The sequence below is a fragment of the Pantoea sp. VS1 genome, from assembly GCF_002207995.1.
Lineage (GTDB): Bacteria > Pseudomonadota > Gammaproteobacteria > Enterobacterales > Enterobacteriaceae > Pantoea > Pantoea dispersa.
Window position 1 is genome coordinate 1 of record NZ_NHZE01000010.1, and the last position, 56,270, is coordinate 56,270.

At 57.6% G+C, this 56,270-nt stretch carries 55 protein-coding genes (1 of these 55 running past the window's edge); 36 read left to right on the forward strand and 19 right to left on the reverse strand.

The window, feature by feature from the left end; genetic code table 11:
- Window positions 1–63: 63 nt before the first annotated feature.
- Window positions 64–657 (forward strand): hypothetical protein, encoded by a 594-nt coding sequence (locus CBW22_RS05455; protein ID WP_088516200.1) that lies wholly within the window; start codon window positions 64–66, stop codon window positions 655–657.
- Between the two features lie 549 nt (window positions 658–1,206).
- The gene (locus CBW22_RS05460; RefSeq protein ID WP_088516201.1) at window positions 1,207–1,929 is read left to right on the forward strand and encodes a hypothetical protein; all 723 of its coding nucleotides are present in this window, start codon (window positions 1,207–1,209) and stop codon (window positions 1,927–1,929) included.
- A 183-nt stretch (window positions 1,930–2,112) separates the two neighbouring features.
- Here CBW22_RS05460 and CBW22_RS05465 read toward each other — a convergent pair whose 3' ends face one another.
- Window positions 2,113–3,531: an aldehyde dehydrogenase family protein gene (locus CBW22_RS05465; protein WP_088516202.1), complete on the reverse strand. Its 1,419-nt coding sequence runs from the start codon at window positions 3,529–3,531 to the stop codon at window positions 2,113–2,115.
- A 104-nt stretch (window positions 3,532–3,635) separates the two neighbouring features.
- On the opposite strand from CBW22_RS05465, the gene CBW22_RS05470 reads away from it, so the two are divergent.
- On the forward strand, window positions 3,636–4,553 hold the full coding sequence (locus CBW22_RS05470; protein ID WP_021507266.1) for a LysR family transcriptional regulator: 918 nt from the start codon (window positions 3,636–3,638) through the stop codon (window positions 4,551–4,553).
- 9 nt (window positions 4,554–4,562) lie between these two features.
- Here CBW22_RS05470 and CBW22_RS05475 read toward each other — a convergent pair whose 3' ends face one another.
- Complete coding sequence (locus tag CBW22_RS05475; RefSeq protein ID WP_176428086.1) at window positions 4,563–6,461, reverse strand: flagellin N-terminal helical domain-containing protein; 1,899 nt, start codon at window positions 6,459–6,461, stop codon at window positions 4,563–4,565.
- Window positions 6,462–7,664: 1,203 nt separating this feature from the next.
- Here CBW22_RS05475 and CBW22_RS05480 point away from each other — a divergent pair.
- The 3 genes from CBW22_RS05480 to CBW22_RS05490 are packed head-to-tail and all read left to right on the forward strand — an operon-like array spanning window position 7,665 to window position 10,958.
- Complete coding sequence (locus CBW22_RS05480; RefSeq protein WP_088516204.1) at window positions 7,665–8,642, forward strand: glycosyltransferase family 2 protein; 978 nt, start codon at window positions 7,665–7,667, stop codon at window positions 8,640–8,642.
- A gap of 16 nt (window positions 8,643–8,658) precedes the next feature.
- Window positions 8,659–9,966: an oligosaccharide flippase family protein gene (locus CBW22_RS05485; RefSeq protein WP_088516205.1), complete on the forward strand. Its 1,308-nt coding sequence runs from the start codon at window positions 8,659–8,661 to the stop codon at window positions 9,964–9,966.
- The gene (locus CBW22_RS05490; protein ID WP_088516206.1) at window positions 9,963–10,958 is read left to right on the forward strand and encodes a glycosyltransferase family 2 protein; all 996 of its coding nucleotides are present in this window, start codon (window positions 9,963–9,965) and stop codon (window positions 10,956–10,958) included. The genes CBW22_RS05485 and CBW22_RS05490 overlap by 4 nt, the downstream gene beginning before the upstream one ends.
- 166 nt (window positions 10,959–11,124) lie before the next feature.
- Here the strand turns inward: CBW22_RS05490 and CBW22_RS25945 are convergent, their stop codons facing one another.
- On the reverse strand, window positions 11,125–11,370 hold the full coding sequence (locus tag CBW22_RS25945) for a hypothetical protein (RefSeq protein ID WP_127833726.1): 246 nt from the start codon (window positions 11,368–11,370) through the stop codon (window positions 11,125–11,127).
- Between CBW22_RS25945 and CBW22_RS05495 the strand changes: the two genes are divergently transcribed.
- Window positions 11,358–12,647, forward strand: coding sequence for an HAAAP family serine/threonine permease (locus CBW22_RS05495; protein WP_021507261.1), 1,290 nt, complete (start codon window positions 11,358–11,360; stop codon window positions 12,645–12,647). The two genes, CBW22_RS25945 and CBW22_RS05495, sit on opposite strands and share 13 nt — an antisense overlap.
- 98 nt (window positions 12,648–12,745) lie before the next feature.
- On the opposite strand, the gene CBW22_RS05500 is transcribed toward CBW22_RS05495, so the two are convergent.
- The 3 genes from CBW22_RS05500 to dbpA all read right to left on the reverse strand — a co-directional run bounded on the left by CBW22_RS05500 (window position 12,746) and on the right by dbpA (window position 17,941).
- Window positions 12,746–14,302, reverse strand: a complete 1,557-nt coding sequence (locus CBW22_RS05500) for a methyl-accepting chemotaxis protein (RefSeq protein ID WP_058758001.1) — start codon at window positions 14,300–14,302, stop codon at window positions 12,746–12,748.
- 1,155 nt (window positions 14,303–15,457) lie between these two features.
- Window positions 15,458–16,420 (reverse strand): chemotaxis protein, encoded by a 963-nt coding sequence (locus tag CBW22_RS05505; RefSeq protein ID WP_021507259.1) that lies wholly within the window; start codon window positions 16,418–16,420, stop codon window positions 15,458–15,460.
- 141 nt (window positions 16,421–16,561) lie between these two features.
- A complete protein-coding gene (gene dbpA, locus CBW22_RS05510) occupies window positions 16,562–17,941 on the reverse strand; it encodes an ATP-dependent RNA helicase DbpA (RefSeq protein ID WP_088516207.1) in 1,380 nt (459 codons plus the stop codon).
- A gap of 391 nt (window positions 17,942–18,332) precedes the next feature.
- On the opposite strand from dbpA, the gene CBW22_RS05515 reads away from it, so the two are divergent.
- Window positions 18,333–18,530, forward strand: a complete 198-nt coding sequence (locus CBW22_RS05515) for a hypothetical protein (RefSeq protein ID WP_010618157.1) — start codon at window positions 18,333–18,335, stop codon at window positions 18,528–18,530.
- A 109-nt stretch (window positions 18,531–18,639) separates the two neighbouring features.
- On the opposite strand, the gene CBW22_RS05520 is transcribed toward CBW22_RS05515, so the two are convergent.
- A complete protein-coding gene (locus CBW22_RS05520; protein ID WP_088516208.1) occupies window positions 18,640–20,001 on the reverse strand; it encodes an amidohydrolase family protein in 1,362 nt (453 codons plus the stop codon).
- Window positions 20,002–20,090: 89 nt separating this feature from the next.
- Window positions 20,091–20,951: a LysR family transcriptional regulator gene (locus CBW22_RS05525; protein WP_031279666.1), complete on the reverse strand. Its 861-nt coding sequence runs from the start codon at window positions 20,949–20,951 to the stop codon at window positions 20,091–20,093.
- 87 nt (window positions 20,952–21,038) lie between these two features.
- Between CBW22_RS05525 and CBW22_RS05530 the strand changes: the two genes are divergently transcribed.
- The 6 genes from CBW22_RS05530 to yniD all read left to right on the forward strand — a co-directional run bounded on the left by CBW22_RS05530 (window position 21,039) and on the right by yniD (window position 26,729).
- Window positions 21,039–22,202 carry a cyanate transporter gene (locus CBW22_RS05530; RefSeq protein WP_088516209.1) on the forward strand — a complete coding sequence of 388 codons (1,164 nt, stop codon included), beginning with the start codon at window positions 21,039–21,041 and terminating at the stop codon, window positions 22,200–22,202.
- A 227-nt stretch (window positions 22,203–22,429) separates the two neighbouring features.
- Window positions 22,430–24,079 carry an L-lactate permease gene (lldP, locus tag CBW22_RS05535; RefSeq protein WP_088516210.1) on the forward strand — a complete coding sequence of 550 codons (1,650 nt, stop codon included), beginning with the start codon at window positions 22,430–22,432 and terminating at the stop codon, window positions 24,077–24,079.
- The gene (gene lldR / locus CBW22_RS05540; RefSeq protein ID WP_059011939.1) at window positions 24,076–24,861 is read left to right on the forward strand and encodes a transcriptional regulator LldR; all 786 of its coding nucleotides are present in this window, start codon (window positions 24,076–24,078) and stop codon (window positions 24,859–24,861) included. Before lldP ends, lldR begins: the two co-directional genes overlap by 4 nt.
- The gene (gene lldD / locus CBW22_RS05545; RefSeq protein ID WP_088516211.1) at window positions 24,861–26,051 is read left to right on the forward strand and encodes an FMN-dependent L-lactate dehydrogenase LldD; all 1,191 of its coding nucleotides are present in this window, start codon (window positions 24,861–24,863) and stop codon (window positions 26,049–26,051) included. Before lldR ends, lldD begins: the two co-directional genes overlap by 1 nt.
- A gap of 62 nt (window positions 26,052–26,113) precedes the next feature.
- Complete coding sequence (locus CBW22_RS05550) at window positions 26,114–26,542, forward strand: OsmC family protein (RefSeq protein WP_021313986.1); 429 nt, start codon at window positions 26,114–26,116, stop codon at window positions 26,540–26,542.
- Between the two features lie 79 nt (window positions 26,543–26,621).
- Window positions 26,622–26,729, forward strand: a complete 108-nt coding sequence (gene yniD, locus CBW22_RS26615; protein WP_021507251.1) for a small membrane protein YniD — start codon at window positions 26,622–26,624, stop codon at window positions 26,727–26,729.
- Window positions 26,730–26,840: 111 nt separating this feature from the next.
- On the opposite strand, the gene CBW22_RS05560 is transcribed toward yniD, so the two are convergent.
- Both CBW22_RS05560 and CBW22_RS25950 read right to left on the reverse strand, forming a co-directional pair.
- Window positions 26,841–27,080 carry a hypothetical protein gene (locus tag CBW22_RS05560; protein ID WP_021507249.1) on the reverse strand — a complete coding sequence of 80 codons (240 nt, stop codon included), beginning with the start codon at window positions 27,078–27,080 and terminating at the stop codon, window positions 26,841–26,843.
- A gap of 111 nt (window positions 27,081–27,191) precedes the next feature.
- Window positions 27,192–27,515, reverse strand: a complete 324-nt coding sequence (locus CBW22_RS25950; RefSeq protein ID WP_125310664.1) for a hypothetical protein — start codon at window positions 27,513–27,515, stop codon at window positions 27,192–27,194.
- A gap of 58 nt (window positions 27,516–27,573) precedes the next feature.
- On the opposite strand from CBW22_RS25950, the gene CBW22_RS05570 reads away from it, so the two are divergent.
- The 5 genes from CBW22_RS05570 to CBW22_RS05590 all read left to right on the forward strand — a co-directional run bounded on the left by CBW22_RS05570 (window position 27,574) and on the right by CBW22_RS05590 (window position 31,447).
- Complete coding sequence (locus CBW22_RS05570) at window positions 27,574–27,759, forward strand: hypothetical protein (RefSeq protein ID WP_021507248.1); 186 nt, start codon at window positions 27,574–27,576, stop codon at window positions 27,757–27,759.
- 208 nt (window positions 27,760–27,967) lie between these two features.
- Window positions 27,968–28,276, forward strand: coding sequence for a PTS sugar transporter subunit IIB (locus CBW22_RS05575; protein ID WP_031279665.1), 309 nt, complete (start codon window positions 27,968–27,970; stop codon window positions 28,274–28,276).
- Window positions 28,277–28,364: 88 nt separating this feature from the next.
- Complete coding sequence (locus CBW22_RS05580; RefSeq protein WP_021507246.1) at window positions 28,365–29,681, forward strand: PTS sugar transporter subunit IIC; 1,317 nt, start codon at window positions 28,365–28,367, stop codon at window positions 29,679–29,681.
- Entirely contained in the window at window positions 29,681–29,995 is a 315-nt protein-coding gene (locus tag CBW22_RS05585) for a PTS lactose/cellobiose transporter subunit IIA (protein ID WP_010618140.1), read from the forward strand. Before CBW22_RS05580 ends, CBW22_RS05585 begins: the two co-directional genes overlap by 1 nt.
- A gap of 12 nt (window positions 29,996–30,007) precedes the next feature.
- Window positions 30,008–31,447 carry a glycoside hydrolase family 1 protein gene (locus CBW22_RS05590; protein ID WP_088516212.1) on the forward strand — a complete coding sequence of 480 codons (1,440 nt, stop codon included), beginning with the start codon at window positions 30,008–30,010 and terminating at the stop codon, window positions 31,445–31,447.
- Between the two features lie 51 nt (window positions 31,448–31,498).
- Here CBW22_RS05590 and CBW22_RS05595 read toward each other — a convergent pair whose 3' ends face one another.
- A complete protein-coding gene (locus CBW22_RS05595; RefSeq protein ID WP_021507244.1) occupies window positions 31,499–32,878 on the reverse strand; it encodes an NAD-dependent succinate-semialdehyde dehydrogenase in 1,380 nt (459 codons plus the stop codon).
- Between the two features lie 152 nt (window positions 32,879–33,030).
- Here CBW22_RS05595 and CBW22_RS05600 point away from each other — a divergent pair, with 152 nt between their 5' ends.
- Window positions 33,031–33,915 carry a LysR substrate-binding domain-containing protein gene (locus CBW22_RS05600; protein ID WP_088516213.1) on the forward strand — a complete coding sequence of 295 codons (885 nt, stop codon included), beginning with the start codon at window positions 33,031–33,033 and terminating at the stop codon, window positions 33,913–33,915.
- Here CBW22_RS05600 and CBW22_RS05605 read toward each other — a convergent pair.
- Complete coding sequence (locus CBW22_RS05605) at window positions 33,910–34,929, reverse strand: LacI family DNA-binding transcriptional regulator (protein WP_141097292.1); 1,020 nt, start codon at window positions 34,927–34,929, stop codon at window positions 33,910–33,912. The two genes, CBW22_RS05600 and CBW22_RS05605, sit on opposite strands and share 6 nt — an antisense overlap.
- Window positions 34,930–35,022: 93 nt before the next feature.
- Window positions 35,023–35,670, reverse strand: a complete 648-nt coding sequence (locus CBW22_RS05610) for a CPBP family intramembrane glutamic endopeptidase (protein WP_021507241.1) — start codon at window positions 35,668–35,670, stop codon at window positions 35,023–35,025.
- 534 nt (window positions 35,671–36,204) lie between these two features.
- On the opposite strand from CBW22_RS05610, the gene CBW22_RS05615 reads away from it, so the two are divergent.
- Entirely contained in the window at window positions 36,205–36,504 is a 300-nt protein-coding gene (locus CBW22_RS05615) for an I78 family peptidase inhibitor (RefSeq protein ID WP_058758053.1), read from the forward strand.
- A 250-nt stretch (window positions 36,505–36,754) separates the two neighbouring features.
- The gene (locus CBW22_RS05620) at window positions 36,755–37,072 is read left to right on the forward strand and encodes a hypothetical protein (RefSeq protein WP_021507239.1); all 318 of its coding nucleotides are present in this window, start codon (window positions 36,755–36,757) and stop codon (window positions 37,070–37,072) included.
- 12 nt (window positions 37,073–37,084) lie between these two features.
- Here CBW22_RS05620 and CBW22_RS05625 read toward each other — a convergent pair whose 3' ends face one another.
- Window positions 37,085–37,336 (reverse strand): biofilm development regulator YmgB/AriR family protein, encoded by a 252-nt coding sequence (locus CBW22_RS05625; RefSeq protein ID WP_021313231.1) that lies wholly within the window; start codon window positions 37,334–37,336, stop codon window positions 37,085–37,087.
- 393 nt (window positions 37,337–37,729) lie between these two features.
- Between CBW22_RS05625 and CBW22_RS05630 the strand changes: the two genes are divergently transcribed.
- Window positions 37,730–39,028 (forward strand): multidrug efflux MFS transporter, encoded by a 1,299-nt coding sequence (locus tag CBW22_RS05630; RefSeq protein WP_088516215.1) that lies wholly within the window; start codon window positions 37,730–37,732, stop codon window positions 39,026–39,028.
- Here CBW22_RS05630 and CBW22_RS05635 read toward each other — a convergent pair.
- Window positions 38,961–42,047 (reverse strand): beta-galactosidase, encoded by a 3,087-nt coding sequence (locus CBW22_RS05635; protein WP_088516216.1) that lies wholly within the window; start codon window positions 42,045–42,047, stop codon window positions 38,961–38,963. The genes CBW22_RS05630 and CBW22_RS05635 overlap by 68 nt on opposite strands.
- Window positions 42,048–42,536: 489 nt before the next feature.
- Window positions 42,537–42,689, reverse strand: coding sequence for a hypothetical protein (locus CBW22_RS26260; protein WP_155519908.1), 153 nt, complete (start codon window positions 42,687–42,689; stop codon window positions 42,537–42,539).
- Between the two features lie 18 nt (window positions 42,690–42,707).
- Here CBW22_RS26260 and iraP point away from each other — a divergent pair, with 18 nt between their 5' ends.
- From iraP to CBW22_RS05655, 4 genes are all read left to right on the forward strand, one after another.
- Complete coding sequence (iraP, locus tag CBW22_RS05640) at window positions 42,708–42,962, forward strand: anti-adapter protein IraP (protein ID WP_021507236.1); 255 nt, start codon at window positions 42,708–42,710, stop codon at window positions 42,960–42,962.
- An 85-nt stretch (window positions 42,963–43,047) separates the two neighbouring features.
- Window positions 43,048–43,353 (forward strand): PsiF family protein, encoded by a 306-nt coding sequence (locus tag CBW22_RS05645; RefSeq protein WP_058757988.1) that lies wholly within the window; start codon window positions 43,048–43,050, stop codon window positions 43,351–43,353.
- A gap of 200 nt (window positions 43,354–43,553) precedes the next feature.
- A complete protein-coding gene (gene lpxO, locus CBW22_RS05650) occupies window positions 43,554–44,465 on the forward strand; it encodes a lipid A hydroxylase LpxO (protein WP_088516217.1) in 912 nt (303 codons plus the stop codon).
- Between the two features lie 146 nt (window positions 44,466–44,611).
- Complete coding sequence (locus CBW22_RS05655) at window positions 44,612–46,138, forward strand: FAD-dependent oxidoreductase (RefSeq protein ID WP_088516218.1); 1,527 nt, start codon at window positions 44,612–44,614, stop codon at window positions 46,136–46,138.
- 73 nt (window positions 46,139–46,211) lie between these two features.
- Here CBW22_RS05655 and proC read toward each other — a convergent pair whose 3' ends face one another.
- A complete protein-coding gene (gene proC / locus CBW22_RS05660) occupies window positions 46,212–47,024 on the reverse strand; it encodes a pyrroline-5-carboxylate reductase (protein ID WP_021507232.1) in 813 nt (270 codons plus the stop codon).
- A gap of 144 nt (window positions 47,025–47,168) precedes the next feature.
- On the opposite strand from proC, the gene CBW22_RS05665 reads away from it, so the two are divergent.
- Complete coding sequence (locus CBW22_RS05665) at window positions 47,169–47,612, forward strand: YaiI/YqxD family protein (protein ID WP_010616571.1); 444 nt, start codon at window positions 47,169–47,171, stop codon at window positions 47,610–47,612.
- On the opposite strand, the gene CBW22_RS05670 is transcribed toward CBW22_RS05665, so the two are convergent.
- Window positions 47,613–48,299, reverse strand: coding sequence for a DUF2076 domain-containing protein (locus CBW22_RS05670; protein WP_058775202.1), 687 nt, complete (start codon window positions 48,297–48,299; stop codon window positions 47,613–47,615).
- Between the two features lie 332 nt (window positions 48,300–48,631).
- Here CBW22_RS05670 and aroL point away from each other — a divergent pair, with 332 nt between their 5' ends.
- The 7 genes from aroL to ppnP all read left to right on the forward strand — a co-directional run bounded on the left by aroL (window position 48,632) and on the right by ppnP (window position 54,264).
- Window positions 48,632–49,156: a shikimate kinase AroL gene (aroL, locus tag CBW22_RS05675; RefSeq protein ID WP_021507230.1), complete on the forward strand. Its 525-nt coding sequence runs from the start codon at window positions 48,632–48,634 to the stop codon at window positions 49,154–49,156.
- Between the two features lie 110 nt (window positions 49,157–49,266).
- Entirely contained in the window at window positions 49,267–49,458 is a 192-nt protein-coding gene (locus tag CBW22_RS05680; RefSeq protein WP_021507229.1) for a YaiA family protein, read from the forward strand.
- Between the two features lie 288 nt (window positions 49,459–49,746).
- Window positions 49,747–50,505, forward strand: coding sequence for an IclR family transcriptional regulator (locus CBW22_RS05685; RefSeq protein ID WP_058757986.1), 759 nt, complete (start codon window positions 49,747–49,749; stop codon window positions 50,503–50,505).
- A 182-nt stretch (window positions 50,506–50,687) separates the two neighbouring features.
- A complete protein-coding gene (locus tag CBW22_RS05690) occupies window positions 50,688–52,247 on the forward strand; it encodes an OPT/YSL family transporter (protein ID WP_058769365.1) in 1,560 nt (519 codons plus the stop codon).
- A 15-nt stretch (window positions 52,248–52,262) separates the two neighbouring features.
- Complete coding sequence (locus CBW22_RS05695) at window positions 52,263–53,195, forward strand: DUF1177 domain-containing protein (RefSeq protein WP_088516219.1); 933 nt, start codon at window positions 52,263–52,265, stop codon at window positions 53,193–53,195.
- 2 nt (window positions 53,196–53,197) lie between these two features.
- Window positions 53,198–53,875, forward strand: coding sequence for an AroM family protein (locus CBW22_RS05700; RefSeq protein ID WP_088516233.1), 678 nt, complete (start codon window positions 53,198–53,200; stop codon window positions 53,873–53,875).
- 104 nt (window positions 53,876–53,979) lie between these two features.
- Window positions 53,980–54,264, forward strand: coding sequence for a pyrimidine/purine nucleoside phosphorylase (gene ppnP / locus CBW22_RS05705; RefSeq protein ID WP_010616577.1), 285 nt, complete (start codon window positions 53,980–53,982; stop codon window positions 54,262–54,264).
- 195 nt (window positions 54,265–54,459) lie between these two features.
- On the opposite strand, the gene rdgC is transcribed toward ppnP, so the two are convergent.
- Entirely contained in the window at window positions 54,460–55,371 is a 912-nt protein-coding gene (gene rdgC, locus CBW22_RS05710; RefSeq protein ID WP_021507129.1) for a recombination-associated protein RdgC, read from the reverse strand.
- A gap of 147 nt (window positions 55,372–55,518) precedes the next feature.
- Here rdgC and mak point away from each other — a divergent pair, with 147 nt between their 5' ends.
- A protein-coding gene (gene mak / locus CBW22_RS05715; protein ID WP_021507130.1) for a fructokinase crosses the window boundary here: on the forward strand, window positions 55,519–56,270 show its 5' portion. The gene runs 160 nt beyond the window's last position; only the first 752 of its 912 coding nucleotides appear in the window; the start codon lies at window positions 55,519–55,521; its stop codon lies beyond the right edge, outside the window.

Consider the following 56,270-nt stretch of genomic DNA (forward strand, 5'->3'; position numbering starts at 1 on the left):
CCTAAAGACCTTAATGAAAACATGTTGATTGAATATGTTGATTTATTTAAACGGGATTGAGTAATGAATACCGATGAGAATTATAAAAAATGGGTGAGAATATTAGAGCCAAAAACATTAAAGGAAAGGGTTATTTCTTATTCTATATTTATTGCATCGTTTGAGCTACTAAAGGAGATAGTAATTGGAAAGTTAGAGCGTTTTTACTTAAGTTTTGGAAACGAAGATGAATTCGTAGAGTATAGGAAAAAAGTATTAGATAGAAATAAAAGTAGACTTTATGCATCGATAAGTTGGTTGACGGAAAATAATGCTTTAGAACAGAGTGATATCGAGACATTTGAACGCCTAAAAAAAATCAGGAATAAACTTTCTCACGAAATGTTTGACTTGATTCCGGAGGCTGATTTACTTAATGTAACCGATGAGATTAATACGATAATCTCTCTCACACGAAAGATTGAATTATGGTGGTTTTATAATCTCGATATGGCCATTGACCCAGATAGCTATCCCGCAGATCTGGACCTTGCTGAAGTGATGCCTATGACCGTACTTCTCTTAGAGGTCATGCGCGAAGTTGCTTTAGGTGATGAGCAGGCTGCTCACAATATGTTTGTTGAGTTTACCCGCAACTACAAGAGAGACCATAATTGATCAAAATGCCCCTAAACAGCAGTTCAATGGGGGGTGTTAAAGGGGGCACTTTAAAAACATATAAATAAAATATCAATAAAAACAATGACTTAATGTGATGTTTTATTACTGTTTCCGGCACCAGTTAAATCAATCCCTTATCTAACATTCTTATCGTCCCGATTCAGCCTGTGTGACAGATTTGGGACCGAAGCATCCATAAGCTTGTCGATTTTTTTGCGTACGCAGAAAGGGATGGGCGTCGGATGTGCGTACCCGCTATCTATACAGTATGGTAAAGTGACCGCGCCTTTATTCAGGCCTGAGATTGAGAAAAGTCATTCCTGTAAGTGTTGCCACGCTGTAAACAGAACGGCCAAAATTAATAATCTGTTTTAGCGATTTAATTACAAATTCATCAGGATAATGCTTACCGTCCAGGATGATCTTCCTTTAAGCCATTTTAATGACTCTAATGTGGCGGTTAAACTCAACGCGATTCGGGTAAGGAAAAGGCCGCCTCGATAGAACAGAAGACAGCTTTGACATAACCGTGGAATTGAGGGTGATATGGAAATAACAAAAAAATTTATTTTAGATGGATTAGCCAGGTTTGATCTCAGCAATCTTCCCGGCAGACCTTTTGATAACGCATTTGAGCTTTTAGCGGCTCCTCCAGCCAGAAAGCGTCTTATCATGCTGGGATTCAATGGCTCGGCGGTGGATGCTCATATGTCGAATGCAAGCTCGATAATTAAAGATTATGAAGAACCTGACGTTTCAAACGTAGTAAAGGGAACGCAGGGATCGTGGGGAATTACCCATCTGGCCAGACGCTTACAGCAAATTCCAGCCAGTCTGGGTTATAACTGGCAGGATGTGGTTTACACCAATGCTTTGATGATGTGTTCCGAAAACGCAGCATCCTTGAAACAGGAAGCCATCAAACATCATCAGACAATGGAAGAGCTGATAAAAAACTCAATGTCTTTTTTTGAGGAAGTAACACTGGCAATGTGTCATCCGGAATTGATTATTGCGCACAGCAACGGGCTGTCATCACTCTCTGCTGCAAGCCTGTTACTGAAGCATTTTGGCGATAAAGATACATTGATGTACTCCCATCCAAAGGATTATTTCACAACGTTTGGTTTCGTTGGCCGATTCAACGATAAATCTGTTCCTGTTGTTTGCGTTCGACACATGTCGAGATTTAAACCGCAGGAGGAGTATATTAAAGCCACGATTTCTCAAATGCATGAACTGGTGCAGGCTGAAATGCGATCAGCCTGAGTTGGCACAAGAGGATTACTACCTTCGTATTTCATGGTAATAAAATTTTGGATCGCCCTGGCGTCTGCCATAGAAAAATACTCACTTGAGAAGATCGGTAAAGTGACAATCTAAAGAGAAGAAAACGGCTCTGGCATTACACCCTGCGCCGCAGTGCTATTCACTGCAGCGCTCACCTCATCCTTAACCAGCAATCAGCGCCCGTGGTTCCAGAAATGCGCTGATACCCGCCTGACCCATCTCCCGGCCTATGCCGGAGTGGCGAAAACCGCCGAACGGCGCGCGCGGTTCGTGTGCCAGCGTGTTGATCATCACGCGGCCGGCGATCAGCTGTTCTCCCACGTTGCGCGCATGCTGTTCATCCGCACCGATCACCAGTGCCGACAGGCCGTAATCGCTGTCGTTGGCCATGGCGATGGCTTCGGCTTCATCGCGGTAGGTCAGGATGCTCAGCACCGGGCCAAAAATCTCTTCACGCGCCAGCGGCATTTCATTGGTGACATCGCTGAATAGCGTCGGGCGGATATACCAGCCGTGGTGCAGCCCGTCCGGGCGGCCGCTGCCGCCGGTCAGCAGGCGCGCGCCCTGTTGTTCGCCAAGCGCAATATAGTGCTGCACGCGCTGCCACTGTTTCTCGTTAACCATCGGCCCGATAGTGGTGCGCGCGTCAGCCGGATCGCCGGAGACCTCTGCAGCGACTGCCGCCGTCAGCGCCTGTTCGAACTCGGCCTTGCGCTGCTCCGGCACCAGAATGCGCGTGCCGGCAATACAGGCCTGGCCGCTGTTGATAAAGCCAGCCTGCACCGCCAGTTCGGCCGCCTGGGCGGCATCGGCATCCGGCAAAATCAGCGTCGGTGATTTACCGCCCAGCTCCAGCGTGACGCGTTTAAAGGTGTCGGCGGCGCTGCGCAAAATCGCTTTGCCGGTGGCGGTCGAGCCGGTGAAGGAGATTTTTGCCACCTGCGGACTGCGGCTCAGGGCTTCACCGACGCTGGCACCGCGTCCGGTGACGATATTAAACACCCCCGCAGGCAAACCGGCGGTGTGCAGCGCCCTGGTGATCACCTGGGTCTGCAACAGGCTGAACTCGCTGGGTTTGATCACGGCGGTACAGCCTGCGGCAATCGCGGTCGCCAGTTTATGGCAGATAAAGCCCGCGTTGCTGTTCCATGGCGTGATCAGGCCGGCAACGCCGAGCGGCAGCATCTGCACCTGCGCGCGGCCTGCCTGTTGTACAAACGGATAGCGTTTCAGCTCTTCTATTACCTGCAGAATCACGTCAGCCGGATAGCGGCTCATCCACTCGGAGCGTGCGGTGGGCGCGCCGTACTCCTCAAGGATCGCCGCGCGCAGCTCGCTTTCGGCGCGGTTAACCGCATGGTACATCTGTTCCAGCAGGGTGATGCGCTGCGCCACCGTGGTCGCGGCGAAGGCGGGAAACGCCGCCGCGGCTGCCGCAATTGCGCGTTCAGCATCCTGCGCATTGGCCAGACGCGCTTTACCGATTACGCTGCCGTCGGCAGGTTTGATAATATCCAGCCATTCATCGCCGTCAGGAGTGACAAACTGGCCGTTGATATAGATGTGTTCAATCATGTGCATGGCTATGCTCCTTTGCATGTTGCGTGGCGGCAAAGTAGCACGCACCACCGGCGGCGATAATCCGCCTCCGCCTGCAAAGGGTATTGCGCGAAACGGAACAATTGATGAACCGGACAGGTCTGACTGAACTGGAAATTGTGCTGGCGGTCGCGCGGCGCGGCACCTTTAAAGCGGCGGCGAGCGAGCTGGAGATGTCGCCTTCGGCGGTGACCAATGCGGTTGCCGCGCTGGAGAAACGACTGGGCGTGCGGCTTTTCAACCGCACCACGCGCAGCGTCGCGCTGACCGATGCCGGACGGCGTTTCAGCGAGAAAATTGTGCCAGCGCTGGCGATGATCCGCAGCGCGGCTGAGGAAGCCGGCAGCGATCCGGGCGATCCGGCCGGCATGCTGCGTCTCAACGTGCCGCCCGAGAGCAGCGCGCTGTGGTACGCATCGATATTGCTGCCGTTCCTGCAGCGCTATCCGCGCATTCGCGTCGATATTTACAGCCAGAAAGAGCGGGTGGATATCGTGGCCGACGGCTTCGATGCCGGCATTCGGCTGGCAGAAGATGTGCCGGGCGATATGATTGCCGTCAGGCTGACGCCGGAAATGCGCATGATTGTGGTGGCCGCGCCAGCCTACCTCGCACACGCGGGCACACCGCAGACGCCAGAGGCGCTCGATCAGCATCAAACCCTGTGTATGCGCATGGCGGACGGCAGCGTTTACCGCTGGGAGCTGAGCCAGCAGCAACAGCGTTATCGGCTGCAGGGCGAGCCGCGTATGGCGGCCAGCGACATGAGCGCCATCCACCAGGCGGCGCTGGCGGGTCTGGGCATTGCCTGCATGACGGAACAGCAGGTTGCGGCGGATGTGCAGGCGGGCCGACTGGTGCACCTGCTGCCCGGCTGGCAGGTGCCCCTCGGTGCGCTGTGCCTCTACTATCCGGGACACCGGCTGGTGCCGCCGGCGCTGCGGGCGCTCAGCGAATTTGTGCGTGCGCAGCGTGATGCTTCTGCCTCATCGGAAGCCGGATGACGTCCTTTATCAGGCGTTCAGTAACTTCAGCACCTGCTGCGGCAGCTGATTAGCCTGCGCCAGCAGGGCGCTGCTGGCCTGCTGCAGAATTTGCTGACGCGACAGGCTGGAGACTTCCGTAGCGTAATCCGCATCCTCAATACGGGAGCGCGATGCCGCAATGGCGGCGGTCGCGTTACCCTGCAACGTTTGCGCCGAGAGCAGCCGGTTAGCAACGGCGCCCAGACGGGTGCGCTGACTGTCGATTTGCCCGATGGCGCGATCCAGCGTGGCGAGCGGATCGTCCGGATGTTTCAGGCGGATCTCTGAACCGGTCTCGGCCACGCGCAGCGTCGTAAAGTTGGTGGATGCATCGGTCACTGACGACAAAGCCGCCTGGAAGTAAATCTGCACGTCACCCACGCCCTGCAGGGTTTTCAGCATCAGGTTGCCGCTGCTGTCGCTGCGCACGAAGGTGGCGGTTTTATCCAGATTGCCGTTCGGCACATCCATGTAGTAATTGCCGTCGGCGTCGAGTTTCAGCACATCATTACTGCTGTTGCCATCGACATCGGTATAGCGCACATCCACATTGGCCGGATCGAGCGTGATGTAAGAGGTGCCGGTCACGCTGTTTACCGCACTGAAGCTGTTAATGCTGCTGGCGCTGGTCGCGACGATGCTCAGGGCATTACTGGTGCCATCCGAGGTCGCGCTGACGGCGGCGTTGTAATACTGGTAGCTACCGCCGCCGTTATCCACTTCCATTACATACTGCCCGCCGCTGATGCGCAGCAGACGGCCATTGCTCACTGCATTACCGCTGGCATCGCTGAAGCTGAGGCTGGCGGTGCTGGTGTCGATCGCCGGCGTGTCGGTCACCGTGGTCGGCAGGGTGGCGAAATCACTATCGGTTTTGGCGGCAGCGCCGGTCATGCGTGCCGTTACTGCGCCGCTGCTGCCAAAGCTAAGTGTGGCTGGATACCAGCTGTTGTTCTGCTCAATATAATACTGGCCATTATCCTGCGTTAACGTGGCTGCGGGCGTGGTGCTCAGTGCGCTGCCGCTGCTGTCCTGAAAATTAACCGCCGGGATGGTGCGCGACGCAATGCTGCTGACGTTGCTGTACAGCGGCGCCGGATTGCTGCGGCTGATCGAGACGTTACCGGCAGCCGTGGCGGTGTCCCAGCGCGCACTGACGGCGGCCAGATAATAGACCGGCTTGCCGTCGGCGTCGCTGCTCTGTACGTACTGGCGGTTATCACCACTGCTGCGCACCAGCTGCGGTGAGCCGCTGGCGGGCAGATAGTTCACGGTAATTGCCGGGTTGCTGAACGCCATATTGGTGGCAAGGCCGGTGAGGGTAGTGACATTGGTCACTTTGCCGCTGATGCCGCTGATCACCAAATCCTTAAGTCCCAGCGCCTCCACGCTGAAGCCGGGTGCCGACAGGTCGAGACTGATTTTCTCGTTGTCATTAGCGCCCACCTGGAATCCCAGCTTACCGGCGCTGCCATCCAGCAGCCTGATGCCGTTAAAGCTGCTGTTGGTGTTGAGCCGGTCAATCTCTTTCAGATTGAGGTTAATCTCCGCCTGGATGGCGTCTGAGTCGCTCTGCGAATTGGTGCTGTTTAATCCCTGAACCGCCAGCTGGCGAATCCGCTGCAGGCGGTTATTGATCTCATCCAGCGCGCTTTCCGCGGTTTCGACCAGTGACAGGCCGTCACCGGTATTACGCTGCGCCACCGCCAGGCCGTTCTGCTGGCTGCTAAAACGGTTACCAATCGCCTGACCTGCCGCATCGTCACGCGCGCTGGTGATGCGCATACCCGACGATAAATGGCGGATCGCATCGCCCAGCGCCGCGCCACTTCTGGCAGATTGCTTGCTGGCGTTGAGGGCAGACAGATTGGTTTGCAGGCTGATCATTTCCGGGCTCACTGATAAATACACTGATAGCGTTATCGGCATTTACCGGCTTTCTTTAAAAAAATATTTGGCCTAAGTCACGTCAGCGAAGCGCTGATTGTTAAAATAAGCAGCATGAAATCGCGCCAAGTTGAGTTTGTGATGTAGTAAGGATCTGTATTTTTCTGCACGGCGCTAATTTATAGAGGCAGGGCTTGACGACTACTAAAAATAGCAGGTCAGCAGAATGAATAAAGATTATTACTGCTTAAGCGGGACGGCGAGGGCGTAACCCATTGCGATAACAACCGCTTAGGATGCTACTGGACTTATCCGCCGGTTTCCCTGCTCTTATTCCTGGTCAGCAGCGCGCGCCGCCCTTATCAATCGCCGCGGTTGCGCTTTATCCATGCTAATCAGTCAGCGTGAAATAAGGCGGCGGGGCGGGTGAGTAAATTCCGTTTTGGTCTGGAAGGCATTGACCTTATAACTGCGCCTGGTAAGAATGCGGTAAAAGTTTTGAATCAGATCGCAATTTTGGGCCTTGTGCCATTTGCAGTCCGGCTGCGATAGCCGGACTGAATTAACGCCACTTGCACCTCGCGCCGCGCAACACACATCGCGGCGTAATAAAAGTGCAGGGCATACAGCAAATATCGTTAATGTCGTGACGCTCGTTGCGAAGGCCCGTCGAAAGATGCACCTTTTCAACCGCGGTCGGCAGTTCCCGTTCTCCTGATGCGGCAAAAAATAGCTGGAGAGGTAGCGCCGATCAGGATAACGAATAAACCTCTATCTGATAAATGTTTTACCCGGCAGCAACGCAATAAATACGTTGCTGTGCAGGAGGTGTTGGGGCTAACTGGCTGATAAATAACTGAACTCTGCGGAGTGCAGCGCCCCTTCTTTACGCCTGAAAATGCACCAAAGAGAATTCCAGCACGCTGGTCGCTGTAAGCCAGGGGCGGTAGCCTGCGGTTTTTACCCTTTAAATCGCCAGATAAACCTGACCTGAATATATAGCGAAATTCTTATCTGGCGCCAGCGAAAAATAGTCTTATTCCGGCGGTCATATTTTGCTGAGGAAACTCTGAAAACAGCGGTGTATTAATGTTAAGCCGGATGAAAGCATAGGCCGTTAAACGTTAAGCATTAACGGTTCAGTATCAATTTTTATTTTGTCACGGCGGGTTCAACCCCCAATAAATTATGTTTTGAGGTCATATGCAAACTCCCGTTAACGACGTGCTGATTAGCGTCATTGTGCCGGTGTATAACGCCGCAGCTTATCTGGAAAGATGCATCGACAGCCTGCTGCAGCAGGATGAGGTTCGCTTTGAGGCCATTTTTATTAATGACGGCTCCAGCGATGACTCGCTGGCGATCCTGCAGCGCTACGCCGGTTATCCGCAGTTCCACCTTATCAGCCAGGCCAACGCGGGCGTCTCTGCGGCGCGCAACCGGGGCATTCGCGCCTCGCGCGGCCGGCTGCTGTGTTTTTTAGACGCCGATGACTTCCTGCCGCCCCAGGCCTTCTCGACGTATGTGCGGCTGATGAGTGATGAAACGGCGATGGTGGTGGGTGAGTCACAACACTTCAACCCGGACGGTGCCCCGCTGGATTTTCCCGCCAACCGTGAGCAGGCGCACACGCTGTCGGTGTCGGCGGCGATTAACGATCTGCTCTATTACCATCCGCGCCACGGTATCTGCGACAAGGTGTTTCGCGGCGATGTCATTCGTCAGCACCGGCTGCGGTTCAACGAAGAGATCGCCAATTTCGAAGACCTGCTGTTTGTCATGAACTACCTGCATCTGCAGCAGGATCGCCAGGTAGTGATGACGCAGCGGGTGGTTTATCACTACGTCAAATCCACGCACTCCGCCACGCGTTCGGCGCTGCGGGAAAAACATTTCTCTTTTGCCCGCTCGTTCAGCGGCATGAAGGCGTTTTTATCGAGCCAGCATTATCGCTGCTATTACCACCTCTATTTAAAAGTCACGGCGTCTTACATCCACAAAGGGCTGCACAGCGACAGCCTGAGCCGCGCCTTTATTGATGAATACATCACGCTCTATCGCCGCAGTTTCCGCAGCTGGTGCTCCGCCGGACCGCTACTTAATCCGTGGAGCCTGTATTTTGCGCTGTTTTTCATTAGCCCGCGCCTGGTTTCACGGCTGCGCCGGCTGGCAGAGAAATAATCGCACCGGAGGCGTTGTGAAAGACAAATTAAAAAACTCCATGTGGATGATTGCCGAAAAGCTGATTGCGGTATTCGGCCTGATCTTTGTCACCTCCTACGTGGCGAAATACGTCGGGCCCACCACCTTCGGCATTATCTCCATCGCCATGCTGGTATTTCAGTTTATTCAGACCATCGCACTGATGGGCAGCGATGTGATTTTGCTGAAACGCATCGCGCAGAATCATCACTCCGGCCTGCGCCTGATGATGGCGACCTTCCTGCTGGTACTGTTGCTGTATTGCGTGCTGTCGATTGTCGGCATGGCGATTATGGAAGAGGAGTGGAGCGCCGACGCGCTGGTCTTTATCTGCGCGGCAGCCATTGCCTGCCTGTTCTCATCCATTGACCTGGTCAATATTTACAACGAAGCGAGGCTCAACGCGCGTCTCAATGTGATTGCCAACGTCATTGGCCTGGCGATCAGCCTGACGGTGCGCTTTCTGATCTCCTATTACCAGCTGGAACCGGCCTGGCTGGCGATTCCAATTGTGCTCGCCACCTTTATTCCTTTCACCATCAAGTTAACGCTGTTTCTGCTGTATGAGCGGCGTGCACCGCTTCCGGCGCTGCGCCACGTGAAAAAGTATTCGCGCTACATGCTGGTGTCCGGCATGTCGCTGATCTTCTCTGCGATTGCCGTTGCGCTCTATACCCGCGTGAATCAAATCAGCGTCTCTTATTTTCTCGGCGTGAAAGAGGCGGGCATTTTTTCCGTGGCGCTGACGTTGTCGACCGCCTGGGTATTTTTACCCAGCGCGCTGCTGGCGTCGTTTTATCCGGCGTTTTTTGCTGAGCGTAATGACCAGCAGGCGATCGTCAAAGCGCAGAAACTGCATCTGCTGGTAATTGGCGTTTCCGCTGCGGTAATTGTGGCGATCTGGCTGCTGTCGGGCTGGTTTATTCGTGACTTCTACGGTGAGCAATATCTGGATGCGGTCGCGCCGACGTTATTACTCAGCCTCGGTGCGATGTGCGCGGTGCTGAGCAGCGTCATGGATCGTTTCATCATCAAATATAACGGCTATCGCTATCTGGTGAAGAAAACCTTCGCGGTATTAGTGATTTGCCTGCTGTCGTCGCTGCTGCTGGTGCCGCATTTCGGCTTAACCGGTGCCGCCATGAGCGTGGTATTAACCGAGTTTTTATCGTTCTCCCTGCTGAATTACTTTTTCCCGGCGCAGCCGGTCATGCGTATTCATCTGATCTTTTTCAACCCCAGGAAACTATGGCAGCTCTTTAGCACTATCAAAACCTCAGACAGTAAAGAGAGTTTATCATGAATGAAAAAACGCTATTTAGTATTATCATTCCCGTCTATAACGCGCAAAACACTATCAGGCGTACGCTGCAAAGCGTATTAAATCAAACCTTCAGTAGCTATGAAATAATTGTTGTCAACGATGGCAGTCGCGATAATAGTGCCCGGATTTTGCAGGAGTTTGCGCACTATCCGCAGGTTACGGTGCTTAATCAAATTAACGCAGGCGTCAGTGCGGCACGCAATAGCGGGCTGCAGCAGGCCTGCGGGGAATATGTCCTGTTTCTCGATGCGGATGACTGGGTTGACGATAACTTCCTGATGAGTTTCAAACTCAATCTCAATGCCTGGCCGACCGAAGCGGTGGACTTAATGGTTGGCAATCTCAACGACAACCGTATCGGCAAAGTCTCGCAGGCGGGATTCTTCAGTCAGCAGGATATTCCTTACGTGCTGGGCGAGCTGGAGATGAGCGACAACATTGGCTATCTGCATAATAAATGTTATCGCCGCCAGATTATTGACGATCTTCATCTGCGCTTCATGGAAGGCGTCTCGATGAGTGAGGACCTGCTGTTTAACCTGAAGTTTTTCAGCTGCGTCAGTAATTTTCTGATCACCCCAGGCGCGGCTTATCATTATGAGGATGTGGCGGGATCGCTGTCGAAACGTAAAGTGCAGTACAGCGAACTCAAAGTGCGTAAACAGTCGCTCACCGATTTGTACGATTCGATTGTGGAAAAGTACGCGTCGGGTAATCTCGACCATTTTTTAAAAGCAATCTCAAAACGCGTGCTGGCACTGGATATGCAGATTGTCACCGCTATGTATCACGCCTCGTTTTCACCTGCCGATATTGCGCAGGAAATTAATCAAATCAAGCGCGGAAAATATTCTAAAGGTATTTTTACGCTGCTGAATAAAAATGAAAAACTGAAGTACATGATTATGAATTTGAATACTATCACAGCGTACTATTTCCTTTATGCTCTCTACAGAATGCGGGCGTTCTGATTTTTAATTCTCCCGGCGTTATCCTCTGGCGACGTGCTGCATTGCCCGAGGCTAGCTGCCGGGGGAGTTTCCTCCCCAGCGCTCTGCTGCAGGCAACACCCCCGCACTTCATTCTCCCGCTCACGTCCACTTCGCGCTGTGTCTTGCACTCCTGACGCTTCTCAGGTCAAATAGCGCCCCAGGCAATCGATTGCGTGCGTGTTTCGTGCGTTATTGTTGCTTTTATCGCCATCTCGCGCATTTTTACCGCCTTTGTGATGCATGTCTTGCGTTGCGGCAATCCACGCCGGGCAAAAACGGGTAGCATAGGCGCGTTTTGTGAAGCGACCGCACGCTGCAGGCCGCCGCGAATTTTTAGCCGTCGTTCCGGCTGCATTTGAGACAATTTTGGAGAGACAGATGGATAACTCACAAACCGGTACCCTTGGTACGGTGGAGGCGGCAGCAACCGGCTGGCGCAAGAGTGATACGGTGTGGATGCTGGGCCTGTACGGCACCGCAATTGGCGCAGGGGTGCTGTTTCTGCCGATTAACGCCGGCGCGGGCGGGCTGATTCCATTACTCATCATGGCGATTCTCGCTTTCCCGATGACCTTCTTTGCGCACCGTGCGCTGACGCGCTTTGTGCTCTCCGGCAAAAATCCCGGTGCGGATATCACGGACGTAGTGGAAGAGCACTTCGGTGTTGGTGCCGGTAAGATCATCACGCTGCTCTACTTCTTTGCCATCTACCCGATCCTGCTGATGTACAGCGTAGCGATCACCAATACCGTGGACAGCTTTATTGTGCACCAGCTCGGGCTGGTATCGCCGCCGCGTGCGCTGCTGTCGCTGATTTTGATTGCGGGCATGATGACGGTGGTGCGCTTCGGCGAGCAGATGATTGTCAAAGCGATGAGCGTGCTGGTGTTTCCGTTTGTGGCAGTGCTGATGCTGCTGGCTGCGTATCTGGTGCCGCACTGGCACGGCGCTGCGCTGGAGACCTTATCGTTTGCGCAAAGCGGCAGCGACAGCAGTATCTGGATGACGCTGTGGCTGGCGATTCCGGTGATGGTGTTCTCCTTCAACCATTCGCCGATTATCTCGTCTTTTGCCGTGGCGAAACGCGCCGAGTACGGCGCCGGCGCGGAGAAGAAGTGTTCACGCATTCTCGCCAGCGCCCATCTGATGATGGTAGTGACCGTAATGTTCTTTGTGTTCAGCTGCGTGCTGAGCCTGTCGCCCGCCGATTTACAGGCAGCAAAGGCGCAGAACATCACCATTCTGTCCTATCTGGCGAACCACTTTAACGTGCCGATGATTGCCTGGATGGGGCCGATTGTCGCCATCGTGGCGATCACCAAATCGTTCCTCGGCCACTATCTGGGCGCGCGTGAAGGCTTCAACGGCATGGTGGCGAAGTCGCTGCGCAGCCGCGGCAAAACCATCACGCCGCAGAAAATGAATCGCCTGACCACGCTGTTTATGCTGCTGACCACCTGGCTGGTTGCCACTCTGAACCCGAGCATTCTCGGCATGATTGAGACGCTGGGCGGGCCGGTGATTGCGATGATTCTGTTCCTGATGCCGATGTACGCTATTCATAAAGTCCCGGCGATGCGCCAGTACAGCGGCAAAATCAGCAACCTGTTTGTGGTGCTGGTGGGGATTCTGGCGATTTCATCCATCGCTTATTCGCTGATGAATTAACAGCAGGACGCGGTGCGCCGGACCCGATGCGCACCGCCATGACATGCCAGCGACACTGAACGGCCCCGTCTGACGCATGCAGAACGGGGCTGTCTGTTTTAAACCGCAGCGGTTTTAAACACGCTCATCGACTGCGCCAGACGGTCGGCCTGCTCCTGCAGCGCCTGAGACGCAGCAGACGCTTCCTGCACCAGCGCGGCGTTCTGCTGCGTCACCGCTTCCATCTGCGTAATGGCCTGATTGATTTCACTGATGCCGCTGCTCTGTTCGCTGCTGGCGATGGTGATTTCGCTCATGATCTCCGCCACACTGCTTACGCTGTTGACCACTTCACCAATGGTCGAACCGGCGTGCGTCACCAGACGGCTGCCTTCATCCACCTTCGCCACCGAGTCTTCAATCAGCACTTTGATCTCTTTCGCCGCGGAGGCAGAACGCTGCGCCAGGTTACGCACTTCGGTAGCGACAACGGCAAATCCGCGACCCTGTTCACCGGCGCGCGCCGCTTCGACCGCCGCGTTGAGCGACAGGATGTTGGTCTGGAAGGCGATAGAGTCGATCACGCTGATGATGTCGACAATCTTCTTCGAGGAGAGGGCAATCGCCTCCATCTTCACAATCACCTGCTCCATCACTTCACCGCCTTCTTTGGCGACGCCGGAGGTTTTCGCCACCAGCGAGTTGGCTTCGCGCGCATTGTCGGCGTTGTGCTTCACGGTAGCGGTCATCTGCTCCATCGCGGACGCCGTCTCTTCCAGCGAGCTGGCCTGCTGTTCAGTGCGCGAAGAGAGATCGATGTTACCGCTGGAGATCTGGTTGGACGCCACGGCGATGGTGTCGGATCCGGCGCGTACGTCGGAAACAATGGTCAGCAGGTTATCGTTCATCGCCTGCAGAGCCTGCATCAGCGCGCCCGTTTCATCTTTGCTGCGTATTTCAATGCGCGAGCTGAGATCGCCGGCAGCCACTTTGCTGGCGATGGTCACCGCTTCATTCAGCGGATGCACAATCGAACGGGTCAGCAGCCAGCCCATCACCACGGCAGCGAGAATGGCGAGCGCGGAGAACACCAGCGTGACTTCAATCGCCGTGGTGCCATCGTCGATAATGCCGGCGCCTTCCTGCTGGAGCTGCGAGGACTGGGAATCAGCAAACGCCACCGCCAGGTCAAGGTAGGCATTCTGCACGGCGGTAATTTTTTTCAGTACGTAGTAGCTGGCGTCATCGGCTTTACCGGCCCGCACCAGATCCAGCACCTCATTTTTCTGCTGTTCAAACTGCTGACTGGCAGCCAGCAGGCTGGCAATTTTCTTCTTGCCCACGGCGGTAATCTGAATCGCTTCGATCTTCTTCATCGCCGCGTTGGTACGGGCGGTGGCGTCTGCCAGCTGCTGAAAGCGCTGCACGTTGAACTGCGGCCGCGTGGTATCGATGACGATGCCGCGCAGGTATTTGATCTGATCGTTGACGCCATCGCGCACGTCAAAGCCGAGGCGCACTTTTACATAGCGATCTTCCACAATCGAGGTAATGCCGCTCTTGATGTTGTTGATCTTCATGATTGAGGTGATACCAATCACCACCAGTAGTGCCACCACTAAACCAAAGGCGATGCCCAGACGGACGCCGACCTTCATATTCTTTAAGCTCAACATTGGATCTCCCCGCAATGCCAGAATGCTGTTGTATTAAAACGGAAACGCAGACGATGGGCCTGCAATATGTCGATGATGTGTAAAGGAAAGATTTTTTGCCATTGCGACGAGACGGGTCTGGCGCCACCTGCGCAGGCGCTAAAGTTATCGGTTGCTAATGTTTTAACTTTAATTTTTTAGGGATTTGTCACAAAACGGTTAAGAGGGCTTAAGGTTGATTAATCACTGGTCGTAATTAGCTGGCGTCACGGCCTATGTCGGTGCGCAAAATTGCGCACCCGACAAAAACGCGCAGAGGCGGATGCGATATCTGCATTATCCCGTCGCACAAACCGTAGCGGCGCGATTCATCGCGCATTTCATTTCCCGCACCGTGGCGGAATGCGCAATAAATTGCGCCGCTACCCCCCGTGCGGTCATCAGCGGCATCACATGGAAGGAATATCAGTCACCCGTGCGGTTATCAGCGGCATCACATGAAAGGAATATCTGCGCGATAAGTCGCGCCATCATGATTCATTGCGGATGCGATATCCGCATTATCCCGTCGCACAAACCGTAGCGGCGCGATTCATCGCGCATTTCATTTCCCGCACCATGGCGGAATGCGCAATAAATTGCGCCGCTACTACTCGTGCGGTTATCAGCGACATCACATGAAAGGAATATCTGCACGATACGTTGCGCCATCATGATTCATTGCGGATGCGATATCTGCATTATCCCGTCGCACAAACCGTAGCGGCGCGATTCATCGCGCATTTCATTTCCCGCACCGTGGCGGAATGCGCAATAAATTGCGCCGCTACCACCCGTGCGGTTATCAGCGGCATCCTATGAAAGGAATATCTGCGCGATAAGTCGCGCCATCATGATTTATTGCGGATGGGATATCTGCATTATCCCGTCGCACAAACCGTAGCGGCGCGATTCATCGCGCATTTCATTTCCCGCACCGTGGCGGAATGCGCAATAAACTGCCCCTGCAAAAAACGCGCAGAGGCCCTGTAGGGTCACCATTCATGGTGACCTCAGACGATTAATAGATCAGTAAGACAGGATAAATACGACGTAACGCTAATGCAGCGAATGACAGGCGAGCGGGCACAAAAAAGGCGCGAATATCGCGCCTGAGGGGAAGGTCGGAGCAAGCGCTTAGCGCTTCTTCTCCAGCACGCGATAAATCACGCTGGAAAGCTCGTTGATTTCAAACTTAGCGACGTAACCGTCAGCGCCCACTTTGCGCACGTGATCTTCGTTGGCGCTGCCGGACAGCGAGGAGTGAATCACCACCGGAATCTGCCGCAGCGCGTCGTCGCGCTTGATGTTACGCGTCAGGGTAAAGCCGTCCATCTCCGGCATTTCGAGGTCGGTCAGCACCAGCGCGATTTTGTCGTGAATCGACTCGCCGTTAGCCTGCGCTTCTTTCTGCATCTCGCTGATTTTAATCCACGCTTCAAGCCCGGTATTGTGCATGATGGCCGGAATGCCCATGCTTTTCAGCCCCTGTTCCAGCAGCTGACGCGCCACTTTGGAGTCTTCAGCAACAATCGCTACCTGGCCGGGTTTGAGGTTGAAATTCTTCGCCGTCTCTTCGCTCGGCTCAACGCCGCGCACCGACGGAATGATGTCATACAGAATCTGCTCGACGTCGAGCACCAGTGCCAGATTGTTGCTCTGACCGTCGGTGTCCAGACAGGCGATGCTGGTGATGTTACGGCTGCCGATGCCCGCTTCCGCCGTGTGCACCTGATTCCAGTCGAGACGCACAATGTTCTCCACCGATTCCACAGCAAATGCCTGGGTGCTGCGCGCGTATTCGGTCACCAGCAGCAGGTTGAGGCCGGTTTCCGGTTTACAACCGGTTACGGCCGGCAGGTCGATCACCGGAATAAACTGGCCGCGAATACTGGCCATGCCGAGCAGCGGTGAATTCATGCCGGCGGCGCGGGTAATCGTCGGCATCGGCACAATTTCACGCAGTTTAAATACGTTGATGCCGTACAGCTCAGACTTGCCTTTCAGCCGATCGGAACCCAGCCGGAACAGCAGCAGTTCAAATTTGTTAGAAAGCGCAAGGTTGGCGCGTTCATCGATCTCTTTCTGAAAATTATCCATTGTGGCCTCGGGGCAGAATCTGGGCGGAGTAAAGGGCAGGGCAATAGCGCCATGATTAACTTATCGGCAGCGGAGGAAAAAAATGAAGGGAAGGGCGATGAAAATTTAGCGTAAGGGCGATCGCCCTCACGCTCACGACAGTTACTTCAGCAGAATCGCGCGCACGCTTTTGCCTTTGATCTTGCCCTCTTTCAGCTTGATCAGCGCTTTCTTCGCCTGCGCGGCGTCGATGGCGACATACGCATGGGTCGGGGTGAGATCGATTTTACCGATCTGATCGCCGCTGAAACCGGCTTCACCGGTCAGGGCGCCCAGAATATCGCCGGGACGCATCTTGGCTTTACGCCCACCGTCAATGCACAGCGTCATCATCGCCGCCGGCAGCGGCTGTGCGCCTTTGCCTTTCAGCGTGCTGGCCGGCTGCCAGTTGAGCTTCTGCTGCAGGTAATCTTCCAGCGCATGGGCGCGCACCATTTCGTCGGCCGCCACAAAGCTGACCGCCAGCCCCTGTTCGCCGGCGCGGCCGGTACGGCCAATGCGGTGGATGTGCACTTCCGGATCCCACGCCAGCTGGAAGTTAACCACCAGCGCCAGCGATTTAATGTCGAGGCCGCGCGCGGCGACGTCGGTGGCGATCAGCACGCGGATGCTGCCGTTGGCAAAGCGAATCAGCACGCGTTCGCGATCGCGCTGTTCCAGATCGCCGTGCAGCGCCAGCGCGCTGATCTGGCGATCGTTGAGCGCGGCTGCAATCTCATCGCATTCCCGTTTGGTGTTACAGAACACCACGCAGGAAGCCGGTTGCTGCTGGCTGAGCAGAGCGCTGAGCAGGTTGATACGCTCGCTGGCGCTGGTTTCAATAAACTGCTGCTCAATCGCCGGCAGTTCCGACTTCGCTTCGGTCGCTACTGCCAGCGCATCGCGCTGAAAGCGCTGACTCAGGCTGGCAATGGTATCGGGCCAGGTGGCGGAGAACAGCAGCGTCTGACGCGAATCCGGCGTAAAGCCAATGATGGCTTCCATGTCGTCGCGGAAACCCATCTCCAGCATGCGATCGGCTTCGTCCAGTACCAGGCTCTGCAACTGACTTAAATCGAGATTGTCACGCTTGAGATGATCGAGGATGCGCCCCGGCGTGCCGACCACAATATGCGGCGCATGCACCAGCGAGTCGCGCTGCGCGCTCATTGGCTGGCCGCCGCACAGCGTCAGGATCTTGATGTTGCGGGTGAAGCGCGCCAGCTGACGCAGCACGTTGCTGACCTGGTCGGCCAGTTCACGCGTCGGGCACAGCACCAGCGCCTGGGTATGAAAACGCCCGCTGTCGATGCGGTTCAGCACGCCAATACCGAAGGCGGCGGTTTTGCCGCTGCCGGTTTGCGCCTGCGCTCGCACATCGCGTCCGCTAAGGATGGCCGGCAGGGAAGCGGCCTGAATCGGCGTCATGGCGTCGAAGCCCATCTCGCGCAGGTTGTCGAGCTGGCTGGCAGGCAGTTGCGTCAGGGTAGAAAAAGCAGTCACAGGAGCATCTCAGGTAGTAGCAGGAATAGCGGCGGCCAGTCTGGCAGAAAGGCGGGCTATCGGCAACGGCAATTGCGGTAATAATCACGCAGTGAAATTAGTCAGCCGTTGCGCTTTGTCAGGTCAATGATGAGGTGCAACTATCGCAAAGTTTTAATGAATGTTCCGAATTTCACACGAGGCAGCACGAACGGTAAAAACGCTTTTTCGAGGGAAAAAATGATATTAGCGGCAGGTAAGCGGCAATATCGCGGCATGTTACGGCTATTTTCAGTAAGATTTCGCTTATATGTTACCTGTTACGCGGAAAATCTGAGTAAAAATCCTAACCGCTTTGCTTTATATTTAGCGCGCCATTTGGCAATTAATAATTACTTCAGAGGTCACCTCATTGAGTCACTATGTCCAGGGACAAAACGAAGACGTTCTGAAAATCGTCGGCCGCGCCGTGCTAACGCTGCATCTGCATGGAGAGACGTTATCCTCCGATAAAGTCAGCTCCATGATTGCCTGTTATGCGGAAGAAGAGCCTGTTAATGACGATGAGCACCAGCGCCTGTATGCGCTGGCGATTCAGATGTTGTCTTAAATCCAGCATTATCATCGCGCTTGCCGCGCCGGTGTCACCTTCCAAAGCCTCCTGCGGGAGGCTTTTTTGTGGCCGGAACTGGCGTGCTGGTGCTGGCTGCAATGCGCCTTCAGGCGCTGAATACCGGCGTGCCGCGCTGGAACGTGGCGCGCACCGGCGCGATGCGCGCCACGGCTTCCGCCGAGCAGCTGGCGTCGACGAGCATCATACTGGCTTCATCCTGCAGCTGCGGCCACTGGCGCTCACCGCTATTGGCGAGCGGCAGAATGCCGCCGGTGGCGATATGCAGCGCGCGGCTCAGGCCAAACTCATCCGATCCGCGATACAGCTGGGCATACAGATTGGCTTTCTCCAGCATGCTGCCGGTACCGAACGGTGACCAGTGATCGATCACGCTGTCGGTGCCGGTCATCACCGTCACGCCGGCTGCCTGCAGCTGCGGCAATGGCATCGTCAGTTTGCCAATCGGAATCGTTGACGCCACGCTCATCTGCTGTTCGGCCATGCCGGCGATAATCTCATCCAGCGCCTGACCTTCCAGCGTGGCGAGCGCGAAACCGTGGCTCAGTGTCACTTTGCCTTTCAGCTGCGGATTACGGGCGATGGTGGCGATCATGTACTGAATGGCTGCCACGCCGGCGGCGCTGGTCTCATGCAGATGAATGTCCACGCCGCGATCGTAGTCGAGCGCGATGCGGAACATCGCATCAAGCGAAGCCTGCATGGCACCATCCACGTTGGTGGGATCCAGCCCACCGACATACTGCACGCCGAGCTGCATCGCCTCACGCATCAGACCATCGACCTGCGAATGCAGCAAACCATGCTGCGGAAAAGCAACGATCTCACAGCGAAACGCCGGATGGTTGGCCAGCGCCAGCTGCAGATGTTCGAGACTTTGCAGGCCACTGACTGGATCGATGTTGCAGTGGCTGCGCGCTTCGGTGCTGCCTTTACTTTGCAGCAGGCCAATCAGCGCTTCGGCGCGCGCCTGCGAGGTTGGCAGCAGCTGGGGAATCAGCACCTGCTCGCGCGCAATCATATCCATGATGGTCTTGCCCTGCCGCGGGCGCGGTGCCTGCCACGGTCCGCCGTAGAAGGTTTTATCCAGATGGATGTGCATGTCCCGCGTGCGCGGCAGTAGCAGCGCACCGCCGGCATCCCACTGCGGCAGGGCAGGCTGGCGCGCCTGGCCGGCGGCGCTAATGGCGCTGAACTTGCCTTCTTTAATGGTGATGTCGTACAGCGCGGTGCGGGTGGCGACAATCTCCGCGCCGTCGCGCTCAAATCCCTCTTCGAGGCGCACATTCAGCAGCTGATAGTGCGCCACGGCAGGCGGCGGGGTGGACGAGACCGGTGGTGTGTCGGGACGGGCGGCGCTGCTCATGCCAGCCATCATCAGGCTGCCTGCGGCAGTAAGGCGCACGCCGTGGCTGAGAAAATCACGGCGGCTGGAAGCGGTCAGAGGCATCGGAAACTCCAGGCAAAAGGAAAAAACCTAATCTGGCAAAACCGACGCCGCCGCGCTGCGATATTTCCCACTGCCTGGCAGTGGAAAAATCACTGCCACTGTAGCTGGCAGAATTGCACCAGCGCAGCGGCCAGCGCCTGTTGCAGCGCATCCTGCGGCTTACGGCAGAACAGCGCCAGCTCGAAATGGCTGATCACCGGTAAACCCTCTGCGCTGCCCAGCACGCGGTGACCGGGCAGGCGGCAGCTGGCGGGCAGCAGCGTCAGGCCGAGTCCAGCGGCGCTGGCGCTGGCGAGGGCCACCAGGCTGGCGCTGCTGTAGCTGATGCGCCAGCTGCGGCCGAGCGCATCCAGCGTCTGACACATCTCTTCGCGATACAGCCCCTGCTGCGGAAACACCACCAGCGGCAGCGGCGTCTGGTCAAAGCAGGGGTGTTCGGCACTGTCCAGCCACAGCAGTGGCTCGGGCCGGGCGGCCAGCGGGCGATCGCCGCCCGGCTGCTTGATCAGCATTAGATCCAGCTCTTCGCGCTGCCATGCGCGATGCAAATCGACGTACATGCCGCTCATCACGTCAAGACGCAGCTGCGGATGCTGTCGGCTGAATCCGGCCAGCAGGCTGGCGGTCGGGGCGGCAAAATCCTCCGGCACGCCAATGCGCACAATGCCGTCGCGCCACTTATCGCTCAGCACATCGTGCGCTTCACCATTGAGGGCGATGATGCGCCGCGCGTAGCCGAGCAATTTTTCTCCCTCTTCGGTCAGCGCCACCTGATGTGAGGTGCGCTGTAACAGCGCTTTACCCACCATCTCTTCCAGCCGCCGCACCTGCTGACTGACCGTCGACTGCGACAGGTGCACACGCTCGGCGGCGCGGGTAAAGCTGGCGGTCTCGCACACCGCCACAAAGCTCAATAGCTGCTGCGGCGTAAACATTGGCTGACGATTCATTTATCCACTGCCCATCATGGTGTTATTTCATTTCCAAATAGTACTGTCTGCTGCGATGCTGACAACCTTTTCACTGCAGGATGGGTTATGAACCGACATGCCAATACGTTAACGCTGGCTGCGCTGGTGCTGGCCGGGCTGAACATGCGCCCGCTGCTGACCTCGGTCAGTCCGCTGCTGCGCCACAGCCTGCATCTGTCAGGGCTGGCCGCCTCGCTGCTGCCGGCGGTGCCGATGGTGATGATGGGCGCGGTGGCGCTGTTCAGCGCCAGGCTGATGCAGCGCGTGGCCTTAAAGCCCTTGCTGCTGGCCGGGCTGACGCTGCTGTTGCTGGCGCTGGCGGCGCGCGGCGTAATCGACAGCGGCAGCGGGCTGGTGCTCAGCGCGCTTTTTGCCGGCATCGGCGTCGGCGTGGTGCAGATGGCGATGCCGGGACTGATTCGACAGCGTTTTAGCCGGCGCAGCGCGGCGGTTACCGGGCTGTGGGCGGGCGCACTGATGGGCGGCGGCGGACTGGGCGCGGCGCTGTCGCCGTGGCTCAGCGTGCAGCTTGGCGTACCGCTGGCGCTCAGCGGCTGGGCGCTGCCGGTGCTGCTGGCTATCCTGCTGTGGCTACGGGTGCGCGTGCCTGCCGCGCCGGATGCCGCGCAGGTAACGCTGCCGCTGCTGTGGCGTAAGCCGCGCGCCTGGTCGCTGGCGCTGAGCTTTGGCCTGGTCAACGGCGGCTATGCCACCTGCGTGGCCTGGCTGCCGGATGCGTATCACCGGCTGGGCTGGTCGGCGCAGGCCGGCGGCTCGCTGCTGGGCGTGATGATTCTGAGCCAGGTTGCCGGCGCGCTGCTGATGCCGCTGCTGGCGCGCGGTGCCGATCGCCGTCCGCAGCTGATTGTCAGTCTGCTGTGTCAGCTGGCCGGAATGAGCGGGTTTCTTTTTGCGCCACTGCTGGCGCCGTGGCTGTGGGCCGCCATCGCCGGCTTCGGTCTCGGTGCCGCGTTCCCGCTGGCGATGGTGCTGGCGCTCGATCATCTGCCGCAGCCGCAGGCAGGCGCGCGGCTGGTGGCCTTCATGCAGGGCGCAGGATTCATCATCGCCGGCTGCATGCCGTTTATTGCCGGTCAGCTGCAGGTGCTCACCCACAGCTTTGCCAGCGTATGGCTGATGCAGGGCATCGTGACGCTGGGGCTGATCGGACTCAATCTGCGTTTTCATCCGCGCAGCTATGCGAGCGCCTTTGGTGCGGCAACGCGCTGATTGGTCCTACCAATGTTATAAAAATGTAGCCACATGGTCACATAACACGAAAAATCACGCCTGCCGCGTTGCTTTGGGTTAACAATGCATTAACTATCTGGAGCCAGAAAGCCCGTCAGCCGCAATGTGGTCCTACCAATTGTGGTCCTGAACCGGGCAACAATCTGCGGCGCACGCCTGCTTTTGCCGATGCGCCGCATCCCTCTGGTGACCTCTGGAGAAACGGCATGCAGGTGTGGCAACAAAACTACGATCCGCTCAACAATTTGTGGCTATCCAGCCTGGTGGCGGTGATCCCGATTGTTTTTTTCTTCTTTGCGCTGATTAAGCTCAAGCTGAAGGGCTATCAGGCCGGTACGATCACCGTGGTGCTGGCGCTGCTGGTGGCGCTGTTGCTGTACGGCATGCCGGTGCCCCAGGCGCTGGCGTCGGTGGCGTATGGTTTTTTATACGGCCTGTGGCCGATTGCCTGGATCATCGTGGCGGCGGTATTTGTCTACAAGATCTCGGTGAAAACCGGCCAGTTCGATATCATTCGCGCCTCGATTCTCTCCATCACGCCAGACCAGCGTTTGCAGATGCTGATCGTCGGCTTTTCGTTTGGCGCGTTTTTAGAGGGCGCGGCAGGCTTTGGGGCACCGGTGGCGATCACCGCAGCGCTGCTGGTCGGGCTGGGCTTTAATCCGCTCTATGCCGCCGGCCTGTGCCTGATCGTCAACACCGCGCCGGTGGCATTCGGCGCGATGGGGATTCCGATCATCGTCGCCGGTCAGGTCACCGGGCTGGACAGCTTCCAGATTGGCCAGATGGCGGGACGCCAGCTGCCGTTTCTCACCCTCATCGTGCTGTTCTGGATCATGGCGATCATGGATGGCTGGCGCGGCATCAAAGAGACCTGGCCGGCGGTGATGGTGGCCGGCGGCTCGTTTGCCATCGCCCAGTACCTCAGCTCTAACTTCCTTGGCCCGGAGCTGCCGGACATCATTTCGTCGCTGGCTTCGCTGATCTGCCTGACGCTGTTTCTGCGCCGCTGGCAGCCGGTGCGCATCTTCCGCTTTAAAGAGCCCGCGCCGGAGGCTGCGCCCTCAGGGACGCAACGCTACACGCTGGCGCAGATTGTGCGTGCCTGGATGCCGTTCCTGTTCCTTACCGCGACCGTTACGCTGTGGAGTATTCCGCCGTTTAAAGCGCTGTTCGCCAAAGGCGGCGCGCTGTATGACTGGGTGTTTAGCGTGCCGGTGCCGCTGCTGCACGAGCTGGTGGCACGCATGCCGCCGGTAGTGAGCGCAGCAACGCCGTATGCGGCGCTGTTCAAATTTGACGTGGTCTCCGCCACCGGCACTGCGATTCTGCTGGCGGCGGTGATCTCGGTGATTTTCCTGCGCATGAAGCCGGCGGCGGCGCTGCGCACCTTTGGCGAAACCCTGAAGGAGCTGGCGCTGCCGATCTACTCCATCGGCATGGTGCTGGCGTTTGCGTTCATCTCTAACTACTCAGGGCTGTCGGCCACGCTGGCCCTGGCGCTGGCGCACACCGGCCAGGCCTTCACCTTCTTCTCGCCGTTCCTCGGCTGGCTGGGCGTCTTTCTGACCGGCTCCGATACCTCTTCCAACGCGCTGTTCGCCGCGCTGCAGGCGACTACCGCACAGCAGATTGGGGTGTCGGATGTGCTGCTGGTGGCTGCCAATACCACCGGTGGCGTCACCGGTAAAATGATTTCGCCGCAGTCGATCGCCATCGCCTGCGCCGCTGTGGGGCTGGTGGGGCGCGAGTCCGATCTGTTCCGGTTTACCGTTAAACACAGCCTGATTTTTACCTGTATGGTCGGCGTGATCACCACGCTGCAGGCGTATGTCTTTACCTGGATGATTCCATGACTGAACCCACACCGCGGCTGGCGGATACGCTGCGCGCGCGTCTTAGCGCCTGGATTGAAGAGCATCAGCTGAAACCCGGCATGCGTTTACCTTCGGAGCGTGCGCTGGCCGCCCGCTTCGGCGTGTCGCGCTCGTCGGTGCGTGAGGCCATCCAGCAACTGATCAGCAGTGGCGTGCTGATCAGTAAACGCGGCGGCGGCACCTGGCTGTGCGAGCCGCAGGAGCCGTGGTCAGAACAGCGCATCGTTGAGCCGATTCGCCAGCTACTGGCCGCCGATCCTGACTACCGCTGGGATATTCTTGAGGCGCGCCACGCGATTGAGGCCAGCACCGCCTGGCACGCCGCGCAGCGTGCCACCGAGGCGGATAAAGAGCGGCTGCGCTATGCCTTTGACGCGCTGATACAAATGAACGACTGCGACGATCCCGAACTGGCCGCGCAGGCGGATCTGCGCTTCCACCTCGCCATTGCCGAAGCCTCGCATAATCTGGTGCTGCTGCAGACCATGCGCGGATTTTTCGATCTGCTGCAATCCTCCGTGCTGCACAGCCGCCAGCGTATGTACACCCAGCCGGTGATTTTCAACCAGCTCAACGCCCAGCATCAGGCGATGTTCGATGCGGTGATGGCGGGCGACGCCGACGCGGCGCGCCAGGCGGCGATGGATCACCTCGGCTTTGTCCACACCACCATGAAAACGCTGCATGAAGACGAAGCGCGCCAGGCCCGCATCACGCGGTTACCGGGCGCCACGCAGGTTACCCGTAAGGAAGACAACTGATGATTATTTCTGCTGCCAGTGACTATCGCGCCGCGGCGCAACGTATCCTGCCGCCATTCCTGTTTCACTATCTGGACGGCGGAGCCTACGCAGAACATACCCTGAAGCGCAACGTGGCCGATCTCTCTGATGTGGCGCTGCGTCAGCGTGTGCTGAAAAACATGGCTGAGCTGAGTCTGGAAACACGGCTGTTCAATGAAACGCTGTCGATGCCGGTGGCGCTGGCGCCGGTCGGCCTGTGCGGCATGTACGCGCGACGCGGTGAAGTGCAGGCGGCACGTGCGGCAGCCAATCGCGGCATTCCGTTTACCCTGTCGACGGTGTCGCTGTGCCCGATAGAAGAGGTGGCACCGGCGATTAACCGTCCGATGTGGTTTCAGCTGTATGTGCTGCGCGATCGCGGCTTTATGCGCAACGCGCTGGAGCGGGCCAAAGCGGCAGGCTGCTCGACGCTGGTGTTCACCGTCGATATGCCGACGCCGGGCGCGCGCTACCGCGATGCGCACTCCGGCATGAGCGGCCCGCATGCCGCGCTGCGCCGTTACTGGCAGGCGGTCACCCATCCGCAGTGGGCGTGGGACGTCGGGCTGCACGGGCGTCCGCACGATCTCGGCAATATCTCCACGTACCTCGGTAACCCTACCGGGCTGGAAGATTATATCGGCTGGCTGGCGAAAAATTTCGACCCGTCTATCTCGTGGCAGGATCTGGAGTGGATTCGCGAATTCTGGGAAGGGCCGATGGTGATAAAAGGTATTCTCGACCCGGAAGATGCGCGCGATGCGGTGCGGTTTGGCGCCGATGGTATCGTGGTCTCCAACCACGGCGGACGTCAGCTGGATGGCGTGCTGTCGTCGGCGCGCGCGCTGCCGGCCATCGCCGACGCGGTAAAGGGCGACATCACCATTCTGGCCGACAGCGGCATTCGTAACGGGCTGGATGTGGTGCGCATGATCGCGCTGGGGGCTGACAGCGTGCTGCTGGGACGCGCGTTTATCTATGCGCTGGCGACGCACGGCCAGCGCGGCGTGGAGAATCTGCTGAGTCTGGTTGAGAAAGAGATGAGGGTGGCGATGACGCTGACCGGCGCGAAAACCATTGCGGACATTACCCAGGATTCGCTGGTGCAGGCGAATGCGCTGCTGAGCGAAGCCGGACTCAGCCCGGCGCGCCCGCACGCGGTGCGCTAAGCCAGGCAAAGCGCCGGCTCTTGTCTATACTGAATAGCTGTCTGACTAACAGGAGGAATGACATGACCATTCATAAGAAAGGATCGGCCCATTGGGAAGGCGACATCAAAGGCAAAGGTACGGTTAGCACTGAAAGCGGCGTGCTCAGCAACCAGCCATACGGTTTTAACACCCGTTTTGAAGGCGAGAAGGGCACCAATCCGGAAGAGCTGATTGGCGCGGCACACGCCGCCTGCTTCTCCATGGCGCTGTCGCTGATGCTGGGCCAGGCCGGTCATCCACCGAAAAGCATCGACACCACCGCCGATGTTTCACTGGACAAAAAGGGCGACGGCTTCGCCATCACCAAAATTGCCCTCAACAGCACCATTGCGCTGCCGGGCATCGATGATGCCAAATTTGATGAAATCATTCAGAAAGCCAAAGCCGGCTGCCCGGTGTCTCAGGTGCTGAATGCCGAAATCACCCTCGACTATACGCTGAATAATTAATCGCCCTCACGGGTGACCAGCGGTAGACTATGCGATGCGCCTGCGGGCGCATCGTTGCTTTCTGCTGTCTGGAGGAAACGTGGCAAAAAAACTGGCTGCGACAAAACACTGGAAGATGATTGTGGTGTTGCTGTGCATCTGCGGCGCGCTGATGCTGATTCGCTGGGCGGCGATGATATGGGGCTAAAGGATTGGGTATGCCGCCACAAGCTCGGGGTGCTGGTGATGATTATTCTGGTGCTGGAACTGGTGCACTACCTGCTGACAGCCTCGTGGCTGCCGTGGCAGTTCTGACGCCTCAGGCATATTCGCCGTCATGCTCATGCTGGCGCAGATTGCGCACGCTGCTGCGCGCAATGCGGTAGGCCTTGCGCGGATCGCCCGCGACAAATTCAAAGGTGGGCGAATAGTAAAACGGCAGCCAGCCGCCGAAGCCGCTCTCCCACTCCCAGCGCACCGGACAGGGCCAGAGAATGCCGTCATACAAAATGTAATAAACCCAGCGTCCGTTGGGACGACGGGGGCGAGTTTTTTTCATGGGATTCACAACTGTAATAGTGTAAAGCAGCTTATATTTTGAACGCTGCGGGCCCAGGTTGCAATGCCGTCTGGCTGTTTTTTATGCAATTGATGACGCACTGGCACCGAATTAACGGTGCACTTCCCCACAAAGCAGCACCACGTTCGGCCGGACTTTATGGATGCGATCGGCCATCTGTTCGCAGGCCACTTTCGTGGGGTAAATCCGCTCCGACACCGGCAGGGCATCACAGGCATCGTGGCCGCAGGCGCTCACTAACAAGACAAAACCAATCAACATAACCGACTCCTTCTGCACCATTCCCGTGGTACGGAATGCGTGGCTGTGTGTTCCTTTTTTTGATCCAGTATAGCTAAACGCCTCAGGCGTCAATGAACAGCCTGAGCGGCTTTTTTGTCCGAACAGAATGATGATAACCAGCGCCGCGCCCATTAGCAGCACAATCTGGGCTAAACTGTGCGGCACTGACAACAATAAGGAGTGATATCTGATGTCTCATGAAATTGCCCATCCGGCCAGCAGCCCAAAACAGGCCGCCCTGCAACTGGTCATCGAACTGGTACGCGCCGGTAAACTGAGCCCGCTGCACGGCGATGCCTCCAATATGATCTCCATCTACGAACAGTTCAAGGCACACTTCGAAGCCGACAAGCAAAAAGATTCCGCCATCTCCTGACGTTCTGCCCCCGGTGGCGCGCTGTGTCTGGCCGCGCCACTGTTCCCCGACTTTCACATAATCTCTTCCGTTTATTATTGCATCCCGATTAAATTTGCAGCGCGCTTTTTGATATTTCTCACAGATCCGTAACGCAAATCTGAAACCGGTTGCAGAAAATCTTTAGCGCGGGTATTCGTTAATTAAACCCCACACTGAGGATTGAATGATGCCAAAGATTCTACTCTGCTGCGCCGCCGGAATGTCCACCAGCATGGTGGTGCAGAAAATGGAGAAGGCCGCCAAAGAGAAGGGCGTCGAGGTTGAGATAAAAGCCGTTGGCATTGAAGAGTTTAACGATCAGATCGCGAACTTTGACTGTTGCCTGCTCGGGCCGCAGATTAAATACAAACTGGCGGACTTCCAGCCGCTGGCGCAGCAGCTAAATAAGCCTATCACTGTGATTAATAGCATGGATTACGGCATGATGAATGGCGCGAAAATATTAGATGATTCGCTAAAGCTGATTCACGCCTGACGATTGTTCCGAAAATAAAATAATTGTTTACGCCTGTGCGCCAATGCACAGGCTTATTCTGTTGTTGCCTGATGCAAGGAGCTCGCCGATGAGCAGCATAAGCGAATCGTTATTTGGTGTGATTGAAAACCGCATCAGCCCGCTGGCCGGACGCCTCTCCAGCCAGCGCCATGTGATTGCCATCCGCGATGGATTTATTGCCTCGATGCCGTTTCTGATTGTGGGCTCGTTTATGCTGCTGTTTGCCCATCCGCCGTTCTCAGCTGACAGCTCATGGGCGTTTGCCCAGTGGTGGCTCGGTATGGTGCGCGCGCATGAAGCGCAAATCATGATGCCGTATAACATGACCATGGGCATCATGGCGCTGTATATCGCCAGCGCCATCGCCTATAACCTGGCGAACAGCTACAAGATGAACGGCTTTATGGCGGCCAGCCTGGCGCTGATGGCGTTTCTGGTGGTGGCCGCGCCACAGAGCAACGGCACGCTGCCGGTTGGTTCACTCGGCGGCGAGGGCATTTTCACCGCGATTCTGGTGGCGCTGTTCGCCACTGAGCTGATGCACTTCCTGCAAAAGCACAACATCGGCTTTAAGCTGCCGGAGCAGGTGCCGCCCAAAATTCGTCAGTCGTTCGATCTGCTGATCCCGATCATCGCCATCTTCATCACGCTGTTTCCGCTCAGCCTGTGGGTGCAGGCGCAGTTTGGCCTGCTGCTGCCGCAGGCGATCATGGCGCTGTTCGCACCGATTATCTCCGCCTCGGATTCGTTACCGGCGGTGCTGGTGGCGGTGCTGCTGTGCCACATGCTGTGGTTCGCCGGCATTCACGGTGCGGTGATTGTCGGCGGCATTCTGCAGGCGTTCTGGCTGACTAACCTTGGCCTCAACCAGCAGGCGCTCAACGCCGGTGAGCCGATCACGCACGTGTTTATCGAGCCGTTCTGGCAGTTTTTCATCGTTATTGGCGGCTCCGGTTCCACCATGGGGCTGGTGCTGCTCTACCTGCGCAGCCGCTCGGCGCATCTGCGCTCGATTGGCAAGCTGAGCATTGTGCCCAGCATGTTCAACATCAACGAGCCGGTCATCTTCGGTTCGCCGGTGGTGATGAATCCGATTCTGTTCATTCCGTTTATCTGCGCGCCGTTAGTCAACGCCACGCTCGCCTGGACAGCCACCAAAACCCACCTGATTAACCACGTGGTGTCGCTGGCCCCCTGGACCACGCCGGCACCGATCGGGGCGGCCTGGTCGACCGGCTGGGACTGGCGCGTCATCGTGCTGATTGCCGTGCTGGTAACCATCGCCACGCTGATTTACTACCCGTTTTTCAAAATTTATGAGCGGCAACTGCTGCAGCAGGAGCTAGAGCAGGCCGCTGCAGCGCAACCGGTTAAGGAGGCATGATGGAAATTGATGAGAGCACGGTCATGGAACTGATTATTCAGGCGGGAGAAGCGCGCTCCTGCTCGATGGAGGCGCTGCGCGCTGCGCGGCGCAAAGAGTGGCCACGCGCCGATGCGTTGCTGAGCGAAGCCAGCGAGGCGGCCAGAGCCGCGCACCGTATCCAGACCGAATTGATCGGTGCCGACGAAGGCTGCGGCAAAATTCCGGTCAATCTGATCATGGTGCATGCGCAGGATCACCTGATGAACGCCATGCTGTGCCGTGAACTGGCGGAAGAGATCATCCAGCTGCGGCGCGAGCTGGCTGCAGACTAACAAGGAGGCAGTATGCAACATCCTAACCCCGGTGCGTTTCCGCACGGCTTTCTGTGGGGCGCTTCAACCTCGGCGTATCAGGTCGAGGGCGCCTGGAACGAAGACGGCAAAGGGCCGTCGGTGATCGATAAAGGCCATTTTCCTGAGGGGATGACGGATTTCACCGTCACCAGCGATCACTATCATCGCTTCCGGGAAGATATCGCGCTGCTGGCGGAGCTGGGCCTGAAAACCTATCGATTCTCCATCGCCTGGAGCCGCATCTATCCGCAGGGTGACGGCGAGCTGAATCCGGCGGGCATTCAGTTTTATCAGCAACTGATTGATGAAATTTGCCGCCAAGGCATTGAGCCGCTGGTCACGCTCTATCACTTCGACCTGCCGTGGGCGCTGCAGCAGGATGGCGGCTGGTCAAACCGGCGTACCGTGGCCGCCTTTGAGCGCTTCGCCATCACCTGTTTCGAGCACTATGGCGACCGGGTGAAATACTGGCTGACCATCAATGAACAGAACATGATGATCCTCAAAGGTGAGGTGATTGGCACGCTGCCGGCCGGCACGGTGGATGCGCAGAAGACGCTGTATCAGCAGAACCACCATATGATGCTGGCGCAGGCCAAAGCGATGATTGCCTGTCACCAGCGCTTGCCGCAGGCCAAAATTGGCCCGGCACCGAACATCTCCTGTATCTATGCCGCCAGCGCCAGACCGGAAGATGTGCTGGCCGCCGATAACTTTTCAGCGATCCGCAACTGGCTCTACCTCGACCTGGCGGTGCACGGCCATTACAACAACGTGGTATGGGCGTTTCTGCAGCAGCGCGGCTGGCTGCCGCATATTGAGGCGGAGGATATGGCGACCATCGCCGCCGGTCAGCCGGACTTTATCGCCTTCAACTATTATGCATCGGCCACCGTCAGTGCTGACATGCCTGAGGTCGCGCGCGGTGAGCTGAACAGCAAGCAGCAGGCCGACCAGCAGATGGCCGGCATCGACAAATCGGTGTACGTCGGCTGCAACAATCCGCATCTGCAGCAGAATCAGTTTGGCTGGTATATCGATCCGGTCGGTTTCCGCATTACCGCGCGCGAGATCTACGCGCGCTATCGCCTGCCGCTGATTGTGACAGAAAACGGTCTCGGTGCGTTCGACACGCTGGAGGCGGGCAACAAAGTGTATGACGACTATCGCATCGCCTATCTGCGCGAGCATATCGCTCAGCTGCGGCTGGCAATTGCCGATGGCGTCGAGCTGTTTGGCTACTGTCCGTGGTCGGCCATCGATCTGGTCAGCACCCATCAGGGCATCAGCAAACGCTACGGCTTTATCTACGTTAACCGCGATGAACACGATCTGCGCGATCTGGCGCGCTATCGCAAGAAGAGCTTTTTCTGGTATCAGCAGTTGATCCGCAATAACGGCGCACAGCCTGATGCGGAGGTGGAATACTAACGCGCGGCGCGGCGGCATCCCGGCTGGGTCGCCGCCGCGCCAGCAGCGTGATTAGCGGTGTTGTCCCGCCATCAGCACATATTTTACCTGCACATACTCTTCAATACCATAATGGCCGCCCTCGCGGCCGTAGCCGGAGTGCTTGATACCGCCAAACGGCACTGATGCCGTACCGACTGAGCCGGAGTTGAGGATCACCATGCCGGCTTCCAGTTTTTTCGACAGGCGGAAAGCGCGGCCAACGTCACGCGTCCACGCATAGGCCACCAGACCGTATTCGGTGTCGTTAGCGCAGCGAATCACCTGCTCTTCATCACTGAAACGGTACAGGGCAAATACCGGTCCGAAAATCTCGGTGTTGTGCACGGCAAACGAGGCGTCCAGATCGCACAGGATGGTGGGTTCATAGAACAGCCCGCCCTTCGCGTGTGGCTTGCCGCCGAGGCGCAGCGTCGCCCCCTGTGCTACCGCATCATCCACCAGCGCGGTGACTTTATCGAGCGCCATGCGGTTAATCAGCGGGCCAACCACAAATTCCTGCTGCATACCCTGATCGACACGGATCTCACTGACTGTTTTCACCAGTTGCTGCACAAAGGCATCGTAAATCGCGTCATGCACAAAGATGCGGTTAGGCGAAATACACACCTGCCCGGAGTTACGCAGTTTGGCGCTGACCAGCCCGGCCACGCTCTCTTCCAGCGGGCTGTCGGCGAACACGATAAACGGCGCGTTGCCGCCCAGCTCCATGGTCATCTTTTTCAGCGTGGCCCCGCACTGCTGCGCCAGCAGTTTGCCGACGCGGGTTGATCCGGTGAAGGAGATTTTGTGGATGCGCGTATCGCTGGTAAAAGCTTCACCGATGGCTTGCGGATCGCCGGTCACCATCTCAAACACGCCAGCGGGAATACCAGCCTGACGTGCATACTCCAGCAGTTTATACGCGGTAAGCGGCGTCTCTTCTGCCGGTTTGATGATCATGGTGCAGCCCGCGGCCAGCGCGGTAGCGATTTTGCGGGTGATCATCATAAACGGGAAGTTCCACGGCGTGATGGCCGCGGTCGGGCCGACCGGTTCTTTTACCACCAGCACGGAGGCGTTAGCATCGTGCGACGGCAGGGTATCACCGTTGACGCGTTTGGCCTCTTCCGCATACCACTCAATAAAGCCGAGACCGTACTCGATTTCGCCCAGCGCTTCGCTCAGGCATTTGCCGTTCTCCCTGACCATCAGTTCAGCAAACAGGTGCTTATCGGCGCGTACCAGATCGTACCAGCCACGCAGCAGGTCGCTGCGCTGTTTCGCGCTTTTTGCCGCCCATGCCGGAAACGCGGCACAGGTGCGATCGATAGCGGCCGCGACCTCGTCGTGGCGCATGAACGGTGCTTCGCCGACGAGGCTGCCGTCGGCAGGATTGGTGACTTTAATCATTCCAGTGTGCTCCAGTGTCAGAATCAATGTGACAACCTGGCAGTCAGCGTTATCGGGCTGGCTGCCGCTGTACAGAAATGATGCGCGTCTGGCCTTTTCGCCACAATCGATTAAAATTGCTCCATCATTGAGAAAAACTGAACGGTTATCTGATGCGTGATTTGCCACCCCTGAATGCCTTGCTGGCGTTTGAATATGTCGCCCGTAGCGGCAGCGTGCGGGCAGCGGCTGATGGCCTGTCGGTGACGCCAGGCGCGGTGAGTCGTCAGATTCGTCTGCTGGAAGAGTACTTTGGCACGGCGCTGTTTCAGCGTCAGGGGCGCGGGCTGGTACTGACGCTGCCCGGCAATGCCTATTTTCTGCAAATCAGCCAGCAACTCGACGGTATTCGCCAGGCGAGCGCCACGCTGCAGCGCAATGCCGGCCGCACGGTCATCCGGCTGCACTCCTTCACCACCTTCGCCACCCGCTGGCTGATTCCGCGGCTGGCACAGTTTCAGCTGGCGCATCCGGCGATTGACGTGCGCCTGACGACCGCGTCGGAATGGGACGATACGGTGGATTGCGACGCGGCGATTCGGCTTGGTGATGGTACGTGGCCGCAGCAGCACGCCACGCCGCTGGTGAAAAACGTGCTGGTGCCGGTGTGCCGTCCGACAGCTGACCGGCGCGCCAGCATGCATCTGGCCGGGCTGGCGCAACATACCCTGCTGCTGGTGCGCGGACGTCCTGATGACTGGCAGCGCTGGTGCGAAGCATTTGGCGTGGAAATGGACGCGCTGCCGCACCGGCGGCAGATGGAAAGTTCGGCGCTGGCCTATCAGGCCGCCATTGAAGGGCAGGGAATTGCGCTGGCGCAGCGCGTGCTGGTGGAAGCGGAGCTGAAGGCAGGCACGCTAATCGCCATGGAGGATTACCAGCTGGACTGTGGCCGGCACACCTATTACCTGGTGCGCCCGCAGGAGAGCGTTAAGGCTGCTACGCTACAGCAACTGGAGCAGTGGCTGGTCACGCAGGATACCGGCGAGGCGTTATGAGCGGCGAAACGGTCCATCGGCCACGGAAGCGCGCTCAATCAGCCGTCCGCTGAACGGCGGCAAAGGCGCAATCGCTTCGCCCTCCAGCATCGCCACCAGCTGCGCCAGCGTGTGCTGAATCATCTCCGCCACCGGCACGTGAACCGTCGTGAGCGGCGGCAGGAAAAATTCGGCCATGCGAATATCATCAAAGCCCATCAGCGATACATCCTGCGGCAGCCGTTTGCCCGCCGCATTCAGCGCCAGCGCGGCACCAATCGCCATATCGTCATTGCTGGCCATCAGCGCGCTGAACGGTACGCCGGCACTCAGCAACTGGCGTGCCGCTGCCTGACCACTCTCCGGCGTCCACGCGCCCGGCAGTACGCGCGCCGCTTCATACGGCAGCTGATGATCGGCCAGCGCCTGCTGATAGCCAGCCAGACGCGCGTCGGCGGTGGGCGATCCCGCCAGTCCGGTGATAAACGCGATGTCATGGTGACCGCGCGCAATCAGGTAATTCATCGCATCACGGGTATTTTGCTGGTGCGAAGCCCAGACGCAGTTCGCCGCGTGCTGCGTCAGACGGCGGTTAACCACCATGATCGGGATATCGTGTTGGTCGATGATCGCTTCCAGCGCGGCGGTGTCGAGAAAACGCGGGTAGATAATGATGGCGTCGCAGCGCAGATCGAGCAGAAACTCGATTGCCGCGCGCTCATCGTCAGCGCTGGTTTTGCCATCGGCGAGGATCAGCTGGCGGCCATAGTTGTTGGTCAGCGTGGCCGTCTGGTACAGCAGCTCGCTGAAATAGGGGCCGTTAAACAGCGAATGGGTGACGATCAGGCCGATATTCTGCGATTTTTGCGTCGCCAGACTGCGCGCCAGCAGATTCGGGCGGTAGCCTGTTTCCTCTATCGCCTGAAACACTTTCTGCTGCGTGGATTTGCTCACATAGCGGTTGCCCGCCAGCACGCGCGACACGGTGGCTTTAGAAACGCCCGCTTTGCGGGCCACATCCAGCATAGTAATCATCAGCGCTTCGACCATCATTCCTGCAGGCTAAAAAGCGATAGTACCTGAAAATGCAGGGAAATTAATGGCATCGTTAGCAAACAGTGAGGGGGATCAGGCGTAGAACCAGGCGGGCAGGATGGCGATCAGGTTATTCAGCGTATGCAGAAAAATCGGCAGCGCCAGGCTGTTGCTGCGCAGACGCGCGTAGCACAGCAGCAGCGAGAACAGCGTCAGCGCAACGATGGTTTCCCAGTGCACGTACTGCGTGTGTAACGCGGCGAACAGCAGCGAAGTAAGCAACATGCAGGCAAAACGGCTTTTGGGCGCCCACAGCAAAAACGCCTGCAGCAGGAAGCCGCGGAACAGCACCTCTTCAAACACCGGCGCCAGCAGCACGGCGGTGAGCAGCAGAATCAGCATTGAGCTGCGTCCCTGCTGGCTCTGTTCAATCAGCCAGCCTTCCGGCTGCAGGAACTGCGTCTGCGCCACCATCAGCACAAACAGCGCGCCGATAAACAGCAGTGCCTGGCCGGGACGCAGAAAGCCCAGAGGAATGTCGCTGCGGCGCTGGCAGTAGAAACGGTACAGCGGATAGATCACGGCAAATTCAAACAGGCACAGCACTGGCACCAGCAAGCCGTTATTGCGCAGCGTCCCGTAATTGGGAAACAGCGTAATCAACATGGTCACGAGGTAATAAACCACAAAGCTACCCACGTAAAACAGGGTCAACGTAACTTTGTCGGATTGGGTGTCCATAGGCGACTCAGCGGGCAGAGGAAGACGCATAGTAGCAACGGCGATCGGTGCTGTCGAGGTGCGTTTGCGGAGATTTTCGCCGGTTCAGATACGCCACAATCGCGGTGCTAACTGACCGCCTCATCACAGGCGATACGCGGCATGATGGCTTGCGCTTTCATCGCTGGCGAGCAGACGGAGAGGGAACCGAATGACCTGTCTGGCGCGGAGGATGCCGCTGGCACCGTTTGGTGCACAACGGCAGAGAGAAAATTAACGAGGCTTAACGCACCCGGACGGCCACGAAGGTCATCACGATGGCGAAGCCGATAAAAATAGCCAGTTCCATCATTACCTCCTCAGAAAAGTCTTAGATAATTGTAGCGTCTGGCCGGGTGATTTTTAGACACAGCGTGCGATTAATCCGAAAATGTGAGCAGAAAATCGCGCCTTTTGTCACGCAATGCGACCAGTCTGCTGGAAAAATTTTCGCATCGGCGGCACGCTTTGTTACTCTCAGGAACCCGCTTGTTCATTATCAAGGAGGAGAAAATTGTGAACCATTATGGAAAAGCGCTGCTGCTGACGGCGATGCTCGCCTTAACGGCCTGTCAGTCAGCCAGTAAAACTGACAGCAGTCACGCCGTCAGCCACGATCCGGAAACCGACCAGTGCGGTGCCTCGCAGTATCAGAATTACCTCGGTCAGCCGCTGAGCGCGCTTGATACCCAGCGCTTTGCCGTACCGGTGCGTGCGATTCCGTGGAACGGTGCCGCCACCATGGACTTCAATCTGCGCCGCCTGAATTTCCTCGGCGATCAGAACGGGAAAATTTCCCGGGTTTACTGCGGGTAACACCAAACGGACACGGCATTGTCATCGGGCTGTCACGGCGGCGGGCGAGGATAACTGCGCATTACGGAGATTTCCTCGTCACTCTCGAATATGCAATGCTCGTCTTGTTTCTTCCCGCTACGGCGGGAATTTTTTTCGCTACAACCTGCCTGCTGCGCCATATTGCTCCCGCCATAGCGCGCGTTTAATCGCGGCTCTGCGACGCCAGGCGTACAGGCAGCAATAACAGACTGACCTTACAGGAGTGACGATGAAATACCTGACCCGAACGCTGTGTTTGACGCTGCTGCTCAGCCCGCTGGCGCAGGCCTCAAGCGAGGCGGCATGGCAGCAACACGATAAAAACCTGCAGCAGGCGTGTGTGCAGGCCAGCGGTCTGAAAGCGGTGAAAGTGGTGGGCAAGCCGATCATGTACGACGACAGCGTTGGCTACGATGCGCTGTTGCTCGAAGGCCGCTATCCGCAAAAGCACATGAAAAATCAGCTGGGGCGGGAACTGTGCCTGTATCAGCGTCAGAGCGGTAAAGCAGTGGTCAGCGAAGCCGACCAGCTGCGGGTGGTGAAATAATCTCCGGGGCTGCTATTTTTGCGGCCCTGCTTCTAACAGCTGCGCCAGCAGGTTGCGGTAACTCTGCAGGCGCTGTTCATCGCCTTCCACTTCCAGCCGGGTAATCACGCGGGCAATCACCGCTTTATTGGTGGCGGGCTGGCCATCATCCATCAGCTCGCGCATGATGGCGGCCAGCAAATCGCTCTCGTGCGGCGCGTGCCAGGCGGGGCTGTTGAAATAGTCGGTAATCGCCCGACTGGCGCTGTCATGGTGCGTTCTCATAGCCGACCTCCGCAGAGACAACGAAGCCTGCCACCCACGACGGGCAGCAACTGAAAACCTGAATTAAGCATGCGGACTGTCCAGGACGGGCAGCGCCTCGCCAGTGATGACTGGTGATTTTTTAAACATAGATGCGGTGTGGAATATTGTCAGTAACGAATCGTCATATTTTTTCACGTTTGCCGTCTTTCGCGATGCGCTTATCGGGCCTTATGCCAGGTAACCGCACATAAAGACACTACAAAAGTGAGGCATCGCCCTATTTGCTGTGAGCAGAATCACGCCCGGCAGCGAAAAACTGCGTTTTCATCCGCATGCCATGTTTTGCCGTCCGGTAATGTTACGAGGTTGTTAGACTGAACCCTCGTTTCATTTTTTCTGACATCTGCGCTCATGCTACGCTCCATCGAATCCTGGAAGATCAATCTGATATCCGTCTGGTTTGGCTGCTTTTTTACCGGCCTGGCCATTAGTCAGATCATTCCTTTCCTGCCGCTTTACGTGGAAGAGCTGGGTATCCGTGGCGGCAACGCGCTCAGTATCTGGTCAGGCCTGACCTTCAGTGTCACCTTTATTGTTTCTGCCGCCGTGGCGCCGCTGTGGGGCAGCCTTGCCGATCGCAAAGGACGCAAGCTGATGCTGCTGCGCGCTTCGTTTGGCATGGGGGCGGTGATTCTGCTGCAGGCGTTTGTCACTCAGGCGTGGCAGCTGTTGCTGCTCCGCGCGCTGATGGGACTGACGTCCGGTTATATTCCCAACGCCATGGCGCTGGTGGCCGCGCAGGTGCCGCGTGAGCGCAGCGGCTGGGCGCTGAGCTGCGTGTCGACCGGACAAATTGGCGGCGTGATCCTCGGGCCGATGATTGGCGGTCTGCTGGCCGACTGGCTGGGCCTGCGCATGGTGTTTATCGTTACCGCGGTACTGCTGATGGTCAGCTTTCTGGTGACGCTGTTTCTGATTAAGGAGACCGGCTACACGCCGGTGAGCAAGCAGGACAAACTGAGCGGACGCGAAGTAATGCGCAGCCTCGATAATCCACGTCTGATGTTCTGCCTGTTCGTCACCACCATGGTGATTCAGATGTGTAACGGCTCGGTGAATCCTATCCTGACGCTGTTCGTGCGTGAGCTGGCGCCGGATGCGCAGAATATCGCGTTTCTCAGTGGTGTGATTGCCGCGCTGCCCGGCGTGTCGGCACTCATCGCCGCACCGCGTCTCGGCAAACTCGGCGATCGCATCGGTACCCAGCGTATTTTGCTGGCGACCATGATCGCCTCGCTGCTGCTGCTGATTGCCATGTCGTTTGTCACCAGCGCCACGCAGCTGGGCGTCCTGCGCTTTCTGCTCGGCTTTGCCGATGGCGCGATGATGCCGGCGGTGCAAACTCTGCTGGTGCGTCATTCACGCGATAACGTCACCGGCCGTATTTTTGGTTATAACCAGTCGTTCATGTACCTCGGTAACGTCGCCGGACCGCTGCTGGGCGCAGCGGTCTCAGCCGCCACCGGTTACCGCTGGGTATTCTTCGCTACCGCGGTCGTCGTTCTGCTCAACGTGCTGTTGCTGCGGCGCTTCTATCGCCGGCCAAAAACCGAGCTGAAACCCCTTAGCCCGGCGGCCGCTACTAAGCCGGCTGACGCAGCGTCAGCGCATAGTGCCAGCGCCGCTGAGAAAGCAAAAACTCCGGGCTGACGCTCGGGCTCCACGAATCGTCGCCGCCGACGCCCATATGGAAGCCGTCGAGATGCAGCCAGCAGCCGGGTTCGTCCTGCAGCAAATGGCGGTGCGAGGTGGCGCGCAGCTGCTCAAGGCTGTGGCGGCTGAGCGAGAAGGCAAAGTCGCCGCTGATCTGCCAGCTGCCGCTATCCAGCTGGCGCGTGCCGCAGCGCAAGCCATTCTCACCCGGAAAGACATAGCCGGTGCTGAGCGCCGCCAGCGGCAGCTGCCAGCGTGAAAACTGCGCCGCCAGCTGGCGATCCGGATAGTTTTCATGAGGCCCCAGACCCAGCCAGCTCACCTGGTGCGGGACCTGAGCCAGCTGGCAGCGCAGGCCGATGCGCGCGGGCGGCGGCAGACCGGCGGCCTGTTGTACATCGACGCTGATAGTCAGTTCGCCATCGCCGCTAATGCCATAACGCTTATGGCTGGTAAACAGGTGCTGACCCTCACCCAGCACGCGATGCCAGGTTTCGATCTGCACGCCGTGCTGCAGGCTGTCGACCTGCATCGCCAGCAACTCTGTTTGCAGCCGATCATAGCCCGCGCGTTTCCAGCGCTCGACCCAGGCGTTAGGGTCGATATTGGCAGCTTCGCTGGTGCCGATATCATTATCGATCGGTGCGCGAATAAAGCACTCCTCCAGCGGTGTCAGCATGGTTTCACGATCGTTCACCCACCACTGCAGCAGCGCGCCGCTGCGGCGACAGAAGTGCCAGCGCTGCGTGGGCAGCACCACCGCCACCAGATTGTGATTGGTTTCCAGCTGGGGCGCGCAGGCGCTGAGCGGCGGCAACGTAACCGGCAGCGCGGCCGGCAGCGCCCACTGATCCCAGGCCACGCGATGATCCGCCTCAGACCAGGGCGTGGCGGCGATCTGATGCACCGCGAGGTTGAGCCACGCTTCACCCTGCAGCGCTTCAGGCGCGGGCACGGTAAAGGTGTGGCTGCCTTCGGCATCGAGATCCAGCACCCATTCACCGCGCGCGAGGGTTACACCGTCCTGCTCAATCCACCAGCGCAGCCGTTCGTTGTCGCTGCGGCGGAATAAATATTCGCTGGTGACGGTCACGCGATACGCATCGCCGGGATCGCGCGTAAACCGGAAAAACTGCTGGGCGCGCTGTGCTTCAAACAGCGCCGGATGCGGCGTGCGATCGGCAAACACCAGCCCGTTCATGCAGAACTGGCGATCGTTGGGCGCGTCACCGAAATCGCCGCCGTACGCCTGCCACGGCTGGCCGTGTTCGTCATAACGCGTCAGGCTTTGATCGACCCAGTCCCAGACGAAGCCACCCTGCAGCCGCGGAAACTGGCGAAATGCCTGCCAGTATTTGGCAAAGCCACCAAAGCTGTTTCCCATCGCATGGGCGTATTCACACAGAATCAGCGGACGCGCTTCATCCGGCAGGCTGATCCATTTTTTCAGTGACCACTTCGGCACCGCCGGGAAGGGCTGATCCTGATCGACGCGCGCATACATCGGGCACAGAATATCGGTGGCTGCCGTGTTGGCACCGCCGCCCTCATATTGTACCGGGCGCGTGCTATCGCTGCTTTTCACCCAGCGGTACAGCGCATCGTGCGTGCTGCCGTGGCCGGACTCATTGCCCAGCGACCAGATGATGATGCAGGCATGATTACGATCGCGCTGCACCATGCGCGTTACGCGTTCGCTATAGGCGGCAAACCAGCGCGGGTCGTCGGAGAGGCGGTTCATCGGCTGCATGCCGTGCGTTTCGATATTGGCTTCGTCAACCACGTACAGGCCGTACTCATCGCACAGCCGATACCACAGCGGATGGTTAGGATAGTGAGCGCAGCGCACCGCGTTAAAGTTGTGGCGCTTCATCAGTTCAATGTCCTGACGCATGCTGGCTTCATCCACCACCTGACCGCGCTCGGGATGGTGCTCATGACGATTAACGCCGCGTATCAGCAGCGGCTTGCCGTTGAGGCACAGCTGGCCGTGCTCAATGCTGACGCGTCGGAAACCCACATCATAAGCTTCGGCTTCAATCACCTCGCCGGCATCATCAAGCAGCGTGACGACCGCGCGGTAGAGATGAGGCGTTTCGGCGCTCCACAACAGCGGTTGCAGTACCGGCAACACCATCAGGGTGCGTTCCGGATAGTGGCCACGTTCATCAATGATGGCGCTGCCCGGCGGCTGTTCGTGCTGCGCAATACAGTCGCCGTTGCGCCATAGCGTGACGCGCACCCGACACTGACTGAGCGGGCGCGCGCTGGCATGGATTTTGACACTCACCCGTAAATCGCCGCGCAGATATTCCGGGCTGAGCGCGGTTTCGATCTGCACATCGCTCAGGCGGGTGTCCGGTTTGTGCAGCAAGGTCACGTCGCGGAAAATGCCGCTCATGCGCCACATATCCTGATCTTCCAGATAGCTGCCGTCGCTCCAGCGCAGCACCATGACCGCCAGACGGTTGTTTCCCGGCTGCAGCGCGTGGCTGAGATCAAATTCGGCGGGTAAGCGGCTATCCTGCGAATAGCCCATCCACTGTCCGTTGCACCACAAATAAAAGGCCGAGCTGACACCATCAAAGATGATGCGCGTCTGCCCCTGGCTTAACCAGCCGTCATCAACTTTAAATGTGAGCGAGTAACATCCGGTGGGGTTCTCGCGTGGAACCAAAGGGGGATTGACCGGAATGGGATACTGCACGTTGGTATAAATGGGCGCGTCGTAGCCGTGCAACTGCCAGTTGGCAGGCACCGGCAGCGTTGCGGCGTCCGGTAAGTCCTGTAGCAGCCAGCTGTGCGGCACCGCTTCCGGCGCGGTAAAATAACTGAAGGCCCACTGACCATTCAGCCGCTGCTGCGCAGGTGAGGAATGGCCATCGCGCGCGCTGACTTCATCGCGCCAGCTGGCAAACGGTGGATGCGCGTCCAGGCGATGCAGGCTGGTGATAACCGGGTTTTCCCAGTCACGGCGCGCCAGCACTTCACTCAGAGAAACAGCCGCTAAGGTCATAGTGAGATCTCATTAATTGTATTGCGCTCACATTGCGTGAAATGGCGTTAGCTGTAAAGACGCAGCGCGCAATTTTGTTACTGCGCGCACAGCGAGCAGCACTGACGTTTGCGGCACAGCGTTCGCTGTAACTTAAGCTGGTGTATTGCGCGGTCTGTGAGGCTTTTTTAGCGGTTTCTTGCCACTAAAACGTTAAGCGTGGTGAGCAGGCATGAATAGCGCCGGGTTGCGGAGCATTCTGTATTGCCGTGTTAACTGCCGCTTCATACACTCAGCGCAATTTCAGCAACCTGAGGTCAATATGATCCGTATCGTTAAGCTCGCTGCCGTTGTGGCGCTGGTGTCCGCGTTAAGCGGTTGTCTTTTTCCGCCGCCGGGCGGCGGAGGAGGAGGTTGGGGTGGTCCTGGCGGTGGCGGTCCCGGCCATGGGTATCAGGGTCCGCGTTAATTTAGCGCCAGTGCATAATTAATGCAGCGATGCGAAACGTTTTATCTGCGGCGTATTTTGTCAGTGAAACGTTTCGCCGTTATATATTGAATTTCAGCCACTTTTTTTACGCTTCGGCTAACCATTATTTTTCCTCTGGCCGGCAAAAATTCTTGTTGTTTTAATCCTGCCAATGCTAATTTTTGTTTTCCCATTCTGACTGAGTCCATCGCATGAAAAACCTGATTGCGGAACTCCTGCTCAAGCTGGCAGAAAAAGAAGAAGAGTCTAAAGAATTAGTGGTCCAGGTTGAGGCGCTGGAAATCGTGCTCACCGCCATGCTGCGCAGACTGGATGCCGCCCAGGTTAGCGACATCGCGGCGGGTATTGATCGCGCGATGCCGCCCGCCGCTTCCGTGCAGGAAAATCCGGACGCGCTGATGCTGCGCAATTACGTCGAAAAGTTGCTCAACCACCCGCGCGAATAATCCCGCCGTACGCGCATAGATTTTTTTCCGCTTTGCTTATTCCGTGCCATGCTTAACAGGCAATAATCACACGGAGAAACCGGCAATGAAATCGTGTCTTGTGGCAATAATGGCAGCAGGCCTGCTGCTGGCTGGCGGTGCGGGCGCGGCGGAGAAAACCGCGCAGCAGGAAAAAATGACGCTGTGTAATCAGCATGCAGGCGCGCAAAATCTGAAAGGCGATGCGCGTAAAAGCTTTATGAGCGAATGCCTGAAGAAAGACAGCAAAATGGGCAATATGACGCCGCAGCAGATGAAAATGAAAAGCTGTAATAGCGAAGCAGGAGAGAAAAAACTCAGCGGCGATGCGCGTAAAACCTTTATGAGCAGCTGTCTGAAGAAGAGTGCTTAAACCTCTGGCGGCCTGCGGGCCGCTTTTTTGTGTCCGCACTCGCAGGGTTAATACGCGGGGTATTTTTTTCTGTCATAAACGGCACGCGTTGCCAAAACTTTACAAAATCATTACATAAAATTCCATTTCTCCCCATCCAGTCTCTCTGACGCTTAACCGTGGCCAGAGCGGCTTTACGTGCAACATAAGGAACCTGTTGTATGGTCGCTGCGATCATTATTGGTGTATTTATCGTTAGTGTGCTTTACGCCCACTCACGCGGCGTGGAAAAGCAAAAGTTTTCCCGTCAGTTATTTGATCACTCCACTTTTATGGCGCCGATCAATATGTTTATGACCGGGCTGTCGCGACTGCCGGCTAAACAGCCCTATTTTCCGGTTGAGGATTTTCCTGAGCTGCGTCAGCTGACCGATAACTGGCAGGTGATTCGCGATGAAGCCATTCGCCTGCAGGATCACATTAAAGCGGCGCAGACGCATAACGATGCCGGATTTAATACCTTCTTCAAGCGTGGCTGGAAGCGCTTGTATTTAAAATGGTATAGCGATGCGCATCCGTCAGCGCGCGAACTCTGTCCGGTAACCACCGAACTGGTGAGCAACATTCCCGGCGTTAAAGCGGCCATGTTTGCTGAACTGCCGCCGGGCAGCCATCTGGGCAAACACCGCGATCCTTATGCCGGTTCGGTGCGCTATCACCTCGGGCTGCAAACGCCCAACGACGATCGCTGCTTTATTGAAGTGGATCGTCAGCGCCACAGCTGGCGCGATGGTCAGGCGGTGATCTTCGACGAAACTTACGTGCACTGGGCGCAGAATGAAAGCGAGCAGACGCGTATCATCCTGTTTTGCGATATCGAGCGGCCAATGAAATGGCGCTGGGCGCAGGCGGTCAATCACTGGGTGGGCTCGACGTTAATGTCAGCAGCGGCGTCGCCCAACGACGAAAACGATCGTACCGGCTTCCTCAACCGCATCTTCAAATACGTTTATGCGCTGCGCGATGCCGGTCAGAACCTGAAGAAACGTAATCGCCGGTTGTATTACTGGGTCAAACATGGACTGATTGTGGCGATTTTCGCGCTGATCATCGTGCCCAGCGTCTTCTTCTGATCCTTTCGTGCCGCTTAAAACGGCGGTTTAACAGTCAGTTAACCGCCGTTTCGCTTTGTTTCTCCTGCTAAATCCTCACGCTTTGCCACACTTACTCTTTGTAAGGAATTGTCGTATCAGACGAATAACCCCGAAGGAGGCGAACCGTGAGCTATCAATCTGTCGTGGAACTCAAGGCGCTGGCGCAGCGTAAACCCACTAAAGTGACCGTCGGCGAAACGGATATGGTGCTGATTCGCGATGGCGACCGCGTGCAGGCGCTGCAGGCAAAATGTCCGCACGCGGGCGCACCGCTGGAGCAGGGCGCAGTGTGCGGCGACAAACTGGTGTGTCCGTGGCATAAGGCGGTGTTTGAGCTGCGCGATGGCAAAATGTGCGAGCCGCTGGCGCTGGCCAATCTCAAACGCTATCCGGTGCGCATTGAACAGGGGCAGGTGCTGATCAATCCGCAGGCGATGTCGCCGGCCAGTGCGCCGGTGGCCCAGGGTGAAGCGCCGGTGTGCGTGATTCTCGGCTCTGGCGCGGCGGGCAGTGCTGCGATCTGGACGCTGCGCGATGAAGGCTTTAGCGGCCGTATTGTGCGTATTGAGCGTGAAAGCGACGCCCCCTACGATCGCACCACGCTGAGTAAATTTGTCCCCTCCGGCAAGATGGCCATCGACGAGGTACCCAAGCTGCTGAAACAGGATGTGCTGGGCCCGGTGGTGTGGCTGCAGGGGGAGGTGGTGCAGCTGAAGGCGCAGGAGCAGACGCTGGTGCTGAAAGACGGGCAGCAGGTGAAGTTTGACCAGCTGCTGATCGCGACCGGCGGCGTGCCGCAGCCGCTAGATATCCCGGGCAAAGATCTGGATGGCGTGCATTTGCTGCGTTCACTGCGCCAGGCCGACACGCTGATTTCGCAGGTGGATGAGGCGCAGCAGCTGGTGATTATCGGCAACAGTTTTATCGGTATGGAAGTGGCCGGTGCGCTGCGAAACCGCGACATTGATGTCACAGTGGTGGCGCGTCATCCGCTGCCGTTTGCCAGCCAGTTCGGCGAAGAGATTGGCCGTCATTTTTATGAGCTGCACCGCAGCAACGGCGTGAAATTTGTCGAGGGTGAAACGGAAGCGCTGACCGGTGAAGGTGCAGTGAGTAGCGTGCGGCTCAAAGGTGGCAAAACCGTGCCAGCCAGCCAGGTGCTGTTTGCCACCGGCATTGTGCCGGCCACCCATTTTATTCACGACCTGCCCTTACAGAAGGATGGCAGCCTGCTGGCCGACAGTCAGCTGCGGGTCAGTGAAAACATCTGGGTCGCGGGAGATATTGCCAGCTATCTCACGCCGCGTGGCGTGCAGCGCATTGAGCACTATCGCGTGGCGCATCAGCAGGGGCGCATTGCCGCGCTGAATATGCTGGGCAAACGCATCATGTACGATCGCGTGCCGTTCTTCTGGACTGCGCATTACGGCACCCGCTATGAGTATCTGGGGCATGCAGAGGAGTGGGATGATTATCGCCTGCTGGGATCGCTGCAGGACAAACGCTTCATCGCTTTTTACTGCCAGCAGGGCATGATTGCGGCAGTGTGTTCAGCCGGCATGTACACGCTCACCGCCGCGCTGGTGCATGAGATGCAGCAGCCAATGACGCTGGAACAAGGCCTGGCGCTGTTTGAAGCGTATCAGGGTTAAGGTCAAAGCCAGTACCCAACAGTTCCCTCTCCCGCCTGCGGGAGAGGGTTAGGGTGAGGGAAAACCCGCACCATCACTGCTTACTCAGCGCCTCGGACTTCGCCATGCACTGCTGCATCGCGCCCATCACCGCAGCGCGGAAGCCTTTCTCTTCCAGCACCTTCACCGCTTCAATGGTGGTGCCGCCCGGTGAGCACACCATATCTTTCAGTTCGCCAGGGTGTTTGCCGGTCTCCAGCACCATCTGGGCAGAACCTTTTACCGCCTGCGCCGCAAACTGATAAGCCTGCGCCCGCGGCATGCCGCCCAGCACGGCGGCATCAGCCATCGCTTCGATAAACATAAACACGTAAGCCGGTGCCGAGCCGCTGACACCCACCACGGCATGAATCAGATACTCGTTCACCACCGCCGCTTTGCCGAAGCTCTCAAAAATGGTCACCACCTCGTCCACTTCCTGCGGTTCCACCAGCACGTTCGGCGTAATAGAGGTCATGCCTTCATTGACCAGCGACGGCGTATTCGGCATCACGCGGATGATTTTACGATCGTGACCGAGCACCGCCGCCAGCGAATCCAGCGTCACGCCTGCGGCAATCGACACCACCAGCGCATCTTTCTTCAGCTGGCCGGCCAGATCCTTGAGCACTTTGAGAATCACGTTGGGTTTCACCGCGCCAAACAGAATGTCCACTTCACGTGCCAGACTCTCGACGCTTTCCGCCGCCGTCACGCCATACTGCTGCGCCATCGCCTGGTTGGTGTCGGGTTTTCGATCGTGCACCCAGATATTGGCCGGGGCGATCTGCCCGCTGTTCACCAGGCCGCTGATGATGGCTTTCGCCATATTGCCGCAGCCGACAAACCCGATTTTCTTCTCCAGCATCGCTTTATCCTTAACGTGGTTCGGTTTTCTCAGTGGGTTAGCTTACGTCAGCGGCAGTGAATAACAAGTCGCGCACAAATAACATTTGCCATTCGCGGTCAGCGCGGCAAGATCGCAGGCATTGCCCGTTAATAAGGATTAAACATGTCGATTTGGGTGGATGCCGATGCGTGTCCCAATGTCATCAAAGAGGTGCTGTATCGCGCCGCTGAGCGCACCAAAGTCACCGTGACCTTCGTTGCTAACCAGCCGCTGCGCGTACCGCCGTCACCGTTTCTGAAAACGCTGCAGGTGGCTGCCGGCTTTGATGTGGCCGATAACGAGATTGTGAAACGCGTGCAGCCGGGCGAGCTGGTGATTACCGGCGATATTCCGCTGGCAGCAGAAGTGCTGGAGAAAGGGGCGGCAGCGCTGAATCCGCGCGGGGAGCGTTACAGCAGCGATACCATTCGCCAGCGCCTGACCATGCGCGATTTTATGGAAACGATGCGCGCCAGCGGCATTCAGAGCGGCGGCCCGTCGGCATTAAGCCCACGAGACCGCCAGCAGTTTGCCAACGAACTGGATAAATGGTTACGTCAGCGTTAATCAGACGAAGCTGTCGTCGTCGTCAAAATCACCGCCGCTGCCGAAATCGTTGAAATCATTGTTATCGGCAAAGCTGTTGTTGTCCCAGCCTGAATTGTCATTCAGGAAGGCATTGTTGCTGTCATTGCCGTTGAAGGTGTCCAGATTATCATCCACCTGCGGCAGCGCCGGTTCGTTGATGATATTGACGATCTCTTCCGGCTGCGAATGGTGGAACAGGCTGGTGAGCATGTCCGCCATCACCACACCGCCGGCCACGCCGACAGCCGTTTGCAGTGCGCCACCCAGGAAACCGGTACCGCGCGCCGGTGCAGCATACTGCTGCTGAGGCGGTGCGGCATATTGTGGCTGTTGCGGTGCGCTGTTCCATGCCGGCTGTTGCGGCTGCGCCGGGCGTGAACCGCCGCCAAACAGGCTCGACAGGAAACCGCCGCTGCTTTGCTGCGGGGCCTGCTGCTGCGCTTGCGCCAGACGGCTCTCTAACTCCGATACCTGCGCGTTGAGCTTTTTCATCGCCGCTTCCTGAATCAGGATCGCCTGCGCCATGTAGTAGGGCGCACCGGGCTGGCTCTGTAAATGCTGATTGATTAACTGTTCGGCACCGGCATCACGCGGGCCGCTCTGGCTTTCTGCCTGTTTCAGACGGCTGAACAGGCTTTCAATAAGTTGTTGTTCCTGGCTCTGCATGGTGAACCTCCGGTTAGGCATAGCGTGTTGTTCTTCAGGCGACCAACAGGACGTCCGTTGCCTGAACTATAAAGCGTATATGCGGGCTGCGTGACAGAAAGTAAATCAGCGGCCTGGTAAGCAAATGTTGCCCCGCGCTTACAAATCGTCTGATGCACGAAATGCGCATCGTTTTCCCGTTAAAAATCAAAATAATGGCATTAGCTATCGCTGAAATACGCGTAATTCGTGCTTCGCGGCTGGCTGATAAAATAAAATCCAGGTATCATGCGACGCATTACTGACCTGATGACGTTGCCCGCGCGGCAGACTACGGCGGAGGATGAGCCCGGATGTCATTACCCATCTATCTGATCGGCGCACGCGGTTGCGGTAAAACCACCATTGGCCAGGCGCTGTCGCAAGCGCTGGGCTATGCCTTTCGTGACACCGACCACCACCTGCAGCTCACCACACAGCGCAGCGTGGCAGAGATTGTGGCGACGGAAGGCTGGGACAGCTTTCGCGCGCGTGAAAGTGAATCGCTGCGGGCGGTTACCGCGCCTGCCAGCGTAATCGCCACCGGCGGCGGCATGGTGCTGGCTGATGTCAATCGCCACTTCATGCGCGAGCATGGCCAGGTCATCTGGCTCAACGCACCCTCTGGCGTGCTGGCCGATCGGCTGGAGCGTCAGCCAGAAGCGGCACAGCGTCCGACCCTGACCGGCCGGCCCATCGCGGAAGAGATGGAAGATATCCTGCGCGAACGCGCGCAGCTCTATCGTCAGGCCGCGCACCATGAAGTCAACGCGATGCAGGCACCGGAGCAGGTGGTGGAACATATTCTGCAATCGCTGTCTCTCGCCCGCGCCAGCTAACTGCCTAAGAATTCTCCCTCTTTTTTACAGCGATCCTCGATTGTCTATACTCAATAGCAGGCAGAGGATCACCGCTGTCTGTGTGGAAACCTGACATAAGAGGGAAAACGATGCCAACCAGACCACCCTATCCGCGAGAAGCGCGCATTGTTGCCGTTGAAAAAGGGCAGGCGGGCAATACCGTCACCTGGTATGAATTACGGGCTGACCATCCACGTCCGGATACCTTAATTAGCGAACATAAATCGGAAGCGGAAGCGCAGGATGCCAAAGACCGCTATGAAGATGTGGAAAAAGAATAATCCCGGCGGGCAGGGATGCCCGCTTTAGCGTAATTACGTCCGGTCGCTAAATAGATTTTTTATTTTCCCTGATGCGCTAATTACGGCGATAAAAGCTGCCGTCTTTTCTGTTTAATCGCTCTCCTGCCTGATAACGTCTTTTTATTTTGCCTTTAGCCCTTATTTTCTGCTGCCTTAAATAGACTGCGTTTTGTCCGGTGCAAAATTTGCGCTTGACCGATAAACCGTCGCGTTTTACTTTCGGGTTATCGATACAGGAACTCAGTTCCATATAGTGAAACCAGCGCCATGACCACACTCGAAAATGCCGCCGCCGTGCTTAAGCTGTTTCAGCGCTTTGGCGTGGCGCAGGGCCATCCCGGCCTGACCTTTACCGAGGTGGTGGAGGCGCTGGGGCTGCCGAAAAGTACCGTGTCGCGCCTGCTGGCGACCATGGAAAGCGAAGGCTTACTGGAGCGCGATCCCGACAGCCGCTGTTTTCAGATTGGCCGCGTGCTGTTGTCCGTTGCCGGGCACTATCTTTCGACACCGCTGATTGACAGCGCATCGGCGCCGATGGCGCGCCTGGCGGCCAGCAGCGGCTGCATGGGCTATATCTCGGTGCTGGACGGTGACGATGTGCTGGTGATGCGCATGTACCACGGTCGCTTCTTTACCCAGCTAGTGACGCCGCCGGGTACACGGGTGTCGGTTACCGGCACGTCGACCGGCCGCGTGCTGTTAGCGCAGTTGAGTGATGACGAGGTGCGCGCGCGCTTCAGCGATAACTGGCAAACCGCGTCGATCAATTCACCGCTGAATATCGATGCACTGTGCAAAGAGCTGGCATTGATTCGTCAGCAGGGCTGGGCACTGGCCCGCAATGAAACGCTGCCTGGCATTAGCTCGCTTGCCGTAGCGGTAACCAATAAACACCGCGGTGAAAGTGCCGCACTGTGTCTCTCATTTCTTTCGCAGGAAGCGGCCCCGGGTTATCCGGAAGCGCTGCTCAGCGAATTGCGCGCAACGGCTGCACTGATGGCCGAAAAATACGGCGCAGCGTCCTGAATAAAACAGGGCAACCCTAATTTGATTTCAAGGCGTAATACTTCGCGCCACACCGGGGAAATAGCAGGTCTTCGGACCTGCTTATTTCAATAATCAGGGAACGATGAATAAAACGTTGAGGTTCCGCGTGTCGGGCACAATGTCATTGCGCGTTTTCTACAGGGTGAAAATACGGGGATAATATGCGTCTGGATAATCCAATAAAAAATATTGGCGTGGGCCTGATGCTGGTTCTGCTGTCAGTTGCAGGGGCCATCATTGGGGTACAGCTGATCACAACTATTGGGGTAACGCCCAATACTTCTATTATCGGCGCGCTATTTGCCATGCTGCTGGCGCGCATTCCACTGCAGTGGTTTCGCCGCTACCGTTCGGTTGAAGTGCAAAACCTTGCACAGACCGCTATCTCTTCCGCCACCTTCGGCGCTGCCAATAGCCTGCTGATGCCGATTGCCGTGCCGTGGGCGCTGGGTGAGCCGCAGCTGGTGCTGCCGCTGTTTGTCGGCGTCAGCGCGGCAATGCTGCTGGATGCGTGGCTGCTGTATCGTCTGTTTGATACGCGCGTGTTCCCGGCCAGCAATGCATGGCCACCAGGCGTGGCAGCGGCAGAAGCGATCAAAGCCGGTGATAAGGGCGGTCGCCAGGCGTGGCTGCTGGTGGCTGGAATCGTGGGCGGCGTCGCGGGCTCGATGCTGAAAATCCCGATGTCCGCCTTTGGTACGGCATTCATTGGCAATATCTGGGCGCTGACCATGCTCGGCATCGGCTTCCTGCTGCGTGCCTATGCGCAACCGGTTGCTGGTATCGATATTAACGCGCTGTACATTCCGCACGGCGTAATGGTCGGAGCCGGTCTGGTGGCGCTGATTCAGGTGGTGCAGGTGATTCGCAGCCGCCGTCACGACAACCTCAACGTCAGCCGCAGCGACAACGAAGTCAAACGCGCGCTCGGCCTGGGGACTGTCGGCTATATCGTAATCTCGGCACTGCTGGCGCTGGGTGGCGGCCTGTGGAGCGAAATGGGCCTGCCGATGCTGCTGCTGTTTATTATCTACGCGGCCTTTGCCGCCTTTGTGCATGAGCTGATTGTCGGCATCGCCGCCATGCACTCGGGCTGGTTCCCGGCCTTCGCGGTGGCGCTGATCACCCTGATCCTCGGCATCCTGCTCGGCTTCCCGCCGCTGGCGCTGTGCCTGCTGTGCGGCTTCACCGCGGCTACCGGTCCGGCCTTCGCCGATATGGGCTATGACCTGAAGGCCGGCTTTATTCTGCGCGGTAACGGGGCCGATGTGCAGCAGGAGCTGTGGGGCCGCCGCATCCAGCTGATCGCCGCGATGATCGCTTTCGTCATCGCAATTCCGGTGGTGTGGTATGCACATAACCTGTTCTTTGTCGACAACCTGCTGCCGCCGGTGGCGCGCGTTTACGCCAAAACCATTCAGGCCGGCGCGGAGCCGGGCATTGCCGGTAGCCTGCTGATGTGGGCGATTCCGGGGGCGATTATTCAGCTGATCGGCGGGCCTAAACGCCAGCTCGGCGTGCTGTTAGCCACCGGTCTGTTAATCAACAACGCCGCCGCAGGCTGGGCGGTGCTGGTCGGGATTGCGTTACGTGTCCTGATCCTGCGCGTGTGGGGCGAGCGTGGACGTTCACCGATGGAGGTGATGGCCGCTGGATTCATTGCGGGCGACGCGCTGTACAGCTTCTTCCACTCACTTTTTGCCAGTAGCAGTAAGAAATAATCCAGGGATTTAGCGATGAGTTTACAGCAGACACTACAGGTTTTTGAGTTACTCGACAGCGCCTACGTGGATGGCCAGCAGGTGGTCGATCTGTTCGCCGCCTATCCTGGCGTGCAAGCCAGCTTTAAGCGCGTCAGTGGGCCAAAAGGGCGCACCGATTTTGTGCGCATCGACATTCCTGGCGCCCAGGGCAAAAGCCGGGGCGGCAGCGCGCCGACGCTGGGGATCATTGGCCGTCTCGGCGGCATCGGTGCGCGCCCGACGCGCATCGGCATGGTGTCCGACGCCGACGGTGCGGTTGCTGCGGTGAGCAGCGCGCTGAAGCTGGCACAGATGCAAAACAAAGGCGACGTGCTGGCCGGCGACGTGATCGTAACCACGCATATTTGTCCGGATGCGCCGACCCGGCCGCACGAGCCGGTGGACTTCATGGATTCGCCGTGCGACGACATCACCATGAATGACAACGAAGTGGTTGCGGGCGTCGACGCGATTCTCTCTATCGATACCACTAAAGGAAACCGCATCCTCAACCATAAGGGCTATGCGCTGTCTCCCACGGTGAAAGAGGGCTACATCCTGCGCGTGTCGGAAGATTTGCTGCGCATCATGGAGATGACCAGCGGTCAGCCTGCGGTGACGTTCCCGATCACCACGCAGGACATCACTCCTTACGGCAACGGCGTGTATCACCTCAACAGCATCCTGCAACCGTCCACTGCCACCGATGTGCCAGTGGTGGGCGTCGCGATTTGTGCGCAATCCGTGGTGCCTGGCTGCGGCACCGGCGCCAGCCATGAAGTGGACATCGCGGCGACCGTGCGCTTTGCGGTGGAAGTGGCCAAAGAGTTTGGCCGTGAGACCTGCCAGTTTTATGACCCGCAGGAGTACGCGCTGCTGCTATCTTTGTATGGTAGCCTCAGTCACCTGCGCAGCCGGAAAGCCTGATGATGAAACCGTCGCTAGTAACCTTAACCATTGGCCAGTCACCGCGTAGCGATATTTTGCCGCTGCTGCAGGAGCATTTGCCCGCCGACGCTGTCGCGCATGCCGGTCTGCTGGATGGCCTGACACTGGCCGAAGTGGAGCAGTTATACGCGCCTGCGCCGGGCGATAAAGTGCTGGTTTCGCGCATGAGCAGCGGCGAACAGGTACGGCTGGCGGCGGCCACCGTCGAACAGGGACTGCAGCGTAAAATTACCGCGCTGGAGCAGCAGGGTTACGACACCATTCTGCTGCTGTGTACCGGTGAGTTCGGCACGCTGAAAACCACGTCGGCGCTGCTGCTGGAGCCGGATCGCATCATTCCGCCGCTGGTCAGCGCCATCGTACAGACGCACAAAATCGGCATCGTGGTGCCGGTTGAGGAGCAGATCGCTGAGCAGGCCAGCAAATGGCGTAACCTGCAAAGCACGCCCTGTTTTGCCGTCGCCAGCCCATACCTGGCGCAGCAGAGCGAACTGATGGAAGCCGGATTGACTCTGCAGGAGCAGGGCGCTGATGTGGTGGTGCTCGACTGTATCGGTTATCACCAGAAACACCGCGATTTCCTGCAGAACATGCTGGGCATTCCGGTGCTGCTGTCGAATGTGCTGGTGGCGAAACTGGCAGCTGAACTGATCGTCTGATCGAGGCCGATCACAACTTGCGACGGGCGGCGCTAATTCGCGTGACAGATCAGCGAGTTCCCTTGTAATCTGCCGGTAACCCTAATGTGCTGTGAGGAAGTAACATGCTCAACGTAAGTGAGTATTTCGACGGAAAAGTGAAATCCATTGGTTTCGACAGCGTGACCATTGGCCGGGCCAGCGTTGGCGTGATGGCGGAAGGCGAATACACCTTTGGTACCGGCCAGCCGGAAGAGATGACGGTAGTGAGCGGCGCGCTGAAAGTGCTGCTGCCGGGCGAAGCCGAGTGGAAATGGTACGAAGCCGGATCGGTATTTAACGTGCCGGGCCACAGCGAATTCCACCTGCAGGTGGCGGAGCCAACGTCTTACCTGTGCCGCTATCTTTAAGCGTTAAAGCAGCATCCATTATCAACCGGTAATGCCTGTGCGGCGTTACCGGTTTTTTTATGCGCCAGCATGGGGTGTGGCCTGCGGTCAGCATAAATGCTGACCCTACAGGTATCAATCAGCATATTTGCAGGGGCGCCATTCATGGCGACCGTTAAACACACCCGTACTATCCTTCCAGCCGGCGATGCCCGCTTAACGCTGCGCTTCGCCGCCTAACGCTTCCACCAGATTGCTGATTAATGCCGCCAGCTCGCTGGTCATCAGAATGAAATCGGCATCAAAACGCTGGGCGAAATCATCGCGATCGATATCGTCATTCTGCTCGCGCAGCGTGTCGCTAAACTTCAGACGCTTCACCGAGGCGTCATCGGCGATCACCAGCTGAATACGCTCCTGCCAGTCGAGCGCCAGTTTGGTGACCACTTTACCGGCTTCGATGTGGGTGGCGATCTCGTCGGAAACCAGATCCTGTTTTTTACAGCGGATCACGCCGCCATCTTCCAGTATCGCCTTCAGCTCAGCCTCGTCCATCAGGGTGAAACCCGCCGGCAATTCACCGGAGCGCACCCATTCGGTCAGCGTCAGCTCGATCGGATTTTCCAGCGTCAGCGGCACCACCGGCAGCGAGCCGAGGCTCTTACGCAGCAGCGCCAGCGTATCTTCCGCTTTCTTCGCGCTGGCGCAGTCGACGATGATCAGATTATTGACGGTGTCGATCCACATAAAGGTCTGACTGAAACGGCTGAAGGCGCGCGGCAGCAGGCTGTGCAGCACTTCATCTTTCAGCGAATCCTTTTCGGTCTTTTTCAGCTTGCGGCTCTGTTCCGCTTCCAGCTTCTCAATTTTGGCTTCCAGCGCCTGCTTCACCACCGGCGACGGCAGAATTTTCTGCTCGGTGCGGGCGCAGATCACTATCTGACCGTTAATCACATGCGTCAGCGCTTCGCTGCGGTTGCCCATCGGCGAGACCCAGCCGGTTTTGGCCATGTCCTGGCTACCGCACGGCGTGAAGGTGAAGGCGTCGAGCTGTTTTTCCAGATCGTCTGCGGACAGCGGGATGTCCCGATTCAGACGATAAACCATCATATTTTTAAACCACAACATCAGGATTCCTTACCGTGGGTGCGATCGGGCGCACAAGTCTAAAACAGTCAGCGCGCATGATAGCGAAACATCGGAGTGGTTTCATTGCCTTTCCCGATTCAGCCTTCTACTGTATCTGTCACCTGAACGAATAATGAGGAATAAATCGTGCGTATCGGTATTGATTTAGGCGGCACCAAAATTGAAGTGATTGCGCTGTCTGACCAGGGCGAGGAGCTGTTCCGCCACCGCGTGAATACCCCGCGTGACGACTACGCCGCCACGGTGCAGGCGATTGTCGATTTAGTCCTGCTGGCGGAAGCGCAGACCGGGCAGCAGGGGACGGTCGGCATCGGCATTCCCGGCACGATTTCTCCTTATACCCAGCGGGTAAAAAATGCTAACTCGACGTGGCTCAACGGCCAGCCGCTGGACAAAGATTTGGCGCGTGCGCTGAATCGTGACGTGCGCATCGCCAACGACGCGAATTGCCTGGCAGTTTCCGAAGCGGTCGATGGCGCAGGCGCAGGCCAGCCGCTGGTGTTTGCGGTGATCATTGGCACCGGTTCCGGCGCAGGCGTGGCCATCAACGGAGAATCACGCATTGGCGGTAACGGTAACGCAGGCGAGTGGGGGCACAATCCGCTGCCGTGGATGGATGAAGACGAACTGCGCTATCGCGCGGAAGTACCGTGCTACTGCGGGCTGCAGGGCTGTATTGAGACGTTTGTCTCCGGCACCGGCTTCGCCATTGATTATCAGCGTCTCAGCGGACAGGCGCTGAAGGGCGCGGAGATCATCCGGCTGATCGAGCAGCAGGATCCGGTGGCCGAGCTGGCGATGAGCCGTTATGAAACGCGGCTGGCCAAATCGCTGGCGCAGGTGGTTAACCTGCTCGATCCGGATGTGATCGTGCTCGG

Excerpts from the sequence above, each read along its gene's own strand:
- CBW22_RS05570 (WP_021507248.1), top strand. The coding sequence starts at position 27,574 with ATGTCTCATGAAATTGCCCATCCGGCCAGCAGCCCAAAACAGGCCGCC.
- CBW22_RS05475 (WP_176428086.1), bottom strand. The coding sequence starts at position 6,461 with ATGATCAGCCTGCAAACCAATCTGTCTGCCCTCAACGCCAGCAAGCAA.
- CBW22_RS05580 (WP_021507246.1), top strand. The coding sequence starts at position 28,365 with ATGAGCAGCATAAGCGAATCGTTATTTGGTGTGATTGAAAACCGCATC.
- CBW22_RS05695 (WP_088516219.1), top strand. The coding sequence starts at position 52,263 with ATGAGTTTACAGCAGACACTACAGGTTTTTGAGTTACTCGACAGCGCC.
- proC (WP_021507232.1), bottom strand. The coding sequence starts at position 47,024 with ATGCTGGAGAAGAAAATCGGGTTTGTCGGCTGCGGCAATATGGCGAAA.
- lldR (WP_059011939.1), top strand. The coding sequence starts at position 24,076 with ATGACTGAACCCACACCGCGGCTGGCGGATACGCTGCGCGCGCGTCTT.
- CBW22_RS05635 (WP_088516216.1), bottom strand. The coding sequence starts at position 42,047 with ATGACCTTAGCGGCTGTTTCTCTGAGTGAAGTGCTGGCGCGCCGTGAC.
- CBW22_RS05610 (WP_021507241.1), bottom strand. The coding sequence starts at position 35,670 with ATGGACACCCAATCCGACAAAGTTACGTTGACCCTGTTTTACGTGGGT.
- CBW22_RS05505 (WP_021507259.1), bottom strand. The coding sequence starts at position 16,420 with ATGGATAATTTTCAGAAAGAGATCGATGAACGCGCCAACCTTGCGCTT.
- CBW22_RS05595 (WP_021507244.1), bottom strand. The coding sequence starts at position 32,878 with ATGATTAAAGTCACCAATCCTGCCGACGGCAGCCTCGTCGGCGAAGCA.
- lldP (WP_088516210.1), top strand. The coding sequence starts at position 22,430 with ATGCAGGTGTGGCAACAAAACTACGATCCGCTCAACAATTTGTGGCTA.
- CBW22_RS05665 (WP_010616571.1), top strand. The coding sequence starts at position 47,169 with ATGTCGATTTGGGTGGATGCCGATGCGTGTCCCAATGTCATCAAAGAG.
- CBW22_RS05670 (WP_058775202.1), bottom strand. The coding sequence starts at position 48,299 with ATGCAGAGCCAGGAACAACAACTTATTGAAAGCCTGTTCAGCCGTCTG.
- rdgC (WP_021507129.1), bottom strand. The coding sequence starts at position 55,371 with ATGTTGTGGTTTAAAAATATGATGGTTTATCGTCTGAATCGGGACATC.
- CBW22_RS05465 (WP_088516202.1), bottom strand. The coding sequence starts at position 3,531 with ATGCACATGATTGAACACATCTATATCAACGGCCAGTTTGTCACTCCT.
- CBW22_RS05605 (WP_141097292.1), bottom strand. The coding sequence starts at position 34,929 with ATGATTACTATGCTGGATGTGGCCCGCAAAGCGGGCGTTTCTAAAGCC.
- CBW22_RS05470 (WP_021507266.1), top strand. The coding sequence starts at position 3,636 with ATGAACCGGACAGGTCTGACTGAACTGGAAATTGTGCTGGCGGTCGCG.
- CBW22_RS05630 (WP_088516215.1), top strand. The coding sequence starts at position 37,730 with ATGCTACGCTCCATCGAATCCTGGAAGATCAATCTGATATCCGTCTGG.
- CBW22_RS05685 (WP_058757986.1), top strand. The coding sequence starts at position 49,747 with ATGACCACACTCGAAAATGCCGCCGCCGTGCTTAAGCTGTTTCAGCGC.
- CBW22_RS05460 (WP_088516201.1), top strand. The coding sequence starts at position 1,207 with ATGGAAATAACAAAAAAATTTATTTTAGATGGATTAGCCAGGTTTGAT.
- CBW22_RS05480 (WP_088516204.1), top strand. The coding sequence starts at position 7,665 with ATGCAAACTCCCGTTAACGACGTGCTGATTAGCGTCATTGTGCCGGTG.
- CBW22_RS05560 (WP_021507249.1), bottom strand. The coding sequence starts at position 27,080 with ATGAAAAAAACTCGCCCCCGTCGTCCCAACGGACGCTGGGTTTATTAC.
- CBW22_RS05600 (WP_088516213.1), top strand. The coding sequence starts at position 33,031 with ATGCGTGATTTGCCACCCCTGAATGCCTTGCTGGCGTTTGAATATGTC.
- aroL (WP_021507230.1), top strand. The coding sequence starts at position 48,632 with ATGTCATTACCCATCTATCTGATCGGCGCACGCGGTTGCGGTAAAACC.
- CBW22_RS05680 (WP_021507229.1), top strand. The coding sequence starts at position 49,267 with ATGCCAACCAGACCACCCTATCCGCGAGAAGCGCGCATTGTTGCCGTT.
- CBW22_RS05700 (WP_088516233.1), top strand. The coding sequence starts at position 53,198 with ATGAAACCGTCGCTAGTAACCTTAACCATTGGCCAGTCACCGCGTAGC.
- CBW22_RS05495 (WP_021507261.1), top strand. The coding sequence starts at position 11,358 with ATGGATAACTCACAAACCGGTACCCTTGGTACGGTGGAGGCGGCAGCA.
- CBW22_RS05455 (WP_088516200.1), top strand. The coding sequence starts at position 64 with ATGAATACCGATGAGAATTATAAAAAATGGGTGAGAATATTAGAGCCA.
- CBW22_RS05500 (WP_058758001.1), bottom strand. The coding sequence starts at position 14,302 with ATGTTGAGCTTAAAGAATATGAAGGTCGGCGTCCGTCTGGGCATCGCC.
- CBW22_RS26260 (WP_155519908.1), bottom strand. The coding sequence starts at position 42,689 with ATGGGAAAACAAAAATTAGCATTGGCAGGATTAAAACAACAAGAATTT.
- iraP (WP_021507236.1), top strand. The coding sequence starts at position 42,708 with ATGAAAAACCTGATTGCGGAACTCCTGCTCAAGCTGGCAGAAAAAGAA.
- CBW22_RS05690 (WP_058769365.1), top strand. The coding sequence starts at position 50,688 with ATGCGTCTGGATAATCCAATAAAAAATATTGGCGTGGGCCTGATGCTG.
- ppnP (WP_010616577.1), top strand. The coding sequence starts at position 53,980 with ATGCTCAACGTAAGTGAGTATTTCGACGGAAAAGTGAAATCCATTGGT.
- lldD (WP_088516211.1), top strand. The coding sequence starts at position 24,861 with ATGATTATTTCTGCTGCCAGTGACTATCGCGCCGCGGCGCAACGTATC.
- CBW22_RS05575 (WP_031279665.1), top strand. The coding sequence starts at position 27,968 with ATGCCAAAGATTCTACTCTGCTGCGCCGCCGGAATGTCCACCAGCATG.
- lpxO (WP_088516217.1), top strand. The coding sequence starts at position 43,554 with ATGGTCGCTGCGATCATTATTGGTGTATTTATCGTTAGTGTGCTTTAC.
- CBW22_RS05525 (WP_031279666.1), bottom strand. The coding sequence starts at position 20,951 with ATGAATCGTCAGCCAATGTTTACGCCGCAGCAGCTATTGAGCTTTGTG.
- CBW22_RS05585 (WP_010618140.1), top strand. The coding sequence starts at position 29,681 with ATGGAAATTGATGAGAGCACGGTCATGGAACTGATTATTCAGGCGGGA.
- CBW22_RS05550 (WP_021313986.1), top strand. The coding sequence starts at position 26,114 with ATGACCATTCATAAGAAAGGATCGGCCCATTGGGAAGGCGACATCAAA.
- CBW22_RS05620 (WP_021507239.1), top strand. The coding sequence starts at position 36,755 with ATGAAATACCTGACCCGAACGCTGTGTTTGACGCTGCTGCTCAGCCCG.
- CBW22_RS05625 (WP_021313231.1), bottom strand. The coding sequence starts at position 37,336 with ATGAGAACGCACCATGACAGCGCCAGTCGGGCGATTACCGACTATTTC.
- CBW22_RS05520 (WP_088516208.1), bottom strand. The coding sequence starts at position 20,001 with ATGCCTCTGACCGCTTCCAGCCGCCGTGATTTTCTCAGCCACGGCGTG.
- CBW22_RS05490 (WP_088516206.1), top strand. The coding sequence starts at position 9,963 with ATGAATGAAAAAACGCTATTTAGTATTATCATTCCCGTCTATAACGCG.
- CBW22_RS25950 (WP_125310664.1), bottom strand. The coding sequence starts at position 27,515 with ATGGGCGCGGCGCTGGTTATCATCATTCTGTTCGGACAAAAAAGCCGC.
- CBW22_RS05530 (WP_088516209.1), top strand. The coding sequence starts at position 21,039 with ATGAACCGACATGCCAATACGTTAACGCTGGCTGCGCTGGTGCTGGCC.
- CBW22_RS05590 (WP_088516212.1), top strand. The coding sequence starts at position 30,008 with ATGCAACATCCTAACCCCGGTGCGTTTCCGCACGGCTTTCTGTGGGGC.
- CBW22_RS05645 (WP_058757988.1), top strand. The coding sequence starts at position 43,048 with ATGAAATCGTGTCTTGTGGCAATAATGGCAGCAGGCCTGCTGCTGGCT.